Origin of the sequence: Lonsdalea quercina subsp. quercina (assembly GCF_000688655.1) — a bacterium.
Classification (GTDB): Bacteria; Pseudomonadota; Gammaproteobacteria; order Enterobacterales; family Enterobacteriaceae; genus Lonsdalea; species Lonsdalea quercina.
In genome coordinates this window covers 57,672-99,683 of sequence record NZ_JIBO01000011.1, presented here as the reverse complement: position 1 = coordinate 99,683, position 42,012 = coordinate 57,672, and the positions used below count along the sequence as shown (strand labels likewise).

Here is a 42,012-nt window from a genome sequence, read left to right as displayed (position 1 = left end):
GGAGAACAAGAATCGCATACTCCTTGCAAAGCCGTTTTTGATTTAGCGCGGTATCGAAGGGAAATAGCGTGTGGGCAAAACGAGACCCACATCAAAGATCGTCGAGAAAGGTCTTGTCTAGCTGTTTGAAGGCGCGTTTAAGTACATCTGCCAGCATCTGATACGTCGGCTTTTCTTCGAGCGGCGCCAGAGCGAGTCCGGCTTCCAGCAGTCGTTGACGAATGTCATGAAACCACTGTAATAAGGAAGGCGGCAATGGCGTGATGGCGCGACGGCCCAGCCACCACAATCCCTGCATGGGGAGACTCAACGCGAACAGCGCGGTCGCCACCACCGGACCCAGCTGACCGCCCAGAGCGACCTGCCAGGAGAGCGTAAACACGGCGAGCGGCGGCATAAAACGAATAGCGAAAAGTGTGGTGCGTACGACGCGGTTCTCTGGAAACACCGGGGCCAAACGCTTGTCTGCAGGCCAGGTCTTCATATAATGCTGGCCCAGTTTCAGTAACTTGAACCAACCCGCTTTACCGGTAGGATTTGTCGTCATAACACACCTCAACTTCATGTATAAAAAATAAAAAAATCCGTACAAATCACCAACTAAAATTAATAAGCTTAAAATATATTTTGTGTTTAACGAACGCTATCGGTATCCTAATTCCGGCCTTTTGCCGCACTGCATATTAAGGCGTGGTGGCGGACCTCCGCCTCTGACTGGTGAGGCCAAATCCCACCCCAAGTCAGCTTTATCTTGCCCGGCAACTGCAAAGTTTCACAGCGTCGATGTCACCGTCACTCCGCATTAGGTATTAAAAGCGCCGCGCGACGTCGACACTTTATATTGTCATGTCTGGTAAATTCTACCAAGCCATGATGTTAATCATAAATGTCATCCGCGTTACGCGCTATGCTGCGCGCCGCATGATATTTCTTTAACCATGTATAACAAGTAGGTACCTCCATGTCGAGTAAGTTAGTCCTGGTTCTAAACTGTGGTAGCTCATCCCTCAAGTTTGCCATCATTGATGCCGTCAACGGGGACGAATACCTGTCTGGCCTGGCCGAATGTTTCCACCTTCCCGAAGCACGCATCAAATGGAAATTGGATGGAGGNAAACAGGAAGCCGATCTGGGTGCTGGCGCAGCTCACAGCGAAGCGCTGAACTTCATCGTCAACACCATCCTCAGCCAGAAACCAGAGCTTTCCGCTCAGCTGGTTGCTATCGGCCACCGTATCGTCCACGGCGGCGAGAAATTCACCCAGTCCGCGGTGATCGACAGCAACGTTCTGCAAGGCATTAAAGATGCTGTTCCGTTTGCGCCGCTGCACAACCCGGCTCATCTGATCGGTATCGCCGAAGCCCTGAAATCTTTCCCGAACCTGGCTAACAAGAACGTGGCCGTTTTCGACACTGCGTTCCATCAGACCATGCCGGAAGAAGCCTACCTGTATGCTCTGCCGTACAAACTGTACACCGAACATCATATCCGTCGTTACGGCGCGCACGGCNCCAGCCACTTCTATGTGTCTCAGGAAGCCGCTAAAGCGTTGAACAAACCGCTGGATGAACTGAACGTCATCACCTGCCATCTGGGCAACGGCGGTTCTGTTTCCGCTATTCGCAACGGTAAATGCGTTGATACCTCCATGGGTCTGACGCCGCTGGAAGGTCTGGTGATGGGCACCCGTAGCGGCGACATCGATCCGGCTATCGTGTTCCACCTGCACGACGCGCTGGGCATGAGCATCGACGACATCAACAAAATGCTGACCAAAGAGTCTGGTCTGCAGGGTCTGACCGAAGTCACCAGCGACTGCCGTTACGTTGAAGATAACTACGAAACGAAAGCCGATGCGAAACGCGCCATGAATGTATTTTGCCACCGCCTGGCGAAATACATCGGTGCCTACAGCGCCCTGATGGAAGGCCGCCTGGACGCGGTAATCTTCACCGGCGGCATCGGTGAAAATGCGGCCATGGTTCGCGAACTGACCCTGAAACAGCTGGGCCTGCTGGGCTTCGAAATCGACCACGAGCGCAACCTGGCAGCGCGCTTCGGCAAGAGCGGCAACATCAGCAAAGATGGCAGCCGCCCGGCGCTGGTCATTCCGACCAACGAAGAGCTGGTTATCGCGCAGGACGCACTCCGCCTGACCGCGTAACCGAAAAATCAGTATCCTAACTCCGTCAGCTCAGGCTGACGGAGTTGTTTTTGAGCAACGAGCAACCGCAAAGAGGTTAAGCCGTGTCCCGTACAATCATGTTGATTCCAACTGGCACCAGTGTGGGTCTGACCAGCGTCAGCCTGGGTGTCATTCGTTCCATGGAGCAGAAAGGCGTCCGCCTGAGCTTGTTCAAACCTATTGCCCAGCCGCGTTCCGAAGATCAAGCGCTGGATCAGACCACCGCTATCATCCGCGCCAACTCTGCGATCAACGCCGCAGAACCGCTGCAAATGAGCCACGTGGAATCTCTGCTGAGCTCTAACCAGCAGGACGTTCTGCTGGAAGAGATCATCGCCCGCTACCATGAAAATACCCAAGATGCGGACGTGGTACTGGTGGAAGGTCTGGTTCCGACCCGCAAACATCAGTTCGCCAACGCGCTGAACTACGAAATCGCCAAAACGCTGAATGCGGAAATCGTCTTCGTAACCGCGTTGGGNAACGATTCCGCCGATCAATTGAAAGAGCGAATCGAATTGGCTCGCTCCAGCTTCGGCGGCAGCAAAAACCAGAACATCACCGGCGTGATCATCAATAAGCTGAACGCCCCGGTTGACGAGCAAGGCCGTACTCGCCCGGATCTGTCGGAAATTTTCGATGATTCCACCAAGGCAAACGTCGCCAACATCGATCCTAAGCAGTTGTTCGCCAACAGCCCGCTGCCGGTGCTGGGCTGCATTCCGTGGAGCTTTGAGCTGATCGCCACCCGCGCGGTGGATATGGCCAAACATTTGAACGCCCGCGTCATCAATGCCGGCGATATCGAAACACGCCGCATTAAATCCGTGACCTTCTGCGCACGCAGCATTCCCAACATGCTGGAGCACTTCCGTCCTGGCTCCCTGCTGGTGACCTCGGCAGATCGTCCCGACGTCTTGGTTGCAGCCAGCTTGGCGGCAATGAACGGCGTGGAAATCGGCGCCCTGCTGCTGACTGGCGGCTACGAAATGGACCCGAGCATCAGCGCCCTGTGCGAACGCGCATTCCAGACCGGCCTGCCTGTCTTCATGGTAGAAACCAACACCTGGCAGACCTCGCTGACGCTGCAAAGCTTCAGTCTGGAAGTGCCTGCCGACGACCNCCAGCGTGTGGAAAAAGTGCAGGAGTATATCGCTCGCTTCATCAACACGGAGTGGATTGAGTCTCTGTCTGCGGCCTCTGAAGGTTCGCGCCGTCTGTCTCCGCCAGCCTTCCGTTACCAGTTGACTGAACTGGCGCGTAAAGCCGGCAAACGCATCGTTCTGCCGGAAGGCGACGAGCCGCGCACCATCAAAGCGGCAGCCATTTGTGCCGAACGTGGTATCGCTCACTGCGTCCTGCTGGGCAATCCGGAAGAGATTCAGCGTGTCGCCGCCGTTCAGGGCGTTGAACTGGGCCAGGGCATCGAAATCGTCGATCCGGCCGCCGTCCGCGAACGTTATGTTCCGCGTCTGGTCGAGCTGCGTAAAAACAAAGGCATGACCGAAGTCGTCGCCCGCGAACAGCTGGAAGACAACGTCGTGCTGGGTACGCTGATGCTGGAGCAAAACGAAGTCGACGGTCTGGTTTCCGGTGCGGTTCACACCACGGCCAACACCATCCGTCCGCCGCTGCAGCTGATCAAAACAGCGCCGGGCAGCTCTTTGGTGTCTTCCGTCTTCTTCATGCTGCTGCCGGAACAGGTTCTGGTCTATGGCGACTGCGCTATCAACCCGGATCCGACCGCTGAACAGCTGGCTGAAATCGCGATTCAGTCCGCCGACTCCGCCGCCGCCTTCGGCATTGACCCGCGTGTGGCGATGATCTCCTACTCCACCGGTAATTCCGGCGCAGGCAGCGACGTTGAGAAAGTCCGCGACGCGACTCGTATCGCTCAGGAAAAACGTCCTGACCTGATCATCGACGGTCCGTTGCAGTATGACGCCGCCATCATGGCCGACGTGGCGAAATCCAAAGCGCCGAACTCACCGGTCGCAGGTCAGGCTACCGTGTTCATCTTCCCGGATCTGAACACCGGTAACACCACCTACAAAGCCGTGCAGCGTTCCGCGGACCTGATCTCCATCGGGCCGATGTTGCAGGGTATGCGTAAGCCGGTGAACGATCTGTCTCGCGGCGCACTGGTTGACGATATCGTCTATACCGTCGCGCTGACCGCCATTCAGGCCACGCAGATCGCTCAGTAAGTTCGCATCAACCACGCAAAAAAAACGCCAGTTCTGCAATGAACTGGCGTTTTTTTATGGCTCGGCTTGGGCACAGGAAGATCGTTAGTTGGGACGGCCTGCAAAGCGCAAACTACCGCTGATTATTCGCCCGTATACAGTATTCGCGGCGCGCGTTATGCCTCGACCGTCGCGTCCGACTCGCCGTCGTCCGTCTTCATGGTCTTCTCCACCGGTGATTTCGTCGTACGCGGGGCGGACGCCATACGTTCACCGGCCGTATTACGACTGAGCCAGAGCGACAGCGCCTTCAGTGAGTCTGGCGTGAACTCGTCGCAACGCGCCGTGATCTCTTCCGGCGTCGACCAGCTCACTTCTGCGACCTCTTCTTCCTGTAGCGCGAATGGGCCATGACTGACGCAACTGAACAACGCGCCCCATACGCGGCAGTCTTCGCTTTCGTAGTAAAACAACCCATGCTCAGCCAGCGGTACTCCGGCAATGCCCAGCTCTTCCTCGGCTTCGCGGCGGGCAGATTCCAGCATATTTTCACCGCTTTGCACCACGCCGCCCGCCGTGGCATCCAGCCATCCCGGATAAAAATCCTTGGTGTCCGTACGACGCTGCACCAGGACCTGTCCCATTCCGTTGTGAACGACGATGTAGGTCGCGCGATGGCGCAGACGTTGAGCGCGCATCTGTTGGCGGCTAGCCTGCCCGATGACTTCGTTATCTTCGCTAACGATATCCACCCACTCTGTACCCGTGGTCTGAATTTGTTCCGCCATCCTCTGAAACCCTTGCCTTGACGCGATATCACGCGCACTTGTTATTAAATAGTCGGCCCCGGCTGCTTTTCACGAGATCTTTCGATACGCGCATTATTTTTCTTACAGCCAGGCATGAAATCACGGTCTGGTCTCTACAGCACACATTGACGAGGTACTGACGCCACCACGACCTTCAAGAAGCGTAAAGCTAAGTTAGTGTGTAATCGTCACCTGCGCAATAGGGTCCCCCCCATCCAATGGCACAACCTGCAACACCCCTCCGTCCAACAGGCCGTAGCTGGCTGGGTAACCGCCTTTTGGCAGGCTGACGGAACCGGGATTAAAGCAGTAGATCTCGTCGCGACGTTCCGCCAGAGGAATATGCGTATGGCCGTAGGTCAGCACATCGCCGTGATTTAATGGCGGCTGCTGGTCTGGATTATACAGATGTCCGTGAGTCAGGAAGAGTCGGTTCGTCGGCAATAGCACTTGCTGCCAGGGCGCGGTGATAGGGAAATGCAGCAGCATCTGATCGACTTCGCTGTCGCAGTTACCGCGCACGGCGATGATACGGGCCGCGTACTCATTGAGACGTGCGGCCACCTGCGCCGGTTGATAATTTTCCGGCAACGGGTTGCGTGGGCCGTGATTCAGAAAATCGCCCAGTAGTATCAACCAGCGGGCTTCAGATTGTTCGAAAGTTTCCAGCACTTTTTCCGTGGCGGCCAGCGAGCCATGCAGATCGGAGGCAAACATCAGTTTCATAGTGAACTCCCAAAGGATCGTAAACTGTTCTACCGATGAGTTTACCAAAANCCCCCACGATGCTTAGCGGCTAATAACGGCAAAGTTTGTCGATTCACTCGCTCTTCACCCCGACAGCATGAAAAGCGTGCGATGAGCTTCGCTAAATTGGCGACCACGGCAGCAAAAAGAGCATGGTCCCTTATACTTATTGTTAGTTTATCTTTTGTGGGTTACGGCGATGATCTCATTTCGACATGCAGCGAGGCTTTAGGATGCGACTTTTAATCACAGGCGGAACCGGACTCATCGGCCGGTACCTGATTCAGCGGCTACTGGCGCTCTCACATACCATTACCGTGCTGACCCGCAGTCCGGAAAAAGCGCGCGGCGCCTTAGGCGATCAGGTCAATTACTGGCCCAGTCTGGAAGGCAAAACGTCTTTGGATGAATTCGATGCCGTCATCAATCTGGCTGGCGCGCCGATTGCCGACAAGCGTTGGACGCCCGAACAGAAAGAGCTGCTCTGCCAAAGCCGCTGGAAACTGACCGAGCAGTTGGCGATGCTGATTAAGAACAGCGCGACGCCCCCTTCAGTCCTGATTTCCGGCTCAGCCGTGGGTTTTTACGGCAATCAGGGACAGGCTCTGGTGACCGAGGATGAAACCCCGCACGATGAGTTTACTCACCGACTGTGCGCCCGTTGGGAAGCATTGGCTCAGGCGGCTGAAAGCGACAAAACACGCGTCTGCCTGGTGCGCACGGGCATCGTCCTGTCCACCGAGGGCGGAGCGCTGGCGAAAATGCTGCCGATTTTCCGATTGGGATTGGGTGGGCCGATGGGATCCGGCAAACAGTACATGGCCTGGATTCATATCGACGATATGGTGAACGGTATTCTTTATTTGCTGGAGTCTCCCGAGTTACGCGGCCCTTTCAACTTCTGCTCGCCCTACCCGGCGCGAAACGAGAAGTTCAGCGCGATCCTGGCTCATGTGCTGCATCGGCCGGGCATACTGCGCGCGCCGGCTTTCGCGCTGAAGCTGATGATGGGAGAAGCGGCGACGCTAATCCTCGACGGGCAACGCGCCGTTCCCCAGCGTCTGGAAAGCGCCGGCTTCGGTTTCCGCTTCTTCGAGCTGGATGAAGCGCTCGATAATCTGATCAACCATACCGGCTGAAAGCACAGCCGACGAACGCGGCTACTTCAACGCGCCTGACAAAAACTGCCTCAGGCGCGGACTTTGCGGGTTGCCGAACAGTTTCTCCGGCGTCCCCTCTTCTTCCACAACGCCCTGATGCAGGAATATAACGTGGTTTGAGACGTGGCGTGCAAACTCCATTTCATGCGTCACCACCACCATCGTTTTCCCCTCTTCCGCTAGTTGCTGCATGATGCGCAACACTTCGCCCACCAGTTCGGGATCCAGCGCCGATGTCGGCTCATCAAACAGCAGCACGTCCGGCTCCATCGCCAACGCGCGGGCGATAGACACGCGCTGCTGCTGTCCGCCGGAAAGGTCGGCCGGATAGCGATCCTGCGACGCGCCGCTAATTCCCNCTTTATTCAAATAAAACTCCGCCCGTTGCCGGGCTTCGGCCTTGCTTAGCCCCAGCACCTGTATGGGCGCTTCCATGACATTTTCCCGGGCCGTCATAAAGCTCCACAGGTTGAAATGCTGGAACACCATGGTTAAGCGCGTCCGCAGTAGCTGGAGTTGTTTTTTATCGAATATTTTCAGTTGACCGTCTTTATCGCGCACCATCCGGATTTCCTGTCCATTGACATGAATGGACCCTTCATAGGGCCGTTCGAGGAAATTGATGCAGCGCAGCAGCGTGCTTTTGCCCGACCCCGATGAGCCGATAATTGAAATAACGTCACCCGCCCTGGCCTGTAATGAGATTCCTTTCAGTACTTCGTGCTCCCCATAGCGCTTATGGAGTTCTGTGACCACCAGTTTGGTGTCCTGCATGTTCTTTTCCTGCATGATTAGTGTGTGGCGCGGGTATGAAGATGACGTAACCAGCGACGTTCCGCTCTGCGGAACAAGCCAATCAGCACGAACGAAATCGCGAGATACATGACGGCCGCGATGCCGAAGGCGTAAAACGGCTGATAGGTGGCGGCATTGATGTCGCGGGCGATTTTCAGAATGTCCGGCACCGTCACGGTGAAAGCCAGCGCCGTTGAGTGCAGCATTAAAATTACTTCATTGCTGTAAGCTGGCAGCGCGATGCGCAGTGCGCCGGGCAAAATAATGCAGCGATATTGCTTGAAGCGGGAAAAACCGTAGGCCCGCGCCGCCTCGACTTCGCCGCTGGGAATAGAGCGAATGGCGCCCGCGAAAATCTCGGTGGTATAAGCGCAGGTGTTCAGCGCCAGCGCCAGAACGGCGCAGTTCATGCCACTACGGAAAAACGCGTTCAGCATGTCCGTTCCGCGAACGATTTCCAGGCTGTAAACCCCGGTGTAGAACACCAGCAGCTGCACATACAGCGGCGTGCCGCGGAAGATGTAGGTAAAGGTCCAGACCGGCAGCCAAAAACGTCGCCGTGGCGATACGCGTGCGATCGCCAGCGGAATAGCCATGGCGCCGCCGATAACGACCGAGATAATCAGCAGCCACAGCGTCATCGCCAGCCCGGTCATTCGATAACCGTCGCTCCACAGCAAGGACTGCCAGTATTGTTGCAGGATCTCACTCATAATTAACTTTTTTCACTCCCTGCGAATAGCGTCTTTCTAACCACCACAGCACGCCATTGGAGACAGTGGTAAAAATCAGGTACATCACCCCCGCCACCATCGCAAAGTAGAACGGCTGATGCGTCCCCTTTCCTGCCAGTTGCGTCGCTTTGATGACATCGTTGAGCCCCAGCAGGGAGACCAGCGCCGTGGCTTTGAGAATCACCTGCCAGTTGTTGCCGATCCCCGGCAGCGCAAAGCGCATCATCGACGGGAACATAATGCGTCGAAAGACCTGCAGCGGCGTGAAGCCGAAGGCCACGGCCGCCTCAATCTCTCCGCGCGAAACGGCGAGATAAGCGCCGCGAAACGTCTCGGTAAAATAGGCGCCGTAGATAAAGCCCAGCGTTATGATACCGGCCGCCATCGGATCGATATCGATTTGCGACATGCCTATAATTTCCGTCAGGTCGTTCAACACAATCTGCAATCCGTAGAAAATCAGCAGCATCAAAACCAGATCGGGGATACCGCGAATCAAGGTGGTATAGCCGGTGAACACGCCCGAGAGCAGCCGGCGGGAGGAAAGTTTGGCGCTGGCGCCGACCAGACCGATTGCCAGCGACAGCAGCAACGAGCAGACGGCCAGTTGCAACGTCAGGCGCGAACCCTCAATGATGAGTTCAGAGTAGCCATGCAGCATCAGTGATATCCGTTCTAGAGAAAGCAGACCATCTGCCTGCATCACAGGCAGACGTCGTATCAGCGGCGATTAGTCGCCATAAACATTGAAATCGAAATATTTCTTCGCCAGCGTGTCGTAGGTTCCGTCTTTGCGCATAGATTCGAAAGCCTTGTCCAACGCGGCTTTCAGTTCAGTTTCATCTTTGCGCAACCCCATGCCGGTGCCAACACCGAACAGCGCATCGTCTTTCACCGCCGGTCCGGCAAACGCATAGTCTTTACCCGCGTCCTGTTTCAGGAANCCTTCGCTGGCGGCGACTTCATCCTGGAACGCGGCATCGATACGTCCCGCCACCAGATCGGCGTAGATCAGATCCTGATTTTGGTAAGCCACGACATCCACGCCCTTCGGCTGCCAGTGAACGTTAGCGTAGGATTCCTGGGTGGAAGCCTGCAAAACGCCGACGCGTTTACCGCGCAGAGCGTCCAACGTAGGCTGAATCGGAGACCCTTTGGCGGCGATCAGGCGCGCATTAGCAGCATAGAGTTTTTCGGTGAACGCGATTTCCTGCAGACGCTTTTGCGTAATAGAGAGTGAAGAGATGATGGCGTCAATTTTCTTCGCCTTTAGCGACGGGATCAGTGAATCAAAGTCGCTTTCAACGAACGTACACTTGGCTTCCATGCGCTTGCACATCTCTTTAGCCAGATCGATATCGAATCCGATCAGTTCGCCGCGGGCGTTTTTGGATTCAAACGGCGCATAAGTGGGATCGGTGCCGATTTTGATCTCCTTCGGGATGGCNGCGAAGGCGGAGCCTGCCGCTAAGATTAACGCCAAAGGTAAAAACTTTAAGCCGCTTTTCATCAAGTTACCCTTATCACCAGTGATAGAACATCGGCACGAACAATTGGATTTGAATGCTTTTTAATCACCAACGCTAGCGTGCCCGTCATGTGCGTAGTACAGGCTTCACCTCTGCAGTTTTCATGCCAGTTTAGCGAGAGGGTCCGGGAGCGCCGCGACGGGCTTCACCCGCGGTTTTCTACTTCTATAATCAATTGATTACCAGTGGTGTACCGTCAGATTGGACAGGGAAAAAATGAAGGGAAAAATAACTCGCACCATAACAAAGCAGATAATCGCACCGAAACAGAGCAATGCCACATAAGAAGGCATGGCGGGTCTCTACTTCGGCTGAGGCGTCATATGCTTATTGCCCGTTTTCTGTTTGTAAATTAACCAGTTAAGCACTCCCCCAGCGGGTAAACAGATCTTCAGGCAGGCAAATATCGAATTGATCGAGCACACGATTGACAGTCTGATCGATGATTTCTTGCACAGTTTGCGGGCGATGATAAAACGCAGGCACCGGCGGCATAATCACCGCGCCCATTTCGGCTGCCGTGGTCATCAATCGCAGATGGCCCAAATGCAATGGCGTTTCTCGTACGCACAGCACGATAGGACGCCGCTCTTTCAGCATCACGTCCGCTGAGCGGGTCAGCAGACTATCGGTGTAGCTGTGGGCTATGCCGGACAGCGTTTTGATCGAGCACGGCAAAATCGCCATACCGGCGGTTTTAAAAGAACCGGAAGAAATGCTGGCGGCGATGTCGCGGCAATCGTGCACCTCATCCGCCAATGACTGAACGTCGCGCACGCTGAGATCGGTTTCCAGAGCCAGCGTCTGCCGTGCGGCCTGGCTCATCACCAGATGGGTTTCTATTTCGTCCAACGGCTGCAGCACCTGTAACAGGCGTACGCCGTAAATCACCCCACTGGCGCCGGAAATACCAATAATCAGTCGCTTCATACCCTTCCTTAAACAGGATAGACCTGCATTCACCTCGTCAGCGCAGACTGTGCCGCATCCGTCCATGATTGGCAAGATGCAAAAATAAAGGGAGTACCGATAGGCACTCCCTTACTGGAGAAAACGTCAAGCGTTCCGTCAGCCTTCGTTATGCATCTCCAGATCTTCGACTTCACTTTTACTGCGCAACACCTGAGCATCGTCGTTACGCAGACCTTCAAGATAGTCCAGATAGCCCTGATCCACATCATGCGTGACATAAATGCCGTTAAAGACGGAGCATTCGAATTGGGTGATATCCGGATTGTCGTCCCGAACGGCCTCAACCAGATCTGATAGATCCTGGAAAATCAGGGCGTCGGCGCCGATAAGCTCGCAGATCTCCTCCACTTCTCTTCCGTGGGCGATCAGCTCATTGACGCTCGGCATATCGATGCCGTAAACGTTCGGGAAGCGAATTTCCGGCGCGGCGGACGCGAGATAGACGCGTTTGGCGCCAGCATCCCTTGCCATCTCGACAATCTGCTGTGAGGTAGTGCCTCGCACGATGGAGTCATCCACCAGCAGCACGTTTTTATCACGGAATTCAGCGCGGTTGGCATTCAGCTTACGACGCACAGATTTCACCCGCGTCTCCTGTCCCGGCATGATAAACGTGCGCCCGACATAGCGGTTTTTCACAAAGCCCTGACGATAAGGCTTATCGATGATGCGGGCGATTTCCAGCGCGATATCGCACGAGGTTTCGGGAATAGGAATGACCACGTCGATATCCAGATCGTCCCAGCAGCGCGCGATTTTTTCGCCCAACTTCTGCCCCATGCGCACACGGGCGCTGTAGACCGAAATTTTGTCGATAAACGAGTCGGGTCGCGCGAAATAAACATACTCGAACAGGCACGGATGATGTCTTGGATTTTCCGCGCACTGGCGGGTGTAAAGTTGGCCTTTATCCGTGATGTAAATCGCTTCGCCTGGCGCTACATCGCGCAGAAACTCAAAGCCCAGCGTATCCAGCGCCACGCTCTCGGACGCCACCATATATTCGTTGCGCCCGTCTTCCAGCGTGCGTTTACCGATGACCAGCGGACGGATCCCGTTAGGGTCGCGGAAAGCCACCAAGCCGTGTCCGATAATCATACTGACGCAGGCATAGGCGCCGCGGATTTGCTGATGCATCGCGGCAACGGCGGCGAAGATGTTGTCAGGCTCCAGCGGATAGTGCTGAAAGCGGTCCAGCTCTTTGGCGAAAATGTTGAGAAGAATTTCCGAATCAGACGTCGTATTGACGTGGCGGCGGCCCTGCTCAAACAACTTCTGACGCAGCTCGTGCGCATTGGTCAGATTGCCGTTGTGGGCCAGCGTAATTCCGAAAGGAGAGTTGACGTAAAAAGGCTGCGCTTCGGAGGCGCTGGAACTGCCCGCCGTGGGATAACGCACATGGCCGAGCCCCATATTCCCCTGCAGGCGCTGCATGTGCCGTGCTTCAAAAACGTCTTTGACCAGACCGTTTGCCTTACGCAGGCGAAAACAGTGATGAGCATCTATCGTTACGATGCCTGCGGCATCCTGCCCACGGTGTTGTAACACCGTTAACGCGTCATAAATCGACTGGTTGACCGGCGTGACGCCGGCGATACCGACAATACCGCACATGTTGTCTTTTCCTCATCAGCGCTACCGCGACTAGATGTGCCGCGGCAAGAAACTCGACGTGCTTTGCAGGTAGTCAAAGAACCACCTGATGATATAGCTGAACTGCGGGATCAACTGGGACTGTTTCCAGTCAACGCTCTGGGAAAACCCGGTGAAGGTGTCCAGAAAGAACAAGATTGCAGAGACAATCAAGACCCCGCGCAGGGCGCCAAAGCAAACGCCCAGCACACGATCGGTACCCGACAGCCCGGTTCGCTCAACCAGAGAACCTATCGCATAGTTGACGATGGCTCCCACAATCAACGTCGCAAGAAACAGAATGGCGATAGCGATGCCGTTGCGAACCAGTTCATCTTCAAAGCGGGTGAAGTACCCTGCCAGATAGCCATAGTAGTGACTGGCAATGAAAAACGCACATCCCCAGGTCACCAGTGAGAGCGCTTCACGGACAAATCCTCGAATCAAACTGACCAGAGCCGAGAACCCAATAATGCCGATAATGACGTAATCCACCCAAACCATGAACTATCCTACTCAATGAACAATAACCAACGACCTACGCGGCTCATCCTGTTCGCGGCGCATTCTAACAGAAAAAGAAAACGTTTGCGTACCGGAATCCCGCGCGAAATGTGTCAATCAATCGGCCAACTGAAAAACCGCTGACGGGCCATGAAGATACCGAAAAAAGGCGATGGCGTCGGTTTTACCCGCAATGCCCACCGCCATCCAGGGATTTTCACGACGTCGTCCCGAATTAGTATTAGTGCGCTGCTTTTACCTGTCCGCTTAGCCCGCTGATCTGCTGCAATTCGCTCAACGAGGACTGTAGCTTCTGCTTAGAGGCATCTGGCCCCACATAAATGCGGGTAATTTGCCCGGAGACGGGCGAAGACGGCACCGTGTAAGCACGGAACCCCGAAAGTCTCAGCTTGGCGACAATCTCATTCACCTTGTCCGCATTTTTCAATGCGCCCAGCTGCACGATAAAAGCCTGCCCTGCCGGGGCCTGCGGCGCGGCTGCCGGTTTACTCTCCGCCGGCCGCGGAGCGGGTTTGNCCTCTGGCTTCGGCTTGGGTTTCGGCTCCGCTTTCACCGGAGGCGGAACCACCGGGCTAGACGGTGGCGCGGAAGGCCGGGCGGCAGAAGTCGGCGGCGTGGCATTCTGAGGCGCCGCGGTATCTGGAGCGCTATCGACCGCCCGATCGGCGCTCTCCATCTCTTCACCGCCCTCTTCCCCATCGGGCGCCGTCGCACTGTCCGGAGACTGCGGCGTCAGCGACTGAGTGATCGGCGGCAGCGACTCCGCTTCCAGCGTGTCTTCCGGCTTCGGCACCAAAGGAATGGCGGCAAACTCGTCCTGATAGTGTTTTTTCTTGCCGTCCAACAGGCCCGGCAGCACGATGACGCCCAGCGCGACCAAAATGACGGTGCCGACCAGACGGTTTTGAAATTTACTTGCCATCCACAACTCCTTCTTCAAGCGCGGACATCACATGCGCTACCGTATGAAAGGAGCCGCACACCACAACCACGTCGCGTTCATCGGCGTCCTGCATCGCCGCTCGCCAGGCGGAGACCACATCGGGATACGAACGGCTGCTATCGAGATGTTGAACAAGCAAATCCGCGCTGGCGCCGCGCGGTCCTTCCAGCGGCGCGCAATACCAGACATCTACCTGCGGCTTGAGCTGTTCCAGCGTACTGACGATATCTTTGTCGGACAGCATGCCGACAACGGCGCGGACGACGCCGTGAGGAGGCAACGCCGCCAAGCGTTCGGACAGGTAAGCAGCCGCGTGCGGGTTGTGCGCCACATCCAGAATCAGCAAGGGCTTGTCGCCGACAATCTGGAAACGCCCCGGCAAGGCCGCGTCCCGCAGGCCGTCGCGAAGAGCGCGTTCATCCACCTTGAGCGGCGAGGCATTCAGCGCGGCAAGCGCCGTGGCGGCATTCGGCAGCGGCACATTCGTCATGGGCAGATGGCTCAGATGTCCCTCTGCGTTTTCCCAGAACCAGCCGTCCGCGTCCACCCCGTAGCGCCAGTCGACATCGCGACGCAGCAGCCGAGCGCCTTTTTCATTCGCGACGTCTGCAATCGAGGCGGGCATATCCGGCTCGCCGACAACGGCCGGTTTGCCGTGACGAAAGATCCCCGCTTTTTCTCGACCAATGCTTTCGCGATCGTGACCCAGCCAGTCGGTGTGATCGATGGCGATGCTGGTCACGACAGCAACGTCCGAGTCCACGATGTTGGTCGCGTCCAGACGACCGCCCAAACCGACTTCAAGGATCACGACGTCCAACTGCGCCTGCTTGAAAAGCTGTAACGCCGCCAGCGTGCCGTATTCGAAATAGGTCAAAGAGACGTTATTGCGCCCAGCTTCCACCACGGCAAACGCTTCGCTGTGCATCGCTTCCGGCAATGACTTGCCCTGGATGCGAACGCGCTCGGTGTAGCGTAATAGATGAGGCGAGCTGTAGACGCCCACCCGCAGCCCCGCGGCCAACAGAATGGACTCCAGCGTACGGCAAGTGGTGCCTTTCCCGTTGGTGCCTGCGACGGTGAAGACGGTGTTGGCGGGCTGGCGCAATTGAAGAGAGTCGGCCACCTGTGTGATGCGGTCCAGACCAAGATCGATGGCCTGCGTGTGCAGGTGTTCCAGATAATAAAGCCACGTGGCCAAAGGCGACGTGGCTTTAGGTGTTTGAAGGTTATCCATGAGACCCGCTCGCTTACTTACGGTTCATTGATACAGGGAGCGACGGAGCACGTCGCAACCGCGCTCCCCGTACGTCATCGGTTAGGCTTCATCCTGTGATTCAGACGAAGCGGTCGGCCGCGGCTCTTCCACTTCAGGCTGCGGTTCCGGATGGTTCGTCAGCTTGGCGAGGATCGTAGCCAGCTTGTAACGCATCTCAGGGCGACGAATGATCATATCGATCGCGCCTTTTTCCACCAGAAACTCGCTGCGCTGGAAGCCCGGCGGCAGTTTCTCGCGTACCGTCTGTTCGATAACACGCGGACCGGCGAAACCAATCAGCGCTTTTGGCTCGGCGATGTTCAGATCGCCCAGCATCGCCAGACTGGCGGATACGCCGCCCATCGTCGGGTCCGTCATTACGGAGATATAAGGCAGACCGCGTTCGCGCAGTTTGGCCAGTGCCGCACTGGTTTTCGCCATCTGCATCAGCGACATCAGCGCTTCCTGCATACGGGCGCCGCCGCTGGCGGAGAAGCAGACCAGCGGACAGTTATCTTCTAACGCTTGCTCCACCGCACGCACAAAGCGCGCACCGACCACCGACGCCATCGAGCCTCCCATGAAGGAGAATTCGAAAGCCGCGCCCACGACGGGCATGCCGTAGAGGGTGCCTTTCATGACGACCATGGCATCTTTCTCGCCGGACTGCTTCTGTGCCGCAGCCAAACGATCTTTATACTTTTTGGAGTCGCGGAACTTCAGGACATCCTTGGGTTCCAGTTCACTGCCGAGTTCAACCGTGTTTTCTGTATCCAGAAAAGCGTGAAGACGAGCACGAGCGGATAACCGCATATGGTGGTCACATTTCGGACACACTTCCAAATTACGTTCCAACTCAGCGCGGTAAAGTACTTGACCGCAACTATCACATTTAGTCCAGACGCCTTCGGGGATGTTGGCCCGACGAGTCGGTGTGATATGACTTTTATTTAGAATTCGTTCAATCCAGCTCATTGATAACCTTTCTGCTTGAACCTGGCCACAGGCCAGTACGCTGCTCAGCGTTCATAATGTTCTGCTGACGCAGCCGACAAAGCGATGCCTCATCCGCCAAGGGCAGGATACGACATGGGCATTTATAGCGGTTCACGTGAACATAGCCGTAAGTGCCGCCCATTAAACCATAATGACCCGATACTGTGGATAAAAAACTGGTCACACCGAATGTTAAAATAATTTTTGCTTATTTCACATTCTGACGTGTCGCCGACCGTTTGTGACGCCAAAATTCAATCACGCCCGGCAGGATAGAAACAAAGATAATACCCACAATCAGGAGTTTAAGATTGTCCTGCACAATCGGCAAATCCCCAAACAGGTAGCCGGCGTAGGTAAACAGCAACACCCACAGCAGTGCGCCCGCAACATTGAAGAGGGCAAAATGCCGATAGGTCATATGCCCCATCCCCGCCACAAACGGCGCGAATGTTCTCACAATCGGCACGAATCGCGCCAGAATAATTGTTTTGCCGCCGTGACGGGCATAAAACTCGTGAGTCTTGTCCAGATAACTGCGACGGAAAATCCGGGAATTTGGATTACGGAACAATCGTTCACCGAACAGCCGCCCGATGGTGTAATTGACCGCATCGCCCAGGATTGCCGCGATGACCATCAGTACGACCATCAGATGGACATCCAGAACGCTGCCCGGCAATGCCGCCAGCGCGCCAGCGACGAACAGCAGAGAGTCGCCGGGCAGGAACGGCGTCACCACCAGCCCCGTTTCACAGAACAAAATCAGAAATAGGATCGCATAAATCCAAACGCCGTATTGCGCGACCAGCTCGGCCAGGTGCACATCGATATGCAGAATAAAATCAATAATAAAGTGTATAAATTCCATTATGTTACCTATCATCAGACCGCGCAGTTCGGCGAACGGCAGCGNCGTTAGTCATCGAGTAAAAACAGCGGTCCCATCGGGACGGACGGCAGCCCGAATGACTCGGGATAGTCGACGTCCACCAAATACAGTCCATCGGCCTTGGCCGTCGCGGCGGCCAGCTTACGATCTTTGGCCGCCAGCAAGTCCGCCATCCAGCTTTCAGGCTGATTTCCGCACCCAACTTCCATCAAACTGCCCACAATGTTGCGCACCATATGGTGCACAAAGGCATTGGCCTTGATATCTACCACAATGTAAGCGCCGTGCCGCGTTACCTTTAAATGTTTTACATTTCGCCATGGCGTACGCGACTGACACTGCACCGCTCGGAAAGAGGTGAAATCATTCTCTCCCAGCAGACACTGCCCCGCGCGTTCCATGCGCTCGGCGTCGAGAGGATGATAAAAATGCGTCATGCCATGCGACAAAATAGCCGGGCGGTAGCGGTGGTTGTAGATCAGATAGCGATAGCGACGGGCGGTGGCGCTGAAGCGAGCATGAAATTCATCATCCACCGTCTTGACCCAGCGAACGGCGATATCCGGCGGCAGATGGGTGTTGACGCCCATCGTCCAAGCCGCGTCTTTACGGACGGCGTGCGTGGTGAAATGCACCACCTGACCGGNGGCATGCACCCCCGCATCGGTGCGCCCCGCACAGAACACGGTAATCGGCTCATCCGCGACCTGAGACAGCGCCGTTTCCAGACACTGCTGGACGCTATCCACCTCCGCCTGACGCTGGTAGCCATAATAACGACTGCCGTCATATTCAATTCCCAGGGCAATTTTCAGCGGCGCCACGTCTTCCGCAACCTGCAACGCTGTCATGATTACCCCAGATGCTCCTCAATCAGGAGTTCGGCCGTTTCAACAGCCATCAACGCGCCGCCGAAGCGAACGTTATCCGCCACAGACCAGAACTGCAGCAGCTCCGGGATGCCGTAATCGTTGCGCAGGCAGCCCACGCTCAACTGTCCGTTTCCGGACGCATCATCGACCTGCGTCGGGTAATCGTCGTCATCGCTGATGGCGACGTCATCCGACTGCAGCAGCTCCTCGCGGGCTTCCTCGGCGGAGAGCGGACGCATGCCTTCCATATGCACCACCTGCGCATGGCCGTAGAAGACCGGCGACTGAACACAGTTGACCGCAATCGGCAGACCGTCATCTTGCAGGACTTTACGCACCTGTTCGACCAGTCGACGCTCCTGCATGACGCTGCCTTCGCTATCCGGCAGCAGCGGCAGCAGGTTGAACGCCAGCTGTTTCGGGAACATCCCGGCTTCCGGCGGCATGCCATTCAGCAGACGAGCGCTTTGTCCCGCCAGATCGTCAACCGCCGCTTTACCACGCGCAGAAACCGACAGCAGACTGGTGACGTGCAGGCGGGAAAGTCCGGCCTGTTCCGTCAACGGCTTCACCGCTTTCAGCAGCTGGCTGGTCAGGCTATCCGCCACGGCAACGAGATTGCGATTGCGATAATCAGCCAGCACGTGGGAATTCACGCCCGGAACAACCAGAGGGACATCCGGCTCCTGCGCAAACAACCCGCTGCTGTCGATAACCAGGCAGCCCGAGTTACCCGCCTCGTCCGCATAGCGGGCGCTGGCCTCGGCGCCCGCGACGAAAAAGGCCAACTGCGCCTGCGACCAGTCAAACTCCGCCGCATCCGTCACCAGACAAGAGCGACCATTGAAACGAAGGGTCTCCCCTGCGCTATGCTCGCTCGCCAGCGGATAGATCTCTCCCACTGGAAATTCACGTTCCTGCAATAGCTCCAGCAACGCGGTGCCGACGGCGCCGGTTGCGCCCAGCAGCGCTATATTCCAGCCATTGGTCATTTGGTTCTTCTCCCCAAATTTTTCATAACACAGGCCAGGCGACAGCGACATCGCCTGGACAAAAAAGGATTATTAACGAATAAAACGATCAGTTATCGCCCTGAAAGACGGCGCTGAAGCCCAGTTGGTTCAACAGCTCTGCGCTCTCGCGATCGGCACAAACCACCTGAAGTGACGACCATTCTCGGCGCTCCTGGTAGGTTTTACGCAGTCGATCGAACCCACCGCTCATGTGGGCGACGCCTCGCAGCATCGCATCATCGCGACGCACGTCGTAAACCAGATGAATCAGGCGTTTGAGCAGCGATTCATCCAGCGGTTGAGTCAGACTGACGGAAGTCACCTCAGGCGTAGGTAGTAGCGACGACAGCGCCACCTGCTGCGGCCGACCGATAAAGCGGCTCCAGGCTTCAAAGACCTGCGTTGTACCACGCGCTTTGCCTTCCAGCGTATAACCGGCGATGTGCGACGTGCCGATATCCACCCGGTCCAGCAGCGCCGTCGATAGCTCGGGTTCCGGCTCCCAGACATCCAGTATCACGCTGAGAGATTTACCGTGCTGCAACGCCTCAAGCAAAGCTACGTTGTCGACCACCGGCCCACGGCAGGCGTTGATCAGTATCGCGCCTTCGGCCAGCGAATCCAGCAAATCCGCATCCACGCTGTGATAGGTCTTGTAGGGGCCGTCTTTATACAACGGCGTGTGAAACGTCAGCACGTCGGCCTGCGCCGCGACCTCTTCCAACGAAAGAAAATTTTCCTTATCGCCGCGTTCTGCGCGCGGGGGATCGCACAACAACGTACGGACGCCCCAGGCCTTTAGCCTGGCATTGAGGCGCGAACCCACGTTGCCCACGCCGATAATGCCGACGGTGCGATCGCGCAACTGGAAGCCATCACGCTCAGCCAATCCCAGCAGTGCTGAAAAAACATACTCAACCACGGCGATGGCGTTACAACCCGGCGCGGCAGAGAAAGCAATGCCGGCCTGCTGCAAAAAGGGTTCGTCGACATGGTCGGTGCCCGCCGTCGCCGAACCGACGAACTTCACCGATTTTCCCGTCAATAAGTCTGCATTGACCTTGGTGACCGAACGCACCATCAGCGCATCGGCATCCTTCAACGCATCCTGCGGCAGCGGTCGTCCCGGTACGGTAGTGACGTCGCCCAGGCGGCTGAACAGCTCGCGGGCATAAGGCATATTTTCATCAACAAGGATTTTCACGTTACGTTTCCTGAAAGGCGTATGTCGTAGAGCGCACGGCAGCGGCGAAAACAGGGGCGTTATTCTGCCACAAACCGGCGATAGGGAACACTGGCGAATCGCCCGACTTGCCGCACCGTATGACAGAAATTTTGCGTCAAACGCCCTACCCGACTACCCGTTACGGATCCGGGTTGTTATCATAACGTTCAACTATTCTTTCTGTTATCCCACTTCGAACAGAAACCGCACGGTAAGGATCGTGTTATGCAGCCCGTGAACAGCCCCGGCACGTCTTTGCCCGGCGACCGCAACATTGATTCTACGCCGCTGAAAACCGGCGGAACGGCGCGCGAAGACGCACCATTGACGCCCGCGCAGCGCACATCGCTGGAGCGGCTTATCACGAAGATCATGTCGTTAAGTTCGCTCAAGTCGGCTGAAATCTGGGCCGGTATGCGTCACGACATCGGTTTGAAAAGCGGCGCCGAAATTTTGTCAGGTCATTTCCCTGCCGCAGAACAGGCGCTGCAAACCCGGCTGACCTCCGTGCAGAATACCTTAGGCACCCGCCAACTGTTGCAGCAGCTCACCGAACTACTGTCGCAAGGCAATAACCGTCAGGCAGTGAGCGACTTTATACGCCAACAGTTCGGCCACACCGTGCTGAGTTCATTGAGTGGCAATCAGCTACAGCAGGTTGTCTCGCTGTTGCAAAACGGCCAGTTGCCCCAACCAAGCCCATCGTCGCCGCCCGGCGCGTTTCCGCCGTCCGCGCAGCCTTCGTCCACCGAGCCACAGCCCGGCGCGCTGCCGCAAACCAGCGCCCCGCTGGACCGTCGCCTGCTACCCGCGGAGCAAAACAGCCTGAATCAATTGATCACCCGGCTGACGACGCTCACCGGCGAATCGCCCGCCAAGGTGCTGCTGGCACTGATGGATATTCAGGGGCTGAAACCCCAGGACGCCATTCCCGCCAAAAACTTCCCGCTGCTGAGCCAACTGCTGCAAACGCAGGTCGCCATGATGCAGAATCATACGTCGCCTACCCTGGCGGCGTTGCAGCCGGCGCTCAAGCAGCCGATGGATGCCGAGGAACAACAAATGGTGCAGGATTACGCGCAGTCTCGCTTTAACGCCGGGATGCAGACCCCATTGACGCCAGTGCAGATTGCCGATGTCGTCACATTCCTCTATAGCAAACGCCTACAGCAGATACAGGAAAAAGAGGCGGCAACGGCAGGATCGACGCCTGCGCCGGTTCCCATCTACGGCCCCTTTATCTCCGCCCTCCCCCCTCAACTGCGGCCGCTATTCAGCCGTCCGCGCGGCGTACTAATTTTATGCGCGCTGTGTGTGATCGTTTTGCTGTGGATACTGCTCTAATCCCGAAGCGGTTAGCGCAAAAAAAGAGGGGAGATGCGTCAATCAGGCGAGAAAAAAACAACCGGGGCTGAACGCCCCGGTTGTCGTATAACGCTTACTGCTTGTATTTGCTCATAACCAGCACGGCATTAGTACCGCCGAAACCGAAACCGTTAGACATCACGGTGTTCAGCTCACGTTCGGTCGGTTCGGTGATGATGTTCATCCCTTCGCCCTGCTCATCCAGCGTTTCGATGTTGATGCTCGGCGCGATGAAGTTGTGCTCCAGCATCAGCAACGTATAGATCGCTTCCTGGACGCCCGCAGCCCCCAGTGAATGACCCGTCATCGCTTTCGTTGCGGAGATTGCTGGCGTGTTGTTGCCGAACACTTCACGGATCGCGCCCAGTTCCTTCACATCACCGACCGGCGTTGAAGTCCCGTGGGTGTTGATGTAATCGATAGAACCTTCAACATCCTGCATGGCGATTTTCATGCAGCGCACTGCGCCTTCGCCAGACGGGGCCACCATGTCTGCGCCATCGGACGTTGCGCCGTAGCCCACGACTTCGGCATAGATGTGCGCGCCGCGCGCCAGCGCGTGTTCCAGCTCTTCCACGACAACCATACCGCCGCCGCCGGCAATAACGAAACCATCACGGTTCGCGTCATAAGTGCGGGAAGCTTTTTCCGGCGTGTCGTTGTATTTGGTGGACAGCGCGCCCATCGCATCAAACTCACAGGACAGTTCCCAGCTCAGCTCTTCGCCGCCGCCAGCGAACACGATGTCCTGTTTGCCCATCTGGATCTGCTCAACGGCGTTGCCGATGCAATGTGCGGATGTAGCGCACGCGGAGCTGATGGAGTAGTTGATGCCGTGGATCTTGAACGGTGTGGCCAGGCAGGCGGAAACGCCGGAACCCATCGCCTTGGTCACCACATAGGGACCGACGGCTTTCACGCCGCGCGGGCCGCGCATGGCATCGGCGCCCATCACCTGGTAATGTGGAGAACCACCGCCGGAACCGGCGATCAGACCTACACGCGGGTTATTCTGATAAACCTCTTCGGACAACCCCGCATCCTTCACCGCCTGCTCCATAGAGAGGAAAGCATAAATGGCGGCATCATTCATGAAACGCACGATCTTACGGTCAATCAGGCCAGTCGTGTCCAGTTTAACATTGCCCCAGACGTGACTACGCATGCCAGCATCTTTCATCTCTTGAGAAAAGGTGATTCCTGAACGTCCCTCACGCAGAGATGCAAGAACTTCCTCTTGGTTATTACCGATGCTAGATACGATCCCAAGACCTGTAATCACTGCACGTTTCATTCAATACCTCATTCGTTTGTATAAGCATTTAGGATACTGCGAAGCACTTTAGCTTACACTTGTAAGCTGAACAAGTCCGATCTGCCTAACTTTGCACAAATTTGCACACAAAGGGGCTGACCGTTAAACTTCCGCCACTACCTGAATTATGAGTGAGTTGCCGTGATTACGCCCGCCATCCGAACCGCTTCGCTAAGCTGGAACGCTCAGGGTACACCTGTTTCGCTACAGTTTGACGACGTCTATTTTTCCAACCAGGATGGGCTCGCGGAAACCCGCTATGTCTTTCTTCAGGGCAATGGGTTACCCGCACGTTTTGCACACGCCTCACGCGCCGCCTTTACCGTGGCGGAAAGCGGATTCGGCACCGGACTCAATTTTCTCACGTTGTGGCAAGCGTTCGCCGACTTTCGCCGCCAACAGCCCGACGCCACGTTGCAGCGCCTGCATTACATCAGTTTCGAAAAGTTTCCCTTGCAGGTGGCCGATTTGGCGGCCGCGCATGCACAGTGGCCCGAGCTGGCCGCTTTCGCCGACGAACTGCGACAACAATGGCCGACGATGTCCCCTGGCTGCCACCGACTGATACTGGCGGATGGCCATATCACGCTCGATCTGTGGTTCGGTGATATCAATGACCTGTTGCCCCTACTCGATGACAGCGTGAACCACCAGGTCGATGCCTGGTTTCTGGACGGTTTCGCGCCGTCGAAAAATCCGGATATGTGGACAGCGAACCTGTTCAACGCGATGGCGAGATTGTCCCGTCCCGGCGGCACCTTCGCTACGTTTACCGCGGCGGGGTTCGTTCGTCGGGGTCTGCAGGAAGCAGGGTTCAACGTCGGTAAGGTCAAAGGATTCGGACACAAGCGCGAGATGCTGAGGGGGGACCTGCCGGAAGCGATACCCCTCACCGAATCCGCGCCGTGGTATCACCGCCCTGCCGCCCCGCAGCCGCAGGAAGTCGCCATCATCGGCGGCGGTATCGCCAGCCTGCTGACGGCGCTGGCGCTACAGCGACGCGGCAGCAAAGTCACCCTGTATTGCGCCGATGAACACGTGGGGCAAGGCGCTTCCGGCAACCGACAGGGCGCGCTCTATCCGCTACTCAACGATAAGCATGATGCGCTGTCGCGGTTTTTCGCCAGCGCGTTCGGCTATGCCCGACGGACCTATGATGCACTGACGGCTCAGGGCGTGGACTATGAACATCAGTGGTGCGGCGTCAGCCAGTTGGCGTTTGACGATAAAAGCGCGCGCAAAATCGACCGTATCCTGGCGGGGCAATGGCCAGAAGATCTGGTGCATGCAGCCAATGCGCAGACGCTGACGCAGTCCTGCGGCGTCCCTATTCTCCATCGCGGCATCACCTATCCTTCCGGGGGATGGTTATGTCCGGCCGAACTGACAGCCGCCGCGCTGGCGCTGGCGGTCCGTCAGGGCATGCAGGTCCGTTTAGGAACCACCGTCGTTGAACTCTCGCCTGCCGACGGCGGCTGGCGTTTGACGCTGGACAACGGAAACGTCGCTCAGCATGCCACCGTCGTTCTGGCGAACGGCCATCAGCTCAGCGACTGGCCGCAGACGCGTCATCTGCCCACCTACGCTGTACGCGGACAGGTGAGCCACGTGCCCAGCAACGCCCAACTGCGTCACCTCAATCAGGTGCTCTGCTACGATGGTTATCTGACGCCGATCAGCCCGCGTCACCAGCAGCATTGCATCGGCGCCAGCTATCACCGCGGAGACTCAGGCACCGAGTATCGCGATTCGGATCAGCAGCAGAATCGCCAGCGCCTGATCGACTGCCTGCCGTCGCTGTCGTGGCCAGCGTCGATAGCGGTCTCCGACGGCGACGCCCGATGCGGCGTACGCAGCGCGCTGCGCGATCATCTGCCGCTGGTCGGCGCCGTTCCAGACTATGAGCAAACGCTGGCGCAATACCAGACGCTGCCACAGCAGTTGGCCGCGGCGCAAGTTCCAGCCCGAGCCCCGGTTCATCCCAATTTGTTCATCATCGGCGGTCTTGGCTCCCGCGGGCTGTGTTCCGCTCCTCTGGCGGCGGAAGTGCTGGCGGCCCAGATGTATGGGGAACCGTTGCCGCTGGACGGCGCCACGCTGGCCGCCATAAATCCGAACCGATTCTGGGTAAGAAAGCTGTTGAAGAACCGGCCGGTGGAATAAGGGAATCACCGGCTGCGCCTCGTGGCCGGAACAACAGCAATTTCGTTCAATTTCTCACTGCTTTTGGAGCGTAAAGATGGGACAGCCAGCGCCGCAGGAGCAGGCTCATTTCAGCCATCTGCCGACGTTGGGTGGACTGGACATGCTGCAAGCTTGCTATCACCGCCAACGTTTTTCCCGCCACTCGCACGAGAATTTCTGCATCGGTGTAATAGAAAAAGGCGCACAGCGTTTCTACCGTACCGGCGGTGAGCACGTGGCGCCCAAAGGCGATATCATTCTGGTCAACGCGGATGAAATCCATACGGGCTACGCAGGCACCGCCGAGGGCTGGTCCTATCGCGCCATCTATCCGTCGGTCGATATGCTGCGCGGTCTGTCGAACACGATGCGCGACGATCGGGGGGACACGCCGTGGTTTCCCCACGCGGTGGCCCATGATCCGGGCTTATCCGAGCAGTTGCGCATGACCTTCTCGCTGCTGAGCGTCGAAGGCAATACGCTGTTAAAGGAAACCCTGCTCTGCTCGTCACTGGTCTGGTTAATGATGCGTCACGGAAAAACGCGCGAGGAAGGACATCCACTGACCAACGCCGACCACGCCATCCGACAGGTCAAAATGCTGCTGGATGACAGCCCGGAAGAGAACCTGTCCCTGCTGGCGCTGGCAAATCTGGCCGGTCTCAGCCCGTGGCACTTCCTGCGCCAGTTTAAAAATCAGGTGGGGATGCCGCCGCATGCCTACCTCGTGCAGTCCCGGCTCCGCAAGGCAACTACGCTCCTGCGTCAGGGGCACCCCCTCTCCGAGGTTTCCGCCCGCTGCGGTTTTTCGGATCAGAGCCACTTCAATCGCCACTTCAAAAAAGCGCTGGGCGTGACGCCGGGGCAATTTTTACGCGCGCTGAAACGCTGAAAATAGCCGGGTGATTCACGATGTTGTCACCGCCCCTGTCGCCGGCGAACGTTGAGGGCGTCGGGGCTACACATTCTCCCGCCTGACAGTTTTCACCTGCGCAATTTTCTTCAATCTTTGTTCGGGAGTTTGCGTTACCTTTTGGCGACCTACTACACCTACAAGGACATGGTTTATGAACGCGTCGGAAACCCTTCGCTCTCCCTGGCAGGGCACATTTTCGGGCTGCGTCTCTGTCTTACCGTTGTGTCTGGCGGTAGTTCCCTGGGGCATCCTCGCGGGTTCAATGGCGGTCCAGGCCGGACTGACCTTCTGGCAAAGCGTCGGCATGTCGGCGGTGGTCTTCGCCGGCGCGGCGCAATTGGTGACGCTGGGACTGCTGATGTCCGGGGCCAATGTGCTGACCATCGTTGTGACCGTATTTGTGATTACCGTGCAACACCTGATTTATGGCTTGAGCCTCCGAGAGGTCGTCTCGCGCCTGAACAGCCGTTTCCGCATTCCCATTGGTTTTTTACTGACGGATGAACTGTTTGCGCTGGCCGCTGGGAAGGGCAATCGCGCGCGACTCTCACCGGGGTATCTTCTCGGCGCGGGTCTCACCTTTTATCTGTGCTGGCTGATGTGCAGTCTGGCGGGCATTTTACTAGCGTCCTCGATACCCGACCTGGACCACTACCATCTCGATTTTTCGATTGTGGCGACCTTTATCACGATCATCGTGCCGATGGTAAAGAACAGGGCTACGCTGTGTGGCGTCGCTTTTTCCCTGATCGCCGCCATGCTGTTGTCATACTGCCACGTTGAAGGCGCCGTCATTATCGGTGGACTCGGCGGTATGCTGTGTTCTGTGGTGATTGAACGCCTGGGAGGTGCGACGTCATGAGTTGGTCATTACTGTTTGTGCTGGCGGGCGTGGTGTTTTTCAATCGCTATTTGTTTCTTGATCCCCGCGTGCCGGTCACGCTGCCGCTGTGGGTCCGTCAGGCGCTGCGTTATTCCGCACCCTGTATGCTGACCGCAATATGCGGACCGGTGATCCTTCTGCATCACGACGCGCTGCGACCGTTCCCCGGCAATCCCTATCTGTGGGGGGCGCTAGGCTGCGTGATAATCGCACTGCTGGTTCGCAACGTACTCCTGGCGGTTGCTTGCGGACTGGCGTGGTTTTATGCGTTGTGTTTCTGGCTGGGAGTCTGACGATGCAGGTGCCGGATGACTCCGGCACCTGGGGTGAGAAAGGATTGCGGTGTTACTGCTGGGAGGACGCTTGCTGGTAGAGGCGGTCCCACATTTGATTGACCAGAACCTGATCCGGCGGAGACAGCTCGCCGTTTTTGATGGCCTTGCGTACGCTGTCCTCGACGCGGCTGCACAAGGCTTCCGCCGTATGCTCGCCGTTTTCCTCAGCTTCCGCCACCGCCAAGGTCAAATGACCACGCAGATATCCCCCGGCAAAAAGCTCATCGTCGCTGGCGTGTTCCACCATGTCATCAATCAGCGCCAGGATGCGCGATTCAAATTCTGCGATCATTCATTGTCCTCGGTTGTTCAGTGTTGCCCATCGTCCGCTCAGCAGAGATCGGCGGGGTACGGGAAATCCGCCGGGGTCAGCGGCGCCGTATGATAAAACGCGTGCAGCGCCTGAATGAAGCGGCCCGGACGTTCGGGAACGCCCTCCTCCAGATAACGCATAACCTGCGCGTGCACGCGGCGTTGAAAGGCAATGCGATCGGGCGTCACATCGCCGTTCAGGTTATCGCAGCTTACGTTAAAGGGAAACGCCGCCGCGACGCAAAACATCCACTCCAGCGCCTGTGGCTTGATCTCTACCGACTCGAACTGTTGCTGCGTTGCCGCATCGCGACCGTCAGGACAGTACCAGTACCCAAAGTCGACAAGTTTGCGCCGTTCCGCGCCCGCAATGCACCAGTGAGAAATCTCGTGCATCGCGCTGGCGTAAAAACCGTGGGCGAACAGGATCCGGTGGTAGTCCACCTGCTCATCGGCCGGCAGGTAGATCGGTTCATCCTCTCCCTTGACCAGGCGCGTATTAAAATCTTCGCTAAAGCAGTCATTAAACACCTGAATCAGGTGCTGGTAATCGTGTGTCATGATGTCGTTAACCGGTTCGGTCATGAGAATAGCTGTCCCACCCAATGGGCAATGTCCTGCCCGTGACTGTCATAAATCAGTTTGATGCTCATCAGCGCGGACACTGCCACCAGCATGGGGCGGATCAACTTTTGTCCCTTGGTGAGCACCATTTTGGCACCCAAACGCGCGCCGATAATCTGGCCTAACAACATCACGCCGCCGATGACCCACATGACTTTGCCGCTCAGGATGAAGAACAGCAGCCCCCCCAGGTTGGAGGTGAAATTGAGCACCTTGGCGTGTGCGGTGGACTTCGCCAGATTGAAGCCGCGTAGCGTCAGGTAAGAAAGCGCATAAAACGACCCGGCACCCGGCCCAAAGAAACCGTCATAGAATCCCACGCAGGCGCCGCCGACGAGGGCGAACGGAACGGGAGAGAGCCGACGCTGCCGATCTTCGTCGCTGATTTTGGGCATCAACAGAAAATACAGGCCGATGCCGATCACCAGCACCGGCAGCAACTGGCGCAGGAAGTACGCATGAATTTGCTGAATGAGCCAGGCGCCGGTGATTGCGCCAAGGAAGGTGCATACTACCGCCAACTTTTGCTCGCGCAGGTCGACCGCCCCGCGGCGAATAAAGTACAGGCTGGCGGAGAACGCACCGCCGACGCCCTGCAGTTTATTGGTCGCCAGCGCCTGCGCGGGAGAAAGTCCCGCAGCCAGCAGCGCGGGGACCGTCAGCAAACCGCCGCCTCCGGCGATCGAGTCGATAAACCCCGCGGCCACGGCGATAACAAACAGGAGCCCGAGCAGCTCCGGCCCTAATAGCATTGCATCCATGGTGATTTATTCCGCAGCAAAATGTCGGTTCAGCAGCGCCTGACACGATGCGGGCAGCGGCGGTGGCGTAGCTTTCTGCGGTGAGACGGCGCCCGGTTTACGCGGCTGGAACCAGCTTTGCAACTCTGCGCCACAACCATCACCGGCCGGCGGCGGATCCTGATCCTGGCACTCAAGGCTATTCGCCGGGCAACGCAGCCGAACGTGCATATGAGCACGGTGTGCGAACCAGGGGCGGACCTTGTGCAGCCAGGAGCGGTCGCTGCCAGCCTCCTGACACAGACGCTGCTTGATCGCCGGGTTGACGAAGATGCGCGTCACCGCGCTGTCCTGCGCCGCCGTTTTGATCAGGGTCAGCGCGTCAGAATTCCACAGACGCGGATTGACGGCCTTGTCCCCAGGCAATACCAGATCGATAGGTTGTGGATTCAGGAGTTGCTGCGTGCTCCAGCGCTGACGCGGCACCTGCAGCCAGATGTCCACATCCAGACCCGACTGATGGCTGGCGTGTCCGCTGCTGAAACGGCCGCCCGCAGGCATCCCCATGTCCCCGACCAGCACAATGCCGCCGTTCTGGCGATGTACGTTGGCGCTAAGGCGATGGATGAACGCCAGCAGATCCGGATGGCCGAAATAGCGACGCTGATCGACTCGCATCACCTGATAGTCGGCTGCTTGCAGCGGTAGTGATTGCGCGCCGATGATGCAGCCGTTGGCGAAGGAGCCAATCGCCTGCGGGCGTCCCGCGACCGGATGCGTGATCTCCTGCCAGGGCGTCGCCGCTCCGGCGGTGGCGCAGCACAGTAGCGCCATCAAACCTATCAACACTGTTTTCATATGCGTGTTACCAACGGGGAACGGAGGTGTTCACGTCCGCGCACTGCGCGCGCTGGCGTAATAAATGATCCATCAAGACGATAGCCATCATCGCCTCGGCGATAGGCACCGCGCGGATACCAACACAGGGGTCGTGACGCCCGCGGGTAACCATTTCAGTCGCTTCGCCCGTACGGGTGATCGTCCGTCCCGGCACCATGATGCTGGACGTGGGCTTGAGCGCCAGATGTGCGACGACTGCCTGGCCGCTGCTGATGCCGCCCAGAATGCCGCCGGCATGGTTACTCTGGAAACCGTCCGGCGTGATCTCGTCTCGGTTTTCGCTGCCGCGTTTACCGACGACCGCGAAACCGTCGCCGATCTCGACGCCTTTGACGGCATTGATGCTCATTAGCGCATGCGCCAGATCGGCATCCAGTCGGTCGAATACCGGCTCGCCCAACCCGGCAGGCACAGATTCGGCGACCACCGTCACCCGCGCGCCAACCGAGTCGCCCTCTTTCTTCAGCCCGCGCATTAGTTCATCCAACGCTTCCAGCTTGGACGGATCCGGGCAAAAGAAGGGGTTCTGCTCAACCTGATCCCACGCTTTCAGTTCGCAGTGAATGTCGCCCATCTGCGTCAGACAACCGCGAATATTCACGCCGTGCCGGAGCTGCAGGTATTTCTTGGCGATGGCCCCCGCCGCCACGCGCATGGCCGTTTCGCGTGCGGAAGATCGACCGCCGCCGCGATAATCGCGCTGGCCGTATTTCTGCTCGTAGGTGTAGTCGGCATGGCCGGGACGGAACAGATCTTTGATCGCGCTGTAGTCCTGCGAACGCTGATCGGTATTTTCAATCAGCAGGCCGATGCTGGTACCCGTCGTCACGCCGTCGAAGACGCCGGACAGAATGCGTACCTGATCCGGTTCGCGACGCTGGGTGGTGTAACGAGACGTGCCCGGACGACGACGGTCCAGATCGTGCTGCAAATCCGCTTCAGTCAACGGAATGCCCGGCGGAACGCCATCCACTACGCACCCCAGGGCAATACCATGGGACTCACCAAAGGTGGTGACGCGGAAAAATTGCCCAATACTGTTTCCTGCCATCACGGCTCCTTTACATCATAAAATAAGAGTTCGTCAGGCGGGCTATCCGCGCCCGCATTTTGTCAATATATTAGTCGCGATACAGGCTGAAGTGAGACTGGCATTCCAGCAGTTGCGCACGGGTCAGCATGAATACGCCCTCTCCGCCGTGTTCGAATTCCAACCAGGTAAACGGGATGTCGGGATATTGGTCGATCAGATGCACCATGCTGTTGCCCACTTCGCAGATTAGCACACCCTCTTCGCTGAGGTATTCGGCGGCGCGGGCAAGAATGCGCCGCACCAGCTTCAGGCCGTCGCTCCCCGCAGCGAGTCCCAGCTCAGGCTCATGACGGAACTCGTCCGGCAGATCCGCCATGTCTTCTTCATCGACGTAAGGCGGGTTGGTGACGATCAGATCGTAAGGCGTGGTCGGCAGGTCGCGGAAAAGATCTGAACGAATCGGCGTGACGTGATGTTCCATGCCATGCTGTTCGATGTTCAGCTCGGTCACCGCCAGCACATCGCTGGAGATATCGATCGCGTCGACCTCCGCTTCCGGAAAAGCCTGTGCGCAGGCGATGGCGATGCAGCCGCTGCCAGTACAGAGATCCAGAATGTGGCGGGGTTCGTGNCTCAACAGCGGCTCGAAACCATTGTTGATCAGCTCTCCTATCGGCGAACGCGGCACCAACACCCGTTCATCGACGTAGAATTCCAACCCGCAGAACCAAGCTTTGTTGGTGAGATAAGCGACGGGGATGCGTTCGTTGATACGGCGGATCACGCGTTCCACAATACGGTGACGCTCGCCTGACGTCAGGCGCGCGCTGTACATATCTTCGGGGATATCGAGGGGAAGATACAGGCTCGGCAGCACCAGTTGCAGCGCCTCGTCCCAAGAGTTGTCGGTGCCATGACCGTAATAGACCTGTGCGGCATTAAACCGGCTGACCGTCCAACGCAGCATATCCTGAAGGGTATGCAGATCGTTGACCGCTTCATCGACGAAAATTTTGTCCAAGGTTGTCCTCCGCAGACATCTCTGAAAATCAAATTGCCGCCTAGTTTGCCATGAAGCCTGCGACAAATCAGCAGATATCACCGTCCTGCGGCCCCTCAAGCCTTAGCGGAGCGCGCAAGAAAAGGTACACTTAGGAAAAACCAAGACAGAGTACAGCGCTGATGAAAAACAAATACAGGCTGGATGAGGAAGAGCTGGCGCTTTTTCGCGCTTCAGTCGCCGGCGCCAGACGCCTGACTCAGGACACCTATCGCTATCAACCGCCGCGCCGCAAGCTCTCAGAAGTGCCGCCGCGTAAAGCGATGCAAGAGCAGCGCGACGCCTGCTTTTATTTCTCGGATGAGTTTCAGCCGCTATTGGAAAACGACGGCCCGGTAAGATACGTTCGCTCCGGCACCAGCCACTACGAATTGAAAAAGCTGCGCAGAGGGGATTATCCGCCCGAGCTGTTTCTGGATCTGCATGGTCTGACCCAGCAGGAAGCCAAGCAAGAACTGGGCGCATTACTGGCCGCCTGCCGCCGGGAGCACGTGTACTGCGCCTGTGTGATGCATGGTCACGGTAAGCACATTCTTAAACAGCAGACTCCACTATGGCTTGCCCAGCATCCCGACGTGCTGGCATTTCATCAGGCCCCGCGCGAATTCGGCGGCGACGCCGCATTGCTCGTGCTGGTGGCGCTGGATAGCCATGTCAGATGACGCCACAAACATAAAAGACAGGCGGCAATGTGCCGCCTCGTTTTCTTCACTCCTCCCAGAGACATCACTGCCCCCCGCCCAGCCTGGCATTCAAGCCCACACGTTGCTTTGGCGCAGGTAAAACCTCGCGTCGCCAACCTTTAGAACACCGAAGCAGGAAGAGAGGTGTCGAACTGTGCCGGTATGCCCTTGCCGTCAGGCATACCGGGGCGCAGGGCTAAAGCAGGATTATTTGACTTGGGCGGATTTGGCGAGAAGCTGAGCCGGACTGACCTGCCATTGACATACGCCAGGGCCGGAAGGGTCGAACTGCACGTCGGCCACGGCAGACGTGGCGAACATCGGCGCCGTTTCTTGCGGACAAAGGGCCGCGACCAGGTAGCCGACCAGCGGCAAATGCGAGATCACCAGCACAGCACCGACGCCCTGAGAAGACAGCACTTCGAGATAGTCACGCACCTGTTCGGCGCTGCCGCCCGGCGTGAGTTCCGGCAGGCATTCATCCTTTACCGGCAGTTGCCATACATCCCTGACGGCCTGCAACGTTTGCTGAGCACGCAGGAACGGGCTAACCAGAACGCGATCAATGTCGATACCCTGGCCAGACAACCAAACGGCCATCTGACGAGACTCATCACATCCACGAGCACTGAGAGGACGAAGCGCATCACTGGCCGCGTCAGGTATGGCATCGCCGTGACGCATGATCAAAACTTGCATATTACACCGCTATATTGATGAAAAAGCTGTGCGTGCCGCGAGAGGAAAGGCGGTGCCGACGCTCGTGCATCCGGCTGCGCCTGACCGACGTAAACACACGGTTTAGGAACGAATTGCTGGCGTTTTAACCAGACCGAAGCGCATTTTTTTACTCTAATTGGCTGCCGATAGCAACCTAACGACCGACGCCAGCAGGAAACGCACGAATTTTTACGCACGCGCGTCTGATATAATCCTTTGATTTTCAGTGAGTTGTAAAAACGCGCCCCCCCCTCACCCATACAAAAAATAGGACATCATGTTGTTTTTTGTGCTGACGGTTAGCCACCTTAATTACCCCGCCATTGGACGATGGTCTGAATAATCAGACCGACCCCTTTCAGCTTAGTTCGCACGCGCGTGACGGGAGATAGGATGTCTGAAGAATTTCTTACGGAAATCAGCGGTATCTTGGAGCGGGGAGTGTTGCCGGAACGTCCGGAAGTCGAGATTCGGAGGGAGCATCCCTCCGATACGCACCGTTTAGCGCAGGCCCAGTTGGAAAATCAGGGTTTCCGCCTGGCAGGAGAAAGTGAAGTCGATGTCCATCTTAATGCCACCTTCAACCTCAGCGAACGTGCTGTCGATCACGCAAGGCTCCGATTCCACGGAGCGAGCTTTGTCGATCAACGTCTTTTGCATGGCTTCCGCTTCAGCGCGGTCAGCAAACACCCGGCTATACGAGGCGGTGCAATCGGTATTGTCCATGATGGTGCCCACATCGACACAGCAACAGGCGGCCGTTTCTTCAGCGCTGCATTTGTTCATTGGATTGGTCATTACAAAACTCCTCTGCGGTGATACCTGGAGGCCAGGCACATACCGGATCATAAAAAGTCGTCTCATTTTACCCGCCGAAAAGCAGGAGCACTAGGACTTACTGAAACTAAGGATATTAACGCCGAAGTATTACCCCGGTACTCCCTGTTCGGCCCTATCTATGCCCGCTCTTTTGCCCGCGAAAATGACTCACACATCAGACACTGATTTAACAAAAACAAAACAATTAAAGATCAAAACATTGATGATCGAATCTTTTTGTAACTGGTCTGATTTGTCACAAAGAAGAGCCAACCTACAATGCGCGTCCTTTTGTTACCGTTTTACGATGTAACAGCGCACAACAACAAAATACAATGAGGTTTGGTCATGCACCAGAAAGGCCGGCTGAAAAAAACATCGCTTGCTGTAGCTCTAGCGCTGTTCTCCAGCCATGCATCCGCCGCGGGTTTCCAGCTTAATGAATACTCCACGTCCGGTCTGGGACGCGCTTTCTCCGGCGAAGGCGCCGTCGCCGACAACGCGACGTCAGGCAGCCGCAATCCCGCCACCATGACCTTATTTGACCGGCCCGCGTTCTCTATCGGCGCCATTTATATCGACCCGAACGTAAATCTACAGGGAAAAAACTCCCTGACGGGAAGCGACGATACCAGCGCGCATAACATTGCGCCCGCGCAGTGGGTCCCAAACCTGCACTTCATCATGCCGCTGAACGATCGCTGGTCCGTCGGCGCATCCGCCGTGACTAACTATGGGCTGTCGACGGAATTTCCCTCCGACTACGCCGCAGGCTCCATTGGCGGCACGACCAAGCTACTGACATCGAACCTCAACCTCAGCGCCGCGTATCGTATGAACCAGCACTTTAGCTTCGGACTGGGCGTTGACGCGGTCTATGCAAAAGCGAAAATTGTGCGTACCGCGGGCGAACTGGCCTACATTCCAGCTTCCAGAGGCGGCCTGGCGGGCGTGGTTAACGGCCCTTCATCAGAGATAGCGCATCTGGAAGGCGAAGAGTGGGGTTACGGCTGGAACGCCGGTATTTTGTACGAAGTCGACGATAACAACCGCATCGGCCTGACCTATCGCTCTAAAGTCGACATCGACTTCAAGGGCGATTATAAAAATGACCTGCCCCGCGTCATCGCAACCAGCACCACGACGGGCACGGGCGGCCAGTACATTCCAGGCGCGCTGACGCTTTCACTGCCAGAGATGTGGGAGTTCTCCACCTATCACCGGGTCGCGCCTAAATGGGCAGTTCATTACAGCTTCACTTATACCAGTTGGAGCCAGTTCGAAGAGCTAAGAGCCACCGGCAGCAACAATCAGCAGCTGTTCGAGAAGCAAGAGCATTTCCGCGACGCCTATCGCATGGCGCTCGGCACCACCTATTATTACAACGATAACTGGACTTTCCGCAGCGGTATCGCGTTTGACGACAGCCCGGTACCGGCGGAGAACCGCTCCATCTCTATTCCGGATCAGGACCGCTTCTGGATTAGCGCCGGGACCACCTACGCGTTCAATAAAGACGCGTCCGTCGACCTGGGCATCTCTTACATGCACGGTAAGACCGTGACCATTAATGAAAAAGTGGCTGACAACTCGCCTGCGACCTACAGCTTCACTTCGAAAGGCACCGCCTGGCTGTACGGCATCAACCTGAACTACCGCTTCTGACAAGCGTGCGTCCCGCACCAAGGCTCATCCAGGTGCGGGATACTTTGTGGATGCACGTTTATGCCACGATCAAAAAAGGCCGCTTATGCGGCCTTTTTTATGCGCTATTGAAGCAGAATCGGAATTATTCCGGTTTCACTTCCATATAGTTCAGTTTCAACGTGCTGCTGGTGTAGCTACGGATCTTGTTGGTCAGCTCAATGTCGCCATCCAGTTTTTCACCGTAGGAAGGGATGATTTCCTTCAACTTAGCCTGCCATTCCGGCGTCGCGATTTGGGTCTTGAAGACCTTATTCAGCACGTCCAGCATGATTGGCGCAGCGGTAGAAGCGCCCGGAGACGCACCCAGCAGCGCAGCGATGGTGCCATCCTGAGAGCTGACGATTTCGGTGCCCAGCTTCAGCACGCCGCCTTTATCTGCGTCTTTTTTGATGACCTGAACGCGCTGACCGGCAACACTCAGCTTCCAATCTTCTTTCTTGGCGTTCGGGAAGTATTCCTGCAACGCCGCGAAACGGTCGTCATCGTTCATCATCACCTGGCTGATCAGGTATTTCACCAAATCAAAGTTATCCAGACCAACATGCACCATCGGCATTAAGTTGGAGGTACTGACTGATGCAAACAGATCCCACAGCGAACCATTTTTCAGGAATTTGCTGGAGAAGGTTGCGAACGGCCCGAACAGCACAACTTGTTTGCCGTTGAAGACACGGGTATCCAAATGCGGAACGGACATCGGCGGCGCACCTACGGAGGCTTTACCGTAAACCTTCGCCATGTGACGTTTCACGACATCAGGATTGTCGGTCACCAGGAATTCGCCGCCGACGGGGAAGCCACCGTAATTATCAGCTTCAGGAATACCCGATTTCTGCAGCAACTGAAGCGCCGCGCCGCCTGCACCGATGAAGACAAATTTCGCTTTGATTACGCTTTCTTTGCCATCATTCTTCAGGTCAGCAACGACCACGTTCCAGGTGTTATCGCTATTGCGCTTCAGGTCACGAACTTCATGATTCAGCTGTAAAGAGAAGTTCGGGTTCTGCTTCATGGAGTCAACCAGCTGGCGGGTCACTTCACCGTAGTTGACGTCGGTACCAATCGGCATACGGGTAGCGGCGACCTTCTGATTCGGATCGCGGCCTTCCATCACCAGTGGAGCCCACTCTTTGATGGTATTGGCGTCGCTGGAGAATTCCATCCCGCGGAAGAGCGTGCTGTGCTGCAATGCGTTGTAGCGCTTATGCAGGAAATCGACGTTGTCGTCGCCCCAGACAAAACTAATGTGGGGAACGCTGTTGATGAAGGAGGAGGGATCCTTCATCACGTTATTTTTAACTTGATAGGACCAGANCTCGCGTGAGATTTCGAATGCTTCGCTGATTTCAACGGCTTTGACGATTTCGACCGAGCCGTCAGGTTTTTCCGGGGTATAGTTCAACTCCATAAAAGCAGAGTGCCCGGTACCCGCATTATTCCAGCCGTTTGAACTTTCCTGGGCAACGTTATCCATACGCTCGACCATATTGATGGTCCAGTTGGGCTCTAGTTCTTGCAGGTAGGTGCCCAATGTTGCACTCATAACGCCGCCGCCGATCAGTACTACATCCACGGTTTTATCCTCTTCTGCCACAGCAGATTGCGTTACTCCCATGATCCCTAAACAGAGGACCGAAATGAGTAGTTTTTTCATGCTTTACATCTCTTAATGTGAATTATTATCCCTGCAGGTGAAACAAAGTCATCCCATCCCGACGAGCAAGATAACGGTACAGAAGTGGTGAAAGAGCAGTAAGACTGCTTTTGGTCAAAATTTTGCTAGATCAAAACGAGTCTGGCTGCCCGTTCAGAGCTGCTGAAACGTCACTCTCACAAACAGGGTAGCATTATTGTTACATGGCTGATGAAAATAAATTTATGTAATTAAATAAACATTCAACAGACCGGTAACTTCTCACAAACAATCTCTTATGTGAAGATCTAAAAGGCGAGTCAAGAAAAAACAACGAATAAGGGCGCCCGAAGGCGCCGCTAAACGTTCTTACGAAGCGCATATTTATTGCGCGTCGATTTCCTGAAGACTGCTTTCAATTTCTTTGGCATTCGGGTTCACCGGCGCTGGCCCCGCCCCGCCGCTCGCCAAGAAATCATGACGCTGGAAGTAGGCTTCACGCATCATCAGATAAGGGTCGGACGAGTTCTTCAGCAGACCGTCGGAATCCAGCAGCTGCGCGCGCGTCTCCAACCCTTCAATCATCCATTTACCCGCAGACATCCAGAAAGTCAGGTAGCTTAACGGTGGGTATAACGTATCAACGAGATTCCCGCCGTCTTCACGAAGCGTCGCGCTACCGTATCCCGGCAGTACCACGTAGGGACCATAGGCCACATCGTAATATCCCAGCGTGCTCCCAAAGCGACGAGGCTCTTCTTTTTTCGCAAGCTTGGGGTTGGCCATGGTGGCAACGTCAATCAGACCGCCCATCCCGACGATGGTATTAAGAAAGAAACGGTTAAAGTGGATCATCGCTTCGTACGGTTTGCCCTCGGCGAAATAATTCACCATCGCGGCCGGTTCCGACAGGTTGTCGAAGAAATTGGTTAAACCGTTACGAGCGGGGTGCGGGACGTAATCACGCCAGACCACGGCGGCGGGTCTCACAAGATAGGGGTCTAACAAATAGTAGTTAAAGCTGAACATGCTTCGGTTGAAGCCTTCCAGAGGATCTGAACGCTCTTGCTGTGAGGTATCTCTGGAACTGGCGCACGCAACGAGCAACAGACTTGCCAAAACCACACCCCCGAGGCGGAAATTCATAACCATTCTCCCTGCTTAATTTTTGTATGCCCTTGTAAAAAAGCACCGTTTACCGATGGCGGCGGAAACGTTATGCCGCATTTAGTGTATCACCATACGAAAAATCCACGCCCCACGGCGTTAACCCGCGACATCGTGACGATGTATGTTACCCGCTCTCAGCGAAGCAGCTGGCTTCGACTGTTCCTATTCCAGCACGAATGCTTATGACCGGTGGACTGGATCCTTCAGCAACGCCGTCATAATGACCGCGGAAATCGCTATGTCGCTGCGCCATCACGATAAAACCATCTAAAGACGCAAAAGCTAATACCATACTCCGCCCTCTTAGGTCATTAACGCGAACGGCTGCAAACCTAATTTTTGCTAAGGCATGAACTGAGCAATGCGACGCTGCATCCGCCCGAGCACCGGTTCACGCTCTAGCTTCTCCCGGTTCAATCCTCCGAAAAAGCCGCGCGGCAATGAAGACTGGCTATGCTTATAAGTCAGTTTCCGCCATTACGATGTCAACGAAAAAACTAGTTATGAGTGAACCTCGTTCAAAAAACAGCCGCAACATAGAAAGTGACGAAAGCCGTCAGGGACAAGATATCATCGTGGATGAGCATGCCCTGCCCTCCCCAGCCGCGGCTATCCATGAACGCATCCGACAGGAAGGTCAAAAAGAGCTGGTCCGAGACGGCAGAGCACTTTTGTGGTCCGCCATCGCCGCCGGTCTGTCGATGGGGACCTCGCTCATCGCCATGGGCCTGCTTCACGCCGAGCTTAAAGGCGTGACGGGCGCTCACCTGCTGGAGAGTTTGGGTTACACGCTGGGCTTCATCATCGTCATCATGGCGCGCCAGCAGCTGTTTACGGAAAACACCGTCACGGCCGTATTGCCTATTATGCATCAACCTAGCATGCACAACTTTCGCCTGTTGTTGCGGCTGTGGGGACTCGTCCTGTTCGGCAATCTCATCGGCACCGCATTGGCGGCGTTGGGCTATACGGTATTGCCCGTATTCAGCGCAGAGGTGCGCCATGCCTTCTCGGACATCGCCCTTCATGTAATGGAGAATCCCCCCGAAGAGATGTTTGCCAACGCCATGATCTCGGGCTGGATTATCGCCACGATGGTGTGGATGCTGCCTAACGCCGGAAATGCGAAAATTTTGGTGATTATCACTATGACCTGGCTTATTTCGGCCAGCAGCCTGACGCATATTGTGGCGGGAGCGACGGNGATTTTTTATTTGGTCTTCAATCAGCAACTAACATGGCAGGCGTTCATATGGCCCTTCGCCCTGCCAACATTGGCAGGCAATATCATCGGAGGCACCTTTGTTTTCGCGCTTATTAGCCATGCTCAAATTCGTAGCGACCTGCCGGGCAAGGACAAAAAAGCCGTCAAACTCGACGACGAAAAGGACGACCCATCACGCTGAAGTGGTGGAGGAATAAGCAAACGCACCGCCAAGTGCTTATAGACGCGGCGAAATCGAGTATAATGCCCGGCAGCCGCGTCCCCATAGTTAAATGGATATAACGAGCCCCTCCTAAGGGCTAGTTGTAGGTTCGATTCCTGCTGGGGACGCCATATCACAAATCTCCCAGGGCCTATCGCCTTCTACGTTATTCGATAAATTCAGATCCATAATTCACTGCTTCGTACGCTCTCATCCTGGGAGTAATGACTAAATTCAGCTTTTTGGCGGGCAGATAACGTCGATCTTATTCGTGGGGATGCAAAAGGTAAATAACATCGCCACGCCATTCTTTGCTTTGCGAAACAGTCGCGATAAAAAGGGGTGAGTAATTTCTTTCTTACGAACAGCTCAATCGGGTGGAAAATAACGTCACTTTCAAATGAAGCAGAGGATAGTGTCATCAGCCATGAGCTGTTTTCATTATAGCTTATCAACACACAATAAAACCCATCCGTAATAAATCATGCCGTTCAAGCCTCCCTTCATTAACTTGAATAATAAAGTTTATTGAATCAGTGGTTATATGCAAATCCAAAATGTAGCCTGACACCATACCCCCTCCAGTTTTAGAACAAAATCAACATTAAAACCTAGGATTTAGACTTTTTATGTCAGCATCAATTGAAGATAAGGCAAAGAAAATAATTTATAAGATCGCAAAAGAGACAATCAAAACACTTAATCATTATTCATCTCACACTTGATTATTTTCTTAGGATTTTTTATTTAAACTGCTAATGAGCTAACAGTATTCACATTCACGGCAGTAATCACTCCCCTCCAATCCTGGAAGGAAGTGATTCCGTAACTGACTGATATTGAAAATAATTATCTACTTAGCCCCAGACAACGGAGTCACCCCCATCGCCTTCGGCCTGGTAGCGCCACTTACCGAGAGAGCATGTTCGTCAAGGTAAGATCACCGCTTCATAGTCAATAATTTCATGATTGATAAAAACCATGCTTCAGTATTTTTCTGCATAGGCGCATACGGTATTTTTGATATTGTAATTACCTTCTTTTCCGTTTTTGACGTTAAATGCATGAGCGTAATAATAGGAAGAATGCTCACTCGTCCAGTACCATCCATTATTTTCATCCGTAACCCATCCATCATAAGGAATCATAAAACCCCACTCATTTAACAAGCGATTAAATTCGTTGGTGGTTGGGAATTCATTGGGGTTGGTATACCAATACAAATCTCCGAATTCTGTAAAATAGAGGTCGATAGTAAAGGTATAATCAACTGTTTCCCCAGTATCTGTATCAGACACATGGATGTTATATTCTTTATCAGGATTGACGCTGCTTCTCGATTGGGAAAATTTGAATACCCCTGTGTGGCCGGAAGAAGAAACGACGGACAACACATCATTTCCTTCAGTGATGCTCCATGAATAATTTCCACTTCCTCCTGACACATCCATAGAAAATTGTGCATTGTTCCAGGCTACTGTTGGACCCCCAGACGGGAACGTTTGGTTAACATTATAAATGCGTTGGATGTTAAGAGGAGTTGTTTCCTGGGAGAAATGAACCGTGGCGGTCGCCGTTTTGTCTCCCACGGCTGCCCTGATCGTCACGGACTCAACCTTCGTATCCTTCACGGAGGCATAGGCATTGCCGTCGCTATCAGTAGTCGTGCTATAGGTAGTGCTGTCATTATCAAAGGTGGCACTGCCTGAGGTG

Annotated in this window: 40 protein-coding genes and 1 tRNA gene (1 of these 41 cut by a window edge); 12 read left to right on the top strand and 29 right to left on the bottom strand. The window is 55.9% G+C overall.

Annotation, left to right across the window (positions count from 1 at the left end; all coding sequences use genetic code 11):
- Positions 1–91: 91 nt before the first annotated feature.
- The gene (gene yfbV, locus RZ35_RS12290) at positions 92–547 is read right to left on the bottom strand and encodes a terminus macrodomain insulation protein YfbV (RefSeq protein WP_026743583.1); all 456 of its coding nucleotides are present in this window, start codon (positions 545–547) and stop codon (positions 92–94) included.
- 414 nt (positions 548–961) lie between these two features.
- On the opposite strand from yfbV, the gene ackA reads away from it, so the two are divergent.
- Together ackA and pta are read left to right on the top strand one after the other, a co-directional pair.
- The gene (gene ackA / locus RZ35_RS12285) at positions 962–2,164 is read left to right on the top strand and encodes an acetate kinase (protein WP_026743582.1); all 1,203 of its coding nucleotides are present in this window, start codon (positions 962–964) and stop codon (positions 2,162–2,164) included.
- 83 nt (positions 2,165–2,247) lie between these two features.
- Complete coding sequence (gene pta, locus RZ35_RS12280) at positions 2,248–4,392, top strand: phosphate acetyltransferase (protein WP_026743581.1); 2,145 nt, start codon at positions 2,248–2,250, stop codon at positions 4,390–4,392.
- A 155-nt stretch (positions 4,393–4,547) separates the two neighbouring features.
- On the opposite strand, the gene yfcD is transcribed toward pta, so the two are convergent.
- Positions 4,548–5,159, bottom strand: coding sequence for an NUDIX hydrolase YfcD (gene yfcD / locus RZ35_RS12275; protein ID WP_074728131.1), 612 nt, complete (start codon positions 5,157–5,159; stop codon positions 4,548–4,550).
- A 195-nt stretch (positions 5,160–5,354) separates the two neighbouring features.
- Complete coding sequence (yfcE, locus tag RZ35_RS12270; RefSeq protein WP_026743580.1) at positions 5,355–5,906, bottom strand: phosphodiesterase; 552 nt, start codon at positions 5,904–5,906, stop codon at positions 5,355–5,357.
- Positions 5,907–6,160: 254 nt separating this feature from the next.
- Here yfcE and RZ35_RS12265 point away from each other — a divergent pair, with 254 nt between their 5' ends.
- Complete coding sequence (locus RZ35_RS12265) at positions 6,161–7,066, top strand: TIGR01777 family oxidoreductase (protein ID WP_026743579.1); 906 nt, start codon at positions 6,161–6,163, stop codon at positions 7,064–7,066.
- Positions 7,067–7,087: 21 nt separating this feature from the next.
- Here RZ35_RS12265 and hisP read toward each other — a convergent pair whose 3' ends face one another.
- From hisP to pdxB, 14 genes are all read right to left on the bottom strand, one after another.
- Positions 7,088–7,861, bottom strand: a complete 774-nt coding sequence (hisP, locus tag RZ35_RS12260; protein ID WP_036153336.1) for a histidine ABC transporter ATP-binding protein HisP — start codon at positions 7,859–7,861, stop codon at positions 7,088–7,090.
- A 17-nt stretch (positions 7,862–7,878) separates the two neighbouring features.
- A complete protein-coding gene (locus tag RZ35_RS12255) occupies positions 7,879–8,595 on the bottom strand; it encodes an ABC transporter permease (protein WP_026743577.1) in 717 nt (238 codons plus the stop codon).
- Entirely contained in the window at positions 8,588–9,277 is a 690-nt protein-coding gene (locus RZ35_RS12250; RefSeq protein WP_026743576.1) for a histidine ABC transporter permease HisQ, read from the bottom strand. The genes RZ35_RS12255 and RZ35_RS12250 overlap by 8 nt, the downstream gene beginning before the upstream one ends.
- 69 nt (positions 9,278–9,346) lie before the next feature.
- On the bottom strand, positions 9,347–10,126 hold the full coding sequence (gene argT / locus RZ35_RS12245; protein WP_026743575.1) for a lysine/arginine/ornithine ABC transporter substrate-binding protein ArgT: 780 nt from the start codon (positions 10,124–10,126) through the stop codon (positions 9,347–9,349).
- A 379-nt stretch (positions 10,127–10,505) separates the two neighbouring features.
- Positions 10,506–11,075, bottom strand: coding sequence for a UbiX family flavin prenyltransferase (locus RZ35_RS12240; RefSeq protein WP_026743574.1), 570 nt, complete (start codon positions 11,073–11,075; stop codon positions 10,506–10,508).
- Positions 11,076–11,213: 138 nt separating this feature from the next.
- On the bottom strand, positions 11,214–12,731 hold the full coding sequence (gene purF, locus RZ35_RS12235; protein ID WP_026743573.1) for an amidophosphoribosyltransferase: 1,518 nt from the start codon (positions 12,729–12,731) through the stop codon (positions 11,214–11,216).
- 30 nt (positions 12,732–12,761) lie between these two features.
- Positions 12,762–13,253 carry a colicin V production protein gene (gene cvpA / locus RZ35_RS12230; RefSeq protein WP_026743572.1) on the bottom strand — a complete coding sequence of 164 codons (492 nt, stop codon included), beginning with the start codon at positions 13,251–13,253 and terminating at the stop codon, positions 12,762–12,764.
- A 241-nt stretch (positions 13,254–13,494) separates the two neighbouring features.
- Positions 13,495–14,196 (bottom strand): cell division protein DedD, encoded by a 702-nt coding sequence (gene dedD / locus RZ35_RS12225; RefSeq protein WP_026743571.1) that lies wholly within the window; start codon positions 14,194–14,196, stop codon positions 13,495–13,497.
- Positions 14,186–15,454: a bifunctional tetrahydrofolate synthase/dihydrofolate synthase gene (gene folC, locus RZ35_RS12220; protein ID WP_026743570.1), complete on the bottom strand. Its 1,269-nt coding sequence runs from the start codon at positions 15,452–15,454 to the stop codon at positions 14,186–14,188. Before folC ends, dedD begins: the two co-directional genes overlap by 11 nt.
- 81 nt (positions 15,455–15,535) lie before the next feature.
- Entirely contained in the window at positions 15,536–16,450 is a 915-nt protein-coding gene (accD, locus tag RZ35_RS12215; protein ID WP_026743569.1) for an acetyl-CoA carboxylase, carboxyltransferase subunit beta, read from the bottom strand.
- A 229-nt stretch (positions 16,451–16,679) separates the two neighbouring features.
- The gene (locus RZ35_RS12210; protein WP_026743568.1) at positions 16,680–17,342 is read right to left on the bottom strand and encodes a DedA family protein; all 663 of its coding nucleotides are present in this window, start codon (positions 17,340–17,342) and stop codon (positions 16,680–16,682) included.
- 47 nt (positions 17,343–17,389) lie between these two features.
- Positions 17,390–18,214, bottom strand: a complete 825-nt coding sequence (truA, locus tag RZ35_RS12205; protein ID WP_026743567.1) for a tRNA pseudouridine(38-40) synthase TruA — start codon at positions 18,212–18,214, stop codon at positions 17,390–17,392.
- 2 nt (positions 18,215–18,216) lie between these two features.
- Positions 18,217–19,227: an aspartate-semialdehyde dehydrogenase gene (locus RZ35_RS12200; protein WP_026743566.1), complete on the bottom strand. Its 1,011-nt coding sequence runs from the start codon at positions 19,225–19,227 to the stop codon at positions 18,217–18,219.
- Between the two features lie 88 nt (positions 19,228–19,315).
- Positions 19,316–20,452, bottom strand: coding sequence for a 4-phosphoerythronate dehydrogenase PdxB (gene pdxB, locus RZ35_RS12195; protein ID WP_026743565.1), 1,137 nt, complete (start codon positions 20,450–20,452; stop codon positions 19,316–19,318).
- Positions 20,453–20,698: 246 nt separating this feature from the next.
- On the opposite strand from pdxB, the gene flk reads away from it, so the two are divergent.
- Complete coding sequence (flk, locus tag RZ35_RS12190) at positions 20,699–21,817, top strand: flagella biosynthesis regulator Flk (protein WP_026743564.1); 1,119 nt, start codon at positions 20,699–20,701, stop codon at positions 21,815–21,817.
- Between the two features lie 94 nt (positions 21,818–21,911).
- Here the strand turns inward: flk and fabB are convergent, their stop codons facing one another.
- Positions 21,912–23,132 (bottom strand): beta-ketoacyl-ACP synthase I, encoded by a 1,221-nt coding sequence (gene fabB / locus RZ35_RS12185; RefSeq protein WP_026743563.1) that lies wholly within the window; start codon positions 23,130–23,132, stop codon positions 21,912–21,914.
- Between the two features lie 162 nt (positions 23,133–23,294).
- Between fabB and mnmC the strand changes: the two genes are divergently transcribed.
- The 4 genes from mnmC (at position 23,295) to RZ35_RS12165 (ending at position 27,429) form a co-directional block, all read left to right on the top strand.
- Positions 23,295–25,316: a bifunctional tRNA (5-methylaminomethyl-2-thiouridine)(34)-methyltransferase MnmD/FAD-dependent 5-carboxymethylaminomethyl-2-thiouridine(34) oxidoreductase MnmC gene (mnmC, locus tag RZ35_RS12180; RefSeq protein ID WP_026743562.1), complete on the top strand. Its 2,022-nt coding sequence runs from the start codon at positions 23,295–23,297 to the stop codon at positions 25,314–25,316.
- A gap of 76 nt (positions 25,317–25,392) precedes the next feature.
- Complete coding sequence (locus RZ35_RS12175) at positions 25,393–26,229, top strand: AraC family transcriptional regulator (protein ID WP_026743561.1); 837 nt, start codon at positions 25,393–25,395, stop codon at positions 26,227–26,229.
- A 175-nt stretch (positions 26,230–26,404) separates the two neighbouring features.
- The gene (locus RZ35_RS12170) at positions 26,405–27,115 is read left to right on the top strand and encodes an AzlC family ABC transporter permease (protein WP_026743560.1); all 711 of its coding nucleotides are present in this window, start codon (positions 26,405–26,407) and stop codon (positions 27,113–27,115) included.
- Positions 27,112–27,429, top strand: a complete 318-nt coding sequence (locus RZ35_RS12165; RefSeq protein WP_026743559.1) for an AzlD domain-containing protein — start codon at positions 27,112–27,114, stop codon at positions 27,427–27,429. The genes RZ35_RS12170 and RZ35_RS12165 overlap by 4 nt, the downstream gene beginning before the upstream one ends.
- Positions 27,430–27,481: 52 nt before the next feature.
- Here RZ35_RS12165 and RZ35_RS12160 read toward each other — a convergent pair whose 3' ends face one another.
- From RZ35_RS12160 to prmB, 6 genes are all read right to left on the bottom strand, one after another.
- Positions 27,482–27,763: a YfcL family protein gene (locus RZ35_RS12160; RefSeq protein ID WP_026739958.1), complete on the bottom strand. Its 282-nt coding sequence runs from the start codon at positions 27,761–27,763 to the stop codon at positions 27,482–27,484.
- A 38-nt stretch (positions 27,764–27,801) separates the two neighbouring features.
- Entirely contained in the window at positions 27,802–28,344 is a 543-nt protein-coding gene (locus RZ35_RS12155; RefSeq protein WP_036153345.1) for an elongation factor P hydroxylase, read from the bottom strand.
- Positions 28,345–28,364: 20 nt separating this feature from the next.
- Positions 28,365–29,168: a sulfite exporter TauE/SafE family protein gene (locus tag RZ35_RS12150; RefSeq protein WP_026743557.1), complete on the bottom strand. Its 804-nt coding sequence runs from the start codon at positions 29,166–29,168 to the stop codon at positions 28,365–28,367.
- 6 nt (positions 29,169–29,174) lie between these two features.
- On the bottom strand, positions 29,175–30,005 hold the full coding sequence (gene mepA / locus RZ35_RS12145) for a penicillin-insensitive murein endopeptidase (protein ID WP_026743556.1): 831 nt from the start codon (positions 30,003–30,005) through the stop codon (positions 29,175–29,177).
- A 7-nt stretch (positions 30,006–30,012) separates the two neighbouring features.
- The gene (aroC, locus tag RZ35_RS12140; RefSeq protein WP_026743555.1) at positions 30,013–31,098 is read right to left on the bottom strand and encodes a chorismate synthase; all 1,086 of its coding nucleotides are present in this window, start codon (positions 31,096–31,098) and stop codon (positions 30,013–30,015) included.
- 70 nt (positions 31,099–31,168) lie between these two features.
- Positions 31,169–32,101 carry a 50S ribosomal protein L3 N(5)-glutamine methyltransferase gene (prmB, locus tag RZ35_RS12135; RefSeq protein WP_026743554.1) on the bottom strand — a complete coding sequence of 311 codons (933 nt, stop codon included), beginning with the start codon at positions 32,099–32,101 and terminating at the stop codon, positions 31,169–31,171.
- Positions 32,102–32,262: 161 nt separating this feature from the next.
- On the opposite strand from prmB, the gene smrB reads away from it, so the two are divergent.
- On the top strand, positions 32,263–32,802 hold the full coding sequence (gene smrB, locus RZ35_RS12130; RefSeq protein WP_026743553.1) for an endonuclease SmrB: 540 nt from the start codon (positions 32,263–32,265) through the stop codon (positions 32,800–32,802).
- A 228-nt stretch (positions 32,803–33,030) separates the two neighbouring features.
- On the opposite strand, the gene sixA is transcribed toward smrB, so the two are convergent.
- Both sixA and RZ35_RS12120 read right to left on the bottom strand, forming a co-directional pair.
- Positions 33,031–33,522: a phosphohistidine phosphatase SixA gene (sixA, locus tag RZ35_RS12125; RefSeq protein ID WP_026743552.1), complete on the bottom strand. Its 492-nt coding sequence runs from the start codon at positions 33,520–33,522 to the stop codon at positions 33,031–33,033.
- Between the two features lie 522 nt (positions 33,523–34,044).
- Positions 34,045–34,341, bottom strand: a complete 297-nt coding sequence (locus RZ35_RS12120) for a YfcZ/YiiS family protein (protein WP_074728140.1) — start codon at positions 34,339–34,341, stop codon at positions 34,045–34,047.
- A gap of 369 nt (positions 34,342–34,710) precedes the next feature.
- Here RZ35_RS12120 and fadL point away from each other — a divergent pair, with 369 nt between their 5' ends.
- Positions 34,711–36,027: a long-chain fatty acid transporter FadL gene (fadL, locus tag RZ35_RS12115; protein ID WP_026743550.1), complete on the top strand. Its 1,317-nt coding sequence runs from the start codon at positions 34,711–34,713 to the stop codon at positions 36,025–36,027.
- A 124-nt stretch (positions 36,028–36,151) separates the two neighbouring features.
- Here the strand turns inward: fadL and mqo are convergent, their stop codons facing one another.
- Positions 36,152–37,723, bottom strand: coding sequence for a malate dehydrogenase (quinone) (gene mqo, locus RZ35_RS12110; RefSeq protein WP_026743549.1), 1,572 nt, complete (start codon positions 37,721–37,723; stop codon positions 36,152–36,154).
- A 363-nt stretch (positions 37,724–38,086) separates the two neighbouring features.
- Entirely contained in the window at positions 38,087–38,848 is a 762-nt protein-coding gene (mlaA, locus tag RZ35_RS12105) for a phospholipid-binding lipoprotein MlaA (protein WP_026743548.1), read from the bottom strand.
- Positions 38,849–39,375: 527 nt separating this feature from the next.
- On the opposite strand from mlaA, the gene RZ35_RS12100 reads away from it, so the two are divergent.
- Entirely contained in the window at positions 39,376–40,278 is a 903-nt protein-coding gene (locus RZ35_RS12100) for a formate/nitrite transporter family protein (protein ID WP_026743547.1), read from the top strand.
- A 77-nt stretch (positions 40,279–40,355) separates the two neighbouring features.
- Positions 40,356–40,430, top strand: a tRNA-Arg gene (locus RZ35_RS12095).
- A gap of 855 nt (positions 40,431–41,285) precedes the next feature.
- On the opposite strand, the gene RZ35_RS12090 is transcribed toward RZ35_RS12095, so the two are convergent.
- Positions 41,286–42,012 carry the 3' end of an Ig-like domain-containing protein gene (locus RZ35_RS12090; protein ID WP_026743546.1) on the bottom strand. 764 nt of this gene lie beyond the right edge of the window, so only the last 727 of its 1,491 coding nucleotides appear in the window; the start codon falls outside the window, past its right edge; its stop codon occupies positions 41,286–41,288.

Bases quoted from the DNA above. Each gene is read 5' to 3' on its own strand.
- purF (WP_026743573.1), bottom strand. From the start codon at position 12,731: ATGTGCGGTATTGTCGGTATCGCCGGCGTCACGCCGGTCAACCAGTCG.
- RZ35_RS12150 (WP_026743557.1), bottom strand. From the start codon at position 29,168: ATGGATGCAATGCTATTAGGGCCGGAGCTGCTCGGGCTCCTGTTTGTT.
- RZ35_RS12250 (WP_026743576.1), bottom strand. From the start codon at position 9,277: ATGCTGCATGGCTACTCTGAACTCATCATTGAGGGTTCGCGCCTGACG.
- fadL (WP_026743550.1), top strand. From the start codon at position 34,711: ATGCACCAGAAAGGCCGGCTGAAAAAAACATCGCTTGCTGTAGCTCTA.
- RZ35_RS12240 (WP_026743574.1), bottom strand. From the start codon at position 11,075: ATGAAGCGACTGATTATTGGTATTTCCGGCGCCAGTGGGGTGATTTAC.
- RZ35_RS12265 (WP_026743579.1), top strand. From the start codon at position 6,161: ATGCGACTTTTAATCACAGGCGGAACCGGACTCATCGGCCGGTACCTG.
- sixA (WP_026743552.1), bottom strand. From the start codon at position 33,522: ATGCAAGTTTTGATCATGCGTCACGGCGATGCCATACCTGACGCGGCC.
- RZ35_RS12155 (WP_036153345.1), bottom strand. From the start codon at position 28,344: ATGACACACGATTACCAGCACCTGATTCAGGTGTTTAATGACTGCTTT.
- RZ35_RS12160 (WP_026739958.1), bottom strand. From the start codon at position 27,763: ATGATCGCAGAATTTGAATCGCGCATCCTGGCGCTGATTGATGACATG.
- RZ35_RS12210 (WP_026743568.1), bottom strand. From the start codon at position 17,342: ATGGAATTTATACACTTTATTATTGATTTTATTCTGCATATCGATGTG.
- yfbV (WP_026743583.1), bottom strand. From the start codon at position 547: ATGACGACAAATCCTACCGGTAAAGCGGGTTGGTTCAAGTTACTGAAA.
- yfcD (WP_074728131.1), bottom strand. From the start codon at position 5,159: ATGGCGGAACAAATTCAGACCACGGGTACAGAGTGGGTGGATATCGTT.
- smrB (WP_026743553.1), top strand. From the start codon at position 32,263: ATGAAAAACAAATACAGGCTGGATGAGGAAGAGCTGGCGCTTTTTCGC.
- folC (WP_026743570.1), bottom strand. From the start codon at position 15,454: ATGGATAACCTTCAAACACCTAAAGCCACGTCGCCTTTGGCCACGTGG.
- RZ35_RS12200 (WP_026743566.1), bottom strand. From the start codon at position 19,227: ATGACCAATGGCTGGAATATAGCGCTGCTGGGCGCAACCGGCGCCGTC.
- RZ35_RS12255 (WP_026743577.1), bottom strand. From the start codon at position 8,595: ATGAGTGAGATCCTGCAACAATACTGGCAGTCCTTGCTGTGGAGCGAC.
- RZ35_RS12170 (WP_026743560.1), top strand. From the start codon at position 26,405: ATGAACGCGTCGGAAACCCTTCGCTCTCCCTGGCAGGGCACATTTTCG.
- RZ35_RS12175 (WP_026743561.1), top strand. From the start codon at position 25,393: ATGGGACAGCCAGCGCCGCAGGAGCAGGCTCATTTCAGCCATCTGCCG.
- mepA (WP_026743556.1), bottom strand. From the start codon at position 30,005: ATGAAAACAGTGTTGATAGGTTTGATGGCGCTACTGTGCTGCGCCACC.
- accD (WP_026743569.1), bottom strand. From the start codon at position 16,450: ATGAGCTGGATTGAACGAATTCTAAATAAAAGTCATATCACACCGACT.
- RZ35_RS12120 (WP_074728140.1), bottom strand. From the start codon at position 34,341: ATGACCAATCCAATGAACAAATGCAGCGCTGAAGAAACGGCCGCCTGT.
- fabB (WP_026743563.1), bottom strand. From the start codon at position 23,132: ATGAAACGTGCAGTGATTACAGGTCTTGGGATCGTATCTAGCATCGGT.
- aroC (WP_026743555.1), bottom strand. From the start codon at position 31,098: ATGGCAGGAAACAGTATTGGGCAATTTTTCCGCGTCACCACCTTTGGT.
- cvpA (WP_026743572.1), bottom strand. From the start codon at position 13,253: ATGGTTTGGGTGGATTACGTCATTATCGGCATTATTGGGTTCTCGGCT.
- mlaA (WP_026743548.1), bottom strand. From the start codon at position 38,848: ATGAATTTCCGCCTCGGGGGTGTGGTTTTGGCAAGTCTGTTGCTCGTT.
- RZ35_RS12165 (WP_026743559.1), top strand. From the start codon at position 27,112: ATGAGTTGGTCATTACTGTTTGTGCTGGCGGGCGTGGTGTTTTTCAAT.
- flk (WP_026743564.1), top strand. From the start codon at position 20,699: ATGCAGCCCGTGAACAGCCCCGGCACGTCTTTGCCCGGCGACCGCAAC.
- yfcE (WP_026743580.1), bottom strand. From the start codon at position 5,906: ATGAAACTGATGTTTGCCTCCGATCTGCATGGCTCGCTGGCCGCCACG.